General features: G+C 68.1%; 52 protein-coding genes (1 of these 52 only partly in view). 24 read left to right on the forward strand and 28 right to left on the reverse strand.

All coding sequences use genetic code 11. From position 1 onward, the window contains the following. The first annotated feature begins 235 nt into the window (after positions 1-235). Positions 236-1,162 (forward strand): chromosomal replication initiator protein DnaA, encoded by a 927-nt coding sequence (locus BMX93_RS07235; protein WP_091969578.1) that lies wholly within the window; start codon positions 236-238, stop codon positions 1,160-1,162. Positions 1,163-1,191: 29 nt separating this feature from the next. On the opposite strand, the gene BMX93_RS07240 is transcribed toward BMX93_RS07235, so the two are convergent. Both BMX93_RS07240 and BMX93_RS13290 read right to left on the reverse strand, forming a co-directional pair. Next, positions 1,192-3,144, reverse strand: a complete 1,953-nt coding sequence (locus BMX93_RS07240) for an ABC transporter ATP-binding protein (protein ID WP_245725782.1) — start codon at positions 3,142-3,144, stop codon at positions 1,192-1,194. Next, on the reverse strand, positions 3,141-5,036 hold the full coding sequence (locus BMX93_RS13290; RefSeq protein ID WP_091969580.1) for an ABC transporter ATP-binding protein: 1,896 nt from the start codon (positions 5,034-5,036) through the stop codon (positions 3,141-3,143). The genes BMX93_RS07240 and BMX93_RS13290 overlap by 4 nt, the downstream gene beginning before the upstream one ends. Positions 5,037-5,209: 173 nt before the next feature. Here BMX93_RS13290 and BMX93_RS07250 point away from each other — a divergent pair, with 173 nt between their 5' ends. Both BMX93_RS07250 and BMX93_RS07255 read left to right on the forward strand, forming a co-directional pair. Further along, positions 5,210-6,013, forward strand: coding sequence for an HAD family hydrolase (locus tag BMX93_RS07250; protein ID WP_091969582.1), 804 nt, complete (start codon positions 5,210-5,212; stop codon positions 6,011-6,013). Positions 6,014-6,152: 139 nt separating this feature from the next. Further along, the gene (locus BMX93_RS07255; RefSeq protein WP_091969585.1) at positions 6,153-8,219 is read left to right on the forward strand and encodes a glucose PTS transporter subunit IIA; all 2,067 of its coding nucleotides are present in this window, start codon (positions 6,153-6,155) and stop codon (positions 8,217-8,219) included. A gap of 68 nt (positions 8,220-8,287) precedes the next feature. Here BMX93_RS07255 and BMX93_RS07260 read toward each other — a convergent pair whose 3' ends face one another. Beyond that, positions 8,288-8,965 (reverse strand): GOLPH3/VPS74 family protein, encoded by a 678-nt coding sequence (locus BMX93_RS07260; protein WP_177170112.1) that lies wholly within the window; start codon positions 8,963-8,965, stop codon positions 8,288-8,290. A gap of 122 nt (positions 8,966-9,087) precedes the next feature. Next, positions 9,088-10,368 carry a serine--tRNA ligase gene (gene serS / locus BMX93_RS07265; RefSeq protein ID WP_091969588.1) on the reverse strand — a complete coding sequence of 427 codons (1,281 nt, stop codon included), beginning with the start codon at positions 10,366-10,368 and terminating at the stop codon, positions 9,088-9,090. Between the two features lie 72 nt (positions 10,369-10,440). Between serS and BMX93_RS07270 the strand changes: the two genes are divergently transcribed. Further along, a complete protein-coding gene (locus BMX93_RS07270) occupies positions 10,441-12,033 on the forward strand; it encodes a bifunctional phosphatase PAP2/diacylglycerol kinase family protein (protein ID WP_177170113.1) in 1,593 nt (530 codons plus the stop codon). Here BMX93_RS07270 and pheA read toward each other — a convergent pair. Next, the gene (gene pheA / locus BMX93_RS07275; protein ID WP_091969592.1) at positions 11,925-12,911 is read right to left on the reverse strand and encodes a prephenate dehydratase; all 987 of its coding nucleotides are present in this window, start codon (positions 12,909-12,911) and stop codon (positions 11,925-11,927) included. The genes BMX93_RS07270 and pheA overlap by 109 nt on opposite strands. 158 nt (positions 12,912-13,069) lie before the next feature. On the opposite strand from pheA, the gene BMX93_RS07280 reads away from it, so the two are divergent. Then, positions 13,070-13,576 (forward strand): hypothetical protein, encoded by a 507-nt coding sequence (locus BMX93_RS07280; protein WP_091969594.1) that lies wholly within the window; start codon positions 13,070-13,072, stop codon positions 13,574-13,576. Between the two features lie 11 nt (positions 13,577-13,587). Here BMX93_RS07280 and BMX93_RS07285 read toward each other — a convergent pair whose 3' ends face one another. The 4 genes from BMX93_RS07285 to BMX93_RS07300 form a co-directional block, all read right to left on the reverse strand. Continuing rightward, positions 13,588-14,451: a DNA-formamidopyrimidine glycosylase family protein gene (locus BMX93_RS07285; protein ID WP_091969717.1), complete on the reverse strand. Its 864-nt coding sequence runs from the start codon at positions 14,449-14,451 to the stop codon at positions 13,588-13,590. After that, complete coding sequence (gene aat / locus BMX93_RS07290) at positions 14,444-15,169, reverse strand: leucyl/phenylalanyl-tRNA--protein transferase (RefSeq protein ID WP_091969596.1); 726 nt, start codon at positions 15,167-15,169, stop codon at positions 14,444-14,446. Before aat ends, BMX93_RS07285 begins: the two co-directional genes overlap by 8 nt. A gap of 182 nt (positions 15,170-15,351) precedes the next feature. After that, entirely contained in the window at positions 15,352-15,972 is a 621-nt protein-coding gene (locus BMX93_RS13440; RefSeq protein WP_091969598.1) for a LysM peptidoglycan-binding domain-containing protein, read from the reverse strand. A 177-nt stretch (positions 15,973-16,149) separates the two neighbouring features. Then, the gene (locus BMX93_RS07300; RefSeq protein ID WP_091969600.1) at positions 16,150-17,436 is read right to left on the reverse strand and encodes a citrate synthase; all 1,287 of its coding nucleotides are present in this window, start codon (positions 17,434-17,436) and stop codon (positions 16,150-16,152) included. 216 nt (positions 17,437-17,652) lie between these two features. On the opposite strand from BMX93_RS07300, the gene BMX93_RS07305 reads away from it, so the two are divergent. After that, positions 17,653-18,375 (forward strand): EcsC family protein, encoded by a 723-nt coding sequence (locus BMX93_RS07305; RefSeq protein ID WP_091969602.1) that lies wholly within the window; start codon positions 17,653-17,655, stop codon positions 18,373-18,375. 40 nt (positions 18,376-18,415) lie between these two features. On the opposite strand, the gene alr is transcribed toward BMX93_RS07305, so the two are convergent. From alr to argF, 4 genes are all read right to left on the reverse strand, one after another. Continuing rightward, a complete protein-coding gene (gene alr / locus BMX93_RS07310) occupies positions 18,416-19,570 on the reverse strand; it encodes an alanine racemase (protein ID WP_091969719.1) in 1,155 nt (384 codons plus the stop codon). A gap of 73 nt (positions 19,571-19,643) precedes the next feature. Next, positions 19,644-20,273: a TM7S3/TM198-like domain-containing protein gene (locus tag BMX93_RS07315; RefSeq protein WP_091969604.1), complete on the reverse strand. Its 630-nt coding sequence runs from the start codon at positions 20,271-20,273 to the stop codon at positions 19,644-19,646. 118 nt (positions 20,274-20,391) lie between these two features. Beyond that, entirely contained in the window at positions 20,392-20,994 is a 603-nt protein-coding gene (locus BMX93_RS07320; protein ID WP_091969605.1) for a mismatch-specific DNA-glycosylase, read from the reverse strand. Positions 20,995-20,998: 4 nt separating this feature from the next. After that, entirely contained in the window at positions 20,999-22,003 is a 1,005-nt protein-coding gene (gene argF, locus BMX93_RS07325; protein WP_091969607.1) for an ornithine carbamoyltransferase, read from the reverse strand. On the opposite strand from argF, the gene BMX93_RS07330 reads away from it, so the two are divergent. Genes BMX93_RS07330 through BMX93_RS07350 form a run of 5 tightly spaced genes read left to right on the forward strand, consistent with a single transcriptional unit; the run spans position 22,002 to position 25,800 of the window. Continuing rightward, entirely contained in the window at positions 22,002-22,445 is a 444-nt protein-coding gene (locus BMX93_RS07330) for a phage holin family protein (RefSeq protein WP_245725783.1), read from the forward strand. The two genes, argF and BMX93_RS07330, sit on opposite strands and share 2 nt — an antisense overlap. After that, complete coding sequence (locus BMX93_RS07335; protein ID WP_218139261.1) at positions 22,442-22,918, forward strand: low molecular weight protein-tyrosine-phosphatase; 477 nt, start codon at positions 22,442-22,444, stop codon at positions 22,916-22,918. Before BMX93_RS07330 ends, BMX93_RS07335 begins: the two co-directional genes overlap by 4 nt. A 9-nt stretch (positions 22,919-22,927) precedes the next feature. After that, entirely contained in the window at positions 22,928-23,680 is a 753-nt protein-coding gene (locus BMX93_RS07340; protein ID WP_091969609.1) for a type 1 glutamine amidotransferase family protein, read from the forward strand. Positions 23,681-23,692: 12 nt separating this feature from the next. After that, positions 23,693-24,379, forward strand: coding sequence for a response regulator transcription factor (locus tag BMX93_RS07345; RefSeq protein ID WP_281245653.1), 687 nt, complete (start codon positions 23,693-23,695; stop codon positions 24,377-24,379). 56 nt (positions 24,380-24,435) lie between these two features. Then, entirely contained in the window at positions 24,436-25,800 is a 1,365-nt protein-coding gene (locus tag BMX93_RS07350; protein ID WP_245725784.1) for a sensor histidine kinase, read from the forward strand. Between the two features lie 146 nt (positions 25,801-25,946). Here BMX93_RS07350 and BMX93_RS07355 read toward each other — a convergent pair whose 3' ends face one another. Both BMX93_RS07355 and BMX93_RS12905 read right to left on the reverse strand, forming a co-directional pair. Beyond that, positions 25,947-26,798 carry a CHAD domain-containing protein gene (locus BMX93_RS07355; RefSeq protein WP_091969613.1) on the reverse strand — a complete coding sequence of 284 codons (852 nt, stop codon included), beginning with the start codon at positions 26,796-26,798 and terminating at the stop codon, positions 25,947-25,949. A 49-nt stretch (positions 26,799-26,847) separates the two neighbouring features. After that, entirely contained in the window at positions 26,848-27,000 is a 153-nt protein-coding gene (locus tag BMX93_RS12905) for a hypothetical protein (protein WP_177170115.1), read from the reverse strand. Positions 27,001-27,329: 329 nt separating this feature from the next. Between BMX93_RS12905 and BMX93_RS07360 the strand changes: the two genes are divergently transcribed. The 3 genes from BMX93_RS07360 (at position 27,330) to BMX93_RS07370 (ending at position 28,521) form a co-directional block, all read left to right on the forward strand. Continuing rightward, complete coding sequence (locus BMX93_RS07360; protein ID WP_177170116.1) at positions 27,330-27,728, forward strand: PTS lactose/cellobiose transporter subunit IIA; 399 nt, start codon at positions 27,330-27,332, stop codon at positions 27,726-27,728. Positions 27,729-27,730: 2 nt separating this feature from the next. Continuing rightward, positions 27,731-28,045 (forward strand): PTS sugar transporter subunit IIB, encoded by a 315-nt coding sequence (locus BMX93_RS07365; protein ID WP_091969617.1) that lies wholly within the window; start codon positions 27,731-27,733, stop codon positions 28,043-28,045. A gap of 143 nt (positions 28,046-28,188) precedes the next feature. Next, positions 28,189-28,521: an antibiotic biosynthesis monooxygenase gene (locus BMX93_RS07370; RefSeq protein WP_091969619.1), complete on the forward strand. Its 333-nt coding sequence runs from the start codon at positions 28,189-28,191 to the stop codon at positions 28,519-28,521. Positions 28,522-28,536: 15 nt separating this feature from the next. Here BMX93_RS07370 and BMX93_RS07375 read toward each other — a convergent pair whose 3' ends face one another. The 6 genes from BMX93_RS07375 to BMX93_RS07400 are packed head-to-tail and all read right to left on the reverse strand — an operon-like array spanning position 28,537 to position 37,715. Beyond that, on the reverse strand, positions 28,537-29,187 hold the full coding sequence (locus BMX93_RS07375; protein ID WP_091969621.1) for a TetR/AcrR family transcriptional regulator: 651 nt from the start codon (positions 29,185-29,187) through the stop codon (positions 28,537-28,539). Between the two features lie 32 nt (positions 29,188-29,219). Continuing rightward, positions 29,220-30,905, reverse strand: a complete 1,686-nt coding sequence (gene atzF, locus BMX93_RS07380; protein WP_091969623.1) for an allophanate hydrolase — start codon at positions 30,903-30,905, stop codon at positions 29,220-29,222. Next, positions 30,902-34,546, reverse strand: a complete 3,645-nt coding sequence (gene uca, locus BMX93_RS07385; protein ID WP_177170117.1) for an urea carboxylase — start codon at positions 34,544-34,546, stop codon at positions 30,902-30,904. Before uca ends, atzF begins: the two co-directional genes overlap by 4 nt. A gap of 7 nt (positions 34,547-34,553) precedes the next feature. Further along, complete coding sequence (locus BMX93_RS07390) at positions 34,554-35,252, reverse strand: urea amidolyase associated protein UAAP2 (protein ID WP_091969625.1); 699 nt, start codon at positions 35,250-35,252, stop codon at positions 34,554-34,556. Continuing rightward, positions 35,249-36,100, reverse strand: coding sequence for an urea amidolyase associated protein UAAP1 (locus BMX93_RS07395; protein ID WP_091969627.1), 852 nt, complete (start codon positions 36,098-36,100; stop codon positions 35,249-35,251). The genes BMX93_RS07390 and BMX93_RS07395 overlap by 4 nt, the downstream gene beginning before the upstream one ends. Before the next feature lie 37 nt (positions 36,101-36,137). Beyond that, complete coding sequence (locus BMX93_RS07400) at positions 36,138-37,715, reverse strand: APC family permease (protein WP_091969629.1); 1,578 nt, start codon at positions 37,713-37,715, stop codon at positions 36,138-36,140. 178 nt (positions 37,716-37,893) lie between these two features. On the opposite strand from BMX93_RS07400, the gene malQ reads away from it, so the two are divergent. Continuing rightward, complete coding sequence (gene malQ, locus BMX93_RS07405; protein ID WP_245725785.1) at positions 37,894-39,816, forward strand: 4-alpha-glucanotransferase; 1,923 nt, start codon at positions 37,894-37,896, stop codon at positions 39,814-39,816. A 48-nt stretch (positions 39,817-39,864) separates the two neighbouring features. On the opposite strand, the gene BMX93_RS07410 is transcribed toward malQ, so the two are convergent. Continuing rightward, positions 39,865-40,659, reverse strand: coding sequence for a sigma-70 family RNA polymerase sigma factor (locus tag BMX93_RS07410; RefSeq protein WP_177170118.1), 795 nt, complete (start codon positions 40,657-40,659; stop codon positions 39,865-39,867). 371 nt (positions 40,660-41,030) lie between these two features. On the opposite strand from BMX93_RS07410, the gene BMX93_RS07415 reads away from it, so the two are divergent. Both BMX93_RS07415 and BMX93_RS07420 read left to right on the forward strand, forming a co-directional pair. Then, complete coding sequence (locus tag BMX93_RS07415; RefSeq protein WP_091969635.1) at positions 41,031-42,212, forward strand: zinc-dependent alcohol dehydrogenase; 1,182 nt, start codon at positions 41,031-41,033, stop codon at positions 42,210-42,212. Positions 42,213-42,248: 36 nt separating this feature from the next. Continuing rightward, on the forward strand, positions 42,249-43,127 hold the full coding sequence (locus BMX93_RS07420; RefSeq protein WP_091969637.1) for an SDR family oxidoreductase: 879 nt from the start codon (positions 42,249-42,251) through the stop codon (positions 43,125-43,127). 34 nt (positions 43,128-43,161) lie between these two features. On the opposite strand, the gene BMX93_RS07425 is transcribed toward BMX93_RS07420, so the two are convergent. The 3 genes from BMX93_RS07425 to BMX93_RS07435 all read right to left on the reverse strand — a co-directional run bounded on the left by BMX93_RS07425 (position 43,162) and on the right by BMX93_RS07435 (position 45,681). Continuing rightward, the gene (locus BMX93_RS07425) at positions 43,162-43,353 is read right to left on the reverse strand and encodes a YHS domain-containing protein (RefSeq protein WP_091969639.1); all 192 of its coding nucleotides are present in this window, start codon (positions 43,351-43,353) and stop codon (positions 43,162-43,164) included. 145 nt (positions 43,354-43,498) lie between these two features. Then, positions 43,499-44,593, reverse strand: coding sequence for an ANTAR domain-containing protein (locus BMX93_RS07430; RefSeq protein WP_177170119.1), 1,095 nt, complete (start codon positions 44,591-44,593; stop codon positions 43,499-43,501). Between the two features lie 146 nt (positions 44,594-44,739). Beyond that, a complete protein-coding gene (locus BMX93_RS07435) occupies positions 44,740-45,681 on the reverse strand; it encodes a glycosyltransferase family 9 protein (RefSeq protein WP_091969643.1) in 942 nt (313 codons plus the stop codon). Positions 45,682-45,744: 63 nt separating this feature from the next. Between BMX93_RS07435 and BMX93_RS07440 the strand changes: the two genes are divergently transcribed. The 7 genes from BMX93_RS07440 (at position 45,745) to BMX93_RS07470 (ending at position 52,701) form a co-directional block, all read left to right on the forward strand. Then, positions 45,745-46,359, forward strand: a complete 615-nt coding sequence (locus BMX93_RS07440; protein ID WP_218139262.1) for a D-glycero-alpha-D-manno-heptose-1,7-bisphosphate 7-phosphatase — start codon at positions 45,745-45,747, stop codon at positions 46,357-46,359. Then, positions 46,356-47,417: a glycosyltransferase family 9 protein gene (locus tag BMX93_RS07445; protein ID WP_091969645.1), complete on the forward strand. Its 1,062-nt coding sequence runs from the start codon at positions 46,356-46,358 to the stop codon at positions 47,415-47,417. The genes BMX93_RS07440 and BMX93_RS07445 overlap by 4 nt, the downstream gene beginning before the upstream one ends. Beyond that, the gene (locus tag BMX93_RS07450) at positions 47,414-48,484 is read left to right on the forward strand and encodes a glycosyltransferase (protein WP_091969647.1); all 1,071 of its coding nucleotides are present in this window, start codon (positions 47,414-47,416) and stop codon (positions 48,482-48,484) included. Before BMX93_RS07445 ends, BMX93_RS07450 begins: the two co-directional genes overlap by 4 nt. Beyond that, entirely contained in the window at positions 48,481-49,752 is a 1,272-nt protein-coding gene (locus tag BMX93_RS07455) for a glycosyltransferase (protein ID WP_091969649.1), read from the forward strand. Before BMX93_RS07450 ends, BMX93_RS07455 begins: the two co-directional genes overlap by 4 nt. Further along, positions 49,749-50,456, forward strand: a complete 708-nt coding sequence (locus BMX93_RS07460; protein ID WP_091969651.1) for a D-sedoheptulose-7-phosphate isomerase — start codon at positions 49,749-49,751, stop codon at positions 50,454-50,456. Before BMX93_RS07455 ends, BMX93_RS07460 begins: the two co-directional genes overlap by 4 nt. Beyond that, positions 50,453-51,895: a PfkB family carbohydrate kinase gene (locus BMX93_RS07465; RefSeq protein ID WP_091969662.1), complete on the forward strand. Its 1,443-nt coding sequence runs from the start codon at positions 50,453-50,455 to the stop codon at positions 51,893-51,895. Before BMX93_RS07460 ends, BMX93_RS07465 begins: the two co-directional genes overlap by 4 nt. Before the next feature lie 68 nt (positions 51,896-51,963). After that, complete coding sequence (locus BMX93_RS07470; RefSeq protein ID WP_091969664.1) at positions 51,964-52,701, forward strand: SDR family oxidoreductase; 738 nt, start codon at positions 51,964-51,966, stop codon at positions 52,699-52,701. 34 nt (positions 52,702-52,735) lie between these two features. Here BMX93_RS07470 and BMX93_RS07475 read toward each other — a convergent pair whose 3' ends face one another. The 3 genes in view from BMX93_RS07475 to BMX93_RS07485 are tightly spaced (each overlapping or abutting the next) and all read right to left on the reverse strand, a layout consistent with a single transcriptional unit that may run on beyond the window. Continuing rightward, positions 52,736-52,999 (reverse strand): hypothetical protein, encoded by a 264-nt coding sequence (locus BMX93_RS07475; protein WP_091969666.1) that lies wholly within the window; start codon positions 52,997-52,999, stop codon positions 52,736-52,738. Further along, positions 52,992-55,379, reverse strand: a complete 2,388-nt coding sequence (rfaE2, locus tag BMX93_RS13105; RefSeq protein ID WP_218139263.1) for a D-glycero-beta-D-manno-heptose 1-phosphate adenylyltransferase — start codon at positions 55,377-55,379, stop codon at positions 52,992-52,994. The genes BMX93_RS07475 and rfaE2 overlap by 8 nt, the downstream gene beginning before the upstream one ends. Continuing rightward, on the reverse strand, positions 55,369-56,220 hold the 3' portion of the coding sequence (locus tag BMX93_RS07485; RefSeq protein ID WP_091969668.1) for an aldehyde dehydrogenase family protein. It continues 591 nt past the right edge of the window; 852 of the gene's 1,443 nt are visible here — the last part of the coding sequence; the start codon falls outside the window, past its right edge — the gene reads right to left on this strand; the stop codon is at positions 55,369-55,371. The genes rfaE2 and BMX93_RS07485 overlap by 11 nt, the downstream gene beginning before the upstream one ends.

The following is a 56,220-nucleotide window of genomic DNA, read 5'->3' on the forward strand; positions in this document are numbered from 1 at the left end:
CCCTGGGCTTCCGCAACCTCACCAACTACATCGCCAGAAGCCTGCTCGAGACAGGCGGATTCAGACCCCAACTACACCCTCGATTGGGATGAGCCGATTTCCTTTGAATGCAGTTGTTGCCATGCCTCTTGGTCTACGGCCTGCAGCGCCCCAATGACAGCATTTCGGCCAGCGGCTTAGCCCGGAATATCCACAGGCATTCACCCCGCACGACGACACCCCGTAACCTCATGGCATGAGTTATCCTCCGGCACCCTCGCGCAACCCAGCTGGCCTGCGCAACCCAGCTGGCTTGGCGAAGGGCGCAGCCATTGCCTGCCTCGCGTACTTCGGCCTCATCCTGCTGGCGGTCGAGGCCCTCATCCTCTTCGGTGGCGCCATCATCACCAATCTGCTGCGCCAGAGCGAGGAGTACATGAACTCCCCCGAGCTCTCGAGTACATCGGTGATCGCGGCGCTGGCCATCGTCGTGCTCGTCGTCTTCGCCTTCCCGATCGGCATCTCTGCGTGGATGCTCGCCGGAGCACTGAAGAAGAGCCCGGTCAATGTGCTGGTCCCGCTCATCATCTTCAGCGTCTTCACCGTCTTGTCGCTGCTCGGATCACTGGCCCGTAGCGCTGAGGGATCGGGGATCGGCGCTGGCCTGGCGGTCAACATCCCGTGGTACGTGATCCTCGTCGTTGGCTGGCTCGGATGGTCGCGGCTGAACAAGGCCCGTCGGGCCTTCATTGCCGCTGCTGGCAGGCAGGGCGGCTACCAGGGCTATCCCGGCTTTTCCGGCTCCCAGGGCTATCCCGGCCCAGATTCCGGGCTCACGGCGCAGGGCTATTCGCAGACCCCCGGGAGCCGATACCCCGCGCCGAGCTACCCGAGCTCGGATGCCGCGCAGCCTTCCCCGAACCCGTCCTATGCCCCAGAACCGCGCTACCAGGCTCCCGCCAATGACGCGGCGGCTCCCGGGCAGCCGGGCCAGCCCGAGCAGACCGAACCCACCCGGCGGCTCCCGCCGCCGCAGGCATGGCAGGCCCCGGAATCGTCGTGGCAGGCCCCGGAGTCGTCCTGGCAGGCCCCGGGCGCCGATGAGCCGACCATCGACCAGGGATCCCCATGGGCCCGTCCCGACGACCAGGACACGCCGGGCCCGGCCCACCGGGGCAACTAACCGGCCACTGCGGCAGGTGGCAGGATCACTCAGCTGCTGGTCCAGGCGCGCCACAGCCGTGCATACTCACCGTCGAGCGCCATGAGTTCGGAGTGCGAACCCAGTTCCACGATCTTCCCGTCGTTGACCACCGCGATACGGTCGGCGTCGTGGGCGGTGTGCAGCCGGTGCGCAATGGCGACCACGGTGCGGTCCTCCAGAAGCACCGAGAGCGAGCCCTCCACATCGCGGGCGGTATGCGGATCGATGAGGCTGGTGGCCTCGTCGAGAACCAGGGTGTGTGGATCGGCGATGACCAGCCTGGCCAGTGCGATCTGCTGAGCCTGAGCTGGGGTCAGCGACTGGCGCCCCGGTCCGACAACCGTCTGCAGACCCTGCGGGAAGGCGCTGACCCAGCCATCGGCATCCACCGTGCGCAGAGCCTGCCAGACCTGTTCGTCGGTGGCGGAGTCCTCGCGGGCCAGCACGATGTTGTCGCGGATCGTTCCCACGAAGACGTGATGCTCCTGGGTGACCAGGGCCACCTGGGTGCGCAGCACGGGCAGTGGAAGGTGCATGACGTCAACGCCTCCCACCTCCACGACACCCCCGCGAGGACGGTTGATGCCGGCCAGCAGCCGTCCCAGCGTCGACTTGCCCGAGCCGGAGGGCCCGACGACCGCCAAGCGCTCGCCCGGCACCAGATCCAGGCTCACACCGTGCAGGACATCGCGTCCCTCGCGATAGGCGAAGGTGAGCTCCCGTGCACGCATGTGCGCGTCCGCCGGCTTCTCGTCGGTGCTCCTGCGATCGGGCTCAACCGAGGCGATACCAAGCAGCCGCGTGGTGCCGGCGATCCCCACCTGCAACTCGTTGAGAGTGGCGATGAACCTGTTGAGCGGCGACACCATCTGCTGCAGATAGAGCGTGGCGGCGGTGATCTGGCCCAGGCTCACCCAACCACCCGACAGACCCACGGCGCCGAGCACGATGACCAGCACCAGGGGCAGCTGGTAGGACAGATCGGTCGGCACGAACATGAGATTTCGCAGACTCATCGTGTAGCGCTCGCGCTGCCCGGCCACGGCCAGGTCGTCGTCGGTCAGCGCGACGCGCTGGCCCTGCAGACCCAGCGCCTCCACCGTGCGAGCGCCCTCCACGGTCTCGGTCAGCGAGGTGTTCACCGCAGCGTAGGAATTGCCCTCGGCGATGTAGCCCTTGGGGGCGTCGCGCAGATAGCGGCGCAGCGTCCACCCCATGAGGGCGAAGGTGCCCACGAGCGGCAAGGTCAGCACCCAGGAATTCAGCACCATGCCGACCACGCTGAGCGAAACGGTGACCGCGGCGATGACGAAATTGGGCAGCGCCCACCGCACCGAGGAGGCCATCATCGAGACATCGCGGGTGACCCGGGTCACGAGATCGCCGGTGGATGCCGACTCGACCCGCCCCAGGGGCAATCGGAGGATCGTTCGGATGACGAACTCGCGCGCCTCGGCGAGCATCGACTGCCCGAAGACCGCCGAGGTGGCTCGCGCCCCGAGGTTGAGCACGGCCTGCATCACTACGACGCCCAACACGCCCAGCGCCGCACTGTCGACGACCCGGCCCACGCCCGGGCCACCGCCCTGCACCTCGTCGACCAGCCGACCCAGCAGGCGCGGAACGAACAGACCAGCGACGGCCGCCCCGATATTGGCAACGAGCAGAGTCGCAGCCAGCACGCGCCGCTGTGAGACGAGATGGCCGATGAACCTCAAGACCGCGCCATCGGAGGCCACCGGCAGTCCTCTGTCCGGGTTCCGGCTGCTCTCGTAGATCTGCTCGGCCGTCCGGCGGCGCACCCGGTGGCGGGCGCGCATCTCGGCCGCGCGGCGCCTGGGATCGCCACGGTGCGTGGCGATCAGTTCGGCGGGGACCCCGGAGACCGCCTTCCTGGTTGGCGACCAGGACGCGGCCGCCCGCATCCGGACCTCCTCCTCGGCGGCACTCAGTTCACTCACGATCCCTCCCCTCTCACGACGACAGCCCGGTACCCCGGCTCCCGCTCCATCAGCTCCCGGTGCGTGCCAGCGGCGCCGACCCGGCCGTCGTGCAGCCACACCACCCGGTCGGCGAACCTCAGCCACAGCGGCGAGACGGTTGTGAGGACCGTCGTGCGCCCCTTGCGGTACTCGCTGAGGCGCTCGGCGATGCGGGCCTCAGTATGGGCATCGACGGCACTGGTGGGTTCCACGAGCACGAGCACCGCCGGGTCGGCTAGCAGCGCCCGGGCCAGGACGAGCCTTTGGCGCTGGCCTCCTGAGACTCCCGAGCCCCGCTCGTCGATCCGGCTGGCCCAGCCCTGCGGCAGGGCGTCGAGGATGTCATATCCGCTCACCGCCCACAGGGCACGCTCCACCTGCTCACGGGTGGCCAGGGCGTGCGGGTCGAGGACACCTTGCAGGGGCCCGCTGAAGACCTGTGCCGCCGCATCGCTCACGAGGACCTCGCGACGCAGCACGTGCAGCGGGATTCGCGACAGGTCAATGCCGCCGAGGCTCACCCCCCAGCGTTCCTCGGCGACCTGCTCGTCGCGACGCGAGATCGCCGCCCGTTCGGCGGCGCGACGCTCCCGCGCTCGGGCGATCTGTTGGCGACCGTCCAGGTCGTTGTCCTCCTCGAGCCCATGCACCGGCGCCGTGTCGGCCGGCAGATAGCGCCCGAGCCGGTCGGCGAGTGCAGCCGACTCGTCGGGGTGCTCGCACACGATGACCGTGAGTTCCCCGGCGCGCGCTTCGAACCCGCTGCGCTCGTCGACGATGTCAGCGCGCGCGGCGTCGACCTCCATCGGATCGGCCGGTTCCCGCCAGGGTGGCGTCTGGCGCAGCAGCCCGATCGTCTTGCGGGCGGCCACGAGCGCCTGGACGGACTTGAGGGCCAGCTCGAAGACGGTCTGCATGGGCTGCACGAGGAAGGTGGCGTAGCCGAAGAAGCTGATGAGCGCACCCGGGCTCAGCCGGCCGTCGATCATCTGATGGGCACCGAGCCAGGTAAGCAATACGAGCAGACCGCCCGACATGAGCACGCTCACCGAGTCGATCGCGGCGAACCAGACACCCGCCTGCACACCCGCGGCGCGCACCCGCTGGGACTGCCTGGCGTAGTTCTCGCCGAAGGTGCGCTCACCGCCGATGCCGCGCAGCACCCGAAGCCCCGCCACGATGTCGGTGGCCTGCCCGGTGAGGATCGAGCTGCGTTCGCGCTCCACTCGCTGGGCACGCTGCTGGGGTGCCAGCAACGGCGAGGCCAGCGCCACCATCGCCGGGGCGGCGACCAGCACGACCACACCGAGTTGGGGCGAGACGCTCAGCACCATGAGGGCGACGACGACGAACGAGACGAGCGCGGCGATCGCCCGGCCGACACACTCCGCGAACATACCGAAGGTGTCGGTGTCCGAGGTGGCGATGGCGAGCATCTCACCGGTGGGGATGCGCCGCGTGATGACGTGCCCCATCTGGGCCACCTTGCGAGCCACCAGACCGGTGGTCCGGTACATCACCGACAGCCACTGCGCCACGCCGGATGTCTGAGCGGCCCGGTTGCACAGCACCCCGACGACGATGAGCCCCGTGAGCCCGGCGGCCCAGCCGAGAGCGGCGCCGAGATCGTGGGCGAGGATGCCCTCGTCCACGGCCTTGCCGAGGAACCACGGGCTCAATGCGCCAGGCAACAGCCCGAGCAGTCCCAGGCCGGCGCTCAGCGATACCAGGCCGCGCTCCGCCCACAGCGACCAACACAAGAAGCGCAGCCCGCTCGAGGTGACCGGCTCATCACGAGCGGGTCCGGTGTCGGCGTCACGGGGGCGCTCCGCATGGGTATAGGCGCGCACGGGGGGTGGGAAAGTCTGCATGGCCCGACAACTCTACGGCCTACCCCCACCCTCGCGCCGTGCACCCGCAGGCGAGCCTCCTCGCACCGCTGGTCGGCACCGGGCGGGTGCCGCATGAAGTTCACTCTTGGCCATGACGTCATCTGCATGTCACCCGCAGCTGGCAAGCTGGGCTCATGACATGGCTTCCGCAGATGGTCGCGCTCGACATCGATGGAACCCTGGTGGACCACTCCGGCGTCCTGCCGGCCCGGGTGGGCGACGCCGTCGCGCAGGCCGTTGGCGCAGGTGCCGTGGTGGTGCTCGCCACCGGACGGGCCTTCCTCGACGCCAAGCCGGTCATCGACCACCTGGCGCTGCCGCCGGGGCCCCACCTGGCCTCCAATGGCGCCGTCGTCGTCGAGCACCCACCCACCACGATCACCCATGTGACCACCTTCGATCCCACCGATGTGATCCACCGCGTGCACGAGCTGGCACCCGCCGCCTGCATCGCTGTCGAGGACGTCGGGCGCGGTTTCCGCCTGAACAAGCTGTTTCCCCGCGACGAGCTGCACGGCCGGATGCGCATCGAGTCCATCGAGCGGCTCTGCGCCAAGCCTGCCACCCGGGTGATCGTGCGCGACCCCGACAGCCAGGAGCAGGACTTCTTGCGGCTGGCGGACCAGCTGGGCATGCACGGCGTGAGCTACTCCGTGGGATGGTCCGCCTGGCTGGACATCGCCCCCGAGGGGGTCAACAAGGCCACCGGACTGGCTCGCGTCAGTGCCGCTGCGGGGATCGACCCCGCCGACGTGCTCGCCATCGGCGATGGCCGCAATGACCTGGAGATGTTGCGCTGGGCCGGCCGGGGCGTGGCGATGGGCGACGCGAGCTGGGAGGTGCGCGAGGCCGCCGACGACGTCACCGCGAACTTCGACGACGATGGCACCGCCCTCGAGCTGGAGCGCTGGTTCTCCTTCGGCAGCCGCGGCGTCAGCCGGCTGCGCAGCGCCTGAGCTGCTCCGCCCAGGGGGGCATTCCCCCCGGATTCGCCCCGGATTCTGCTATTTGCTGCCTCGCTACCTAGCATGGCTGTGAGGGCCTCTCGCGGGGACGCCGTCACGTCTCCCGCCAACCCACAGAAGGAGAGCAGAGATGCCAGCAGAAAAGAGCACCCCTGCGCAGATCATCGAGAGCATCGGCGGTCCCGAGAACATCGCCCAGATGACTCACTGCGCAACACGCCTGCGATTCGAACTCAACGACAATTCGACAATCGATCAGGCAAAGGTCGAAGCCATCCCGGGTGTCATGGGGGCAGTCCCGCAGGCCGGGAACCGCTATCAGGTCGTCATCGGCGGCGGTGTCGAGAGTGTCTACAACGACATCTTGGCGCTGCCCGAGATGAAGGGCGTCGGCAGCGAGAAGTCGGCCGAGGAGATCAAGGCGGCAGCCCGCTCAGGGGGTCCGCGCGGTAGATTCCACTGGCTGGACAGCTTCTTCGAGTTCTTGTCCGATTCCTTCCGCCCCATCCTGGGCGCACTGCTCGGCGCGTCGCTGTTCATCACCTTCATGGCGCTCATGGCGTCGTTGGGGATCATCGGCAACTGGGCCGACTCGCGTGTCACCCTGCCCCCCACCTGGGCGTTCCTGAATTTGACGTGGAAGGGCGTGTTCTACTTCCTGCCGCTCATGGTCGCCTACAACGCAACGAAGAAGCTGCGCGCCGATCCCTGGGTGGGCTTCTCCGTGATGGCCGTACTCATGCTCCCAGGCTTCCTGGCCATGAAGGAGGGCGCCGAGACGCTCTCCATTGCCGGCAGCCAGGTCGAGGTCGTCCGGCTGTTCGGCGGGCTGCCCCTGACGATCTTCGACTACAACTCGCAGGTCTTCCCGCCGCTGCTCATGGCCGCAGTGCTCGCGCCGCTGTACCGCGGGCTGAAGAAGATCATTCCCGAGAACGTGCAGCTGATCTTCGTGCCCTTCCTCACCATGCTCGTGATGATTCCCGTGACAGCCTTCATCATTGGGCCCATCGGTGTCTACGCCGGCGCCGGGCTGAGCGGAATCCTCAAGTCGGTCAATGACTTCTCGCCGTTCATCTTCGCCATCCTCATCCCGCTGCTGTACCCGTTCATGGTGCCGTTGGGCCTGCACTGGCCCATCAACGCCGTCATGCTGCTGAACATCCAGACACTGGGCTACGACTTCATCCAGGGCCCGATGGGTGCCTGGAACTTCGCCTGCTTCGGTGCCACGGCCGGCGTGCTGCTGCTGTCGGTGAGATACAAGGAGATCGACATGCGCCAGACCGCCATCGGCGCACTGGCCGCCGGATTGTTCGGCGGCATCTCCGAGCCGAGCCTGTACGGGATTCATCTGCGATTCAAGCGGATCTATCCGTCCATGCTGGTCGGCTGCGCTGTCGGTGGCCTGGTGCAGGGCATCGGCGGAGGCGTCACCACGAAGGCCTTCGTGTTCACCTCGCTGCTCACGATTCCGGCATTCAGCAACATCCCGCTGTACGCGCTGTCCGTCGGAATCGCCTTCATCGTCGCCATGGCTCTGGTCGTCACCCGTGACTTCCGTACTCGCGATGACCGCACCGAGAACACCCGCATCCGCGAGGAGAACGAAGCAGATCTGGCCGCCGAGTCGCTGCAGAAGGAGCAGGCCGCGGGCGGCACGGACACCGCCGCGCAACCCGCGCCGGTCAAGGCAGCACTGCAGCCGGGAGCCGTCACCGAGATCGCCGCGCCACTGGACGGCAGAGTCGTCGCACTGGAGGAGGTGCCCGATCCGGTCTTCAGCAAAGGCACTGTCGGCGCCGGGGTGGGGATCGACCCGAGCGGTGACACCGTCACGTCCCCGGGAGACGGCAAGATCATCGTCGCCCAGTCCACCGGTCATGCCGTGGGAGTCAGGCTGGACAACGGAATCGAGATCCTCATCCATGTCGGCATCGACACCGTCAACCTGGCGGGCAAGGGCTTCGAGGTGCACATCAAGCGCGGAGACCAGGTGAAGGCAGGCGATCCGCTGGTCAGTTTCGATCGCGCCATCATCGAAGAGGCCGGCTATTCGCTCATCACACCCGTGCTCATCACCAACCAGCGCAAGTTTGCTGACGTGAAGCCGCTGGCCAGCGGGGTCGTGTCGGCGGGGCAGCCACTCCTGGCGGTCACTGCCAAGCCGGCACCCGAACCGGCGCCGGCTGTCTGACGCACCGTCCACCTGACGCGCCGGCCACGCCGGTCATTGACATGACCGGCGTGGCCGGCGCGGCCTGGTCAGTAGCTCACCCCGATGGTGGAGGTCTGCGCCATATATGCGGCCTGCTGGGCGAATGCTCGCCGGAGCCCCTCGCCTGGCCAGCGGCCCTCGGCGATCTCGTGGCCGCGGCGCAGCTGGTCACGGGTGAGGCCCGGGAAGGCCTGCGACAGAGCATGCCCGGCGTCGAGCAGGGCGATGAGCACCCCGGTGTCCTCGTCCGGTTCGGCGCCGTTGAACACACTCATGAGGCGACCGCGCAGCTCCACCTCGGGTACCCCATCGGCCTGCGGGTAGCGGGTCCGCGGGATGATGCCGAGCAGCCGGTCACGACGGGTCGTCAGCACGCCCGAGCCAACCAGGCGCTCCACGACGTGCTCACGCAGCGACCGAGCGGTGTGCGGCTGCTTTCCGAACGGACTGGCCAGGGCCGCAATTGCCTGGTCGCAGGTCTTGCCCAGACAGCGGTGGACGATCTCCTCGTGCAGCTCATCTCGCGCTGCCCTGTGCCCGGCGCACAGGAAGGGCAGGCCCTCCCGACTGCTGTCGAACGCGAGCACGTCATCGCGCACGAGACAGGCCAGTTCCGCGGCGGCCACCGTGAAATCGACCGTCGTGAGATCCTGACGAAATCCCCCCTTGTCGTCGTCGAGCACGAGCAATACGTACTCGGCGGCGAGATCCACTGAATTCGACATGTCAACCCCTTTGTCCATGTCCGTGATGTCACTTCAAGTATGGCTCGCCTCAGCCAACGACATCGGGCATTCGACAGGGGGTTGACGAGGGACGTTCGTCACTTGTCGAGGCGGCGCAGCACTCAGCGGGTGGTGCGCGGATGGAATACCTCGACGCCGCCGATGTAGGGCCGCAACACCTCGGGCACCACGACGGAGCCGTCCGCCTGCTGATAGTTCTCCAGGATCATGACGATCATCCGCGTCATGGCGCACAGGGTGCCGTTGAGAGTGGCCAGCGGACGCACCTGCTTGCCCTCGCGCACCCGGATATTGAGCCGGCGGGCCTGGAACTGCGTGCAGTTCGAGGTGGAGGTGATCTCTCGATATCTGCCCTGCGAGGGAACCCAGCCGTAGCAGTCGTACTTGCGCGCCGCGGACAGCCCCAGATCGCCCGATGCCACATCGAGCACCTCGAAGGGAATACCGAGAGCCGAGATGAACTCCTTCTCGTGGGCCAGCAGCCTCTGGTGCTCGGCAACGGCGTCCTCCGGGCGGCAGTAGACGAACATCTCGAACTTGTCGAACCAGTGCACCCGGAAGATCCCGCGGGTGTCCTTGCCGTAGCTGCCCGCCTCCCGGCGATAGGCGGGGCTGAACCCGGTGTAGCGCAGCGGAAGCTCGCTCGCCTCGAGGATCTCGTCGCTGTGATAGGCCGCCAGCGGCACCTCAGCCGTCCCGACGAGGTACTGGTCATCGCGCTCGAGGTAGTACACGTCGTCGGCCGCCTGGCCGAGGAAGCCCGTGCCCTCCATCGCCGAGGGGTTGACCAACGCCGGGGGGATCATCGGCTCCAGACCCCACTCCAGCGCCTTGTGAAGGGCGAACTGGGTGAGCGCGAACTCCAGCAGGGCACCAGGGCCCTTGAGGAAGTAGAAGCGGCTTCCCGAGACCTTTGCGCCGCGCTCCATGTCGATGGCGCCCAGCGCCTCTCCGAGTTCGAGGTGGTCCTTGACGGCGATCCCCTCCGCCGCGAAATCCCGGGGCGTACCCACCGTTTCGATCACATAGAGATCGTCCTCGCCGCCGGCCGGGACGTCCTCGAAGACGATATTGCCGAGCTTCTTGACGACCGCCGTATAGGCCTCGTCGGCCTCGTCGGCCCGGGCCTGCAGTTCCTTGACCTCGGCGGCGAGCTGCTTGGTGCGTGCCAACAGTTCGGTCCGCTCGTCCCCGGATGCCTTCGAGATCCGGGCGCCGAGCGACTTCTGCTCGGCGCGGGCCGTCTCGAAGGCACTGATGGCCGATCGGCGCGCCTCGTCGGCAGCCAGTGCCTCGTCGACAACCTCAACGGACTCACCGCGAGCCTGCTGGGAGCGCCTGACACGGTCGGGATCGGTACGCAACAGCTTGGGGTCGATCATGGGCCCTAGGTTACCGTTGGGCGCGCCGCGGATTCGCGCCCCTTGTCCCGGCCTGCTGCGACAATGGCCACCATGACCACCAGACCCTTCAGCCGCTTCAATCTGTGGCTTCTCGTCTGGTTCACCTGCGCATATCTCGTGTGGACGGTGCTGACTCTGCGGGCCGGGCTGTTCGCCGCGATAGATGCCTCGAGCGACACGGCGCGCCTGCAGCCCGACTCCCCGGCCGCCCAGATCGCCGCCGCCTTCACCCTCGTGAGCCATCCCCTGGTGCTGTGCGTGGGGCTCATGGCGCTGGGCATCTGGGCCTGGCGCGGCAAGCTGCGTCATCTGGCGACTGCCTCGATAGCCTCGGGCCTGCTCAGCTGGGGGGCGGCGGTGCTCGTGGCGAACAGTGTGCAACGCCCCCGGCCGCCCTCGCCGCTGTCGACGGCCCTGACCTATTCCGGCTATGCCTATCCGGACGCCCATATGGCGGTAGTCACGGCTGCTGCCGCGGTGGTCATCACGACCATCACCACGACGCGTCGCCCCCCGATCGCCATGCTGGTGGCTCGGCTCAGTGCGCTGGCGTTCATCGTGGCGAGCGGGCTGGCCCAGTGGTCGATGAACGAGGCGCGGATCAGCGATCTGGTGGGCGGGATGCTGCTGGGCGGGACGGTCGTCACAGCTGTCCTGTTCGTGGCCAGGGTGCGTATGCTTCCTGTGATGACGATCAGGCGCCAGGCCAGCACGAACCGGCCCCACGGCGGATTGTGCGCCGTCATCTACAATCCCCACCGGATGGCCGACGAGATGGTCTTCCGCCGCCAGATCGCCAACGAACTGGCAGGTGAGCACTGGGAGGCGCCGCTGTGGCTCCCCACCACTCCTGACGACGCCGGGCAGGGCATGGTGGCCACCGCGCTGTCGCGCGGGGCGGATCTGGTGATCGGCGCCGGTGGCGACGGCACCATCCGCGTCATCGCACAGAGCCTGGCCGGAAGCGGGGTGCCCTTCGGCATCGTGCCGTCGGGCACCGGCAATCTGTTGGCCAAGAATCTCGGCATCCCCCTCGACCGGGAGGATGCCATCCGGGTGGCGGTGAAGGGCAGGCCACGAGCCATCGATTTGGTGAAACTCGTCGTGGACGGGCGATCCGAGGCTGCGATGCGCTTCGGCGTGATGGCCGGGATCGGTTTCGACGCCCGTCTCATGAGCCGCACCAACGAATCGCTGAAACGCCTCGTGGGAAGCGCCGCCTATGTGGTCTCCGCAGTACCGGAACTGCTCGTCTCGCCCCACCGGGTGGAGATCACCGTTGACGGTGTCCGCCAGGTGAGGCGCAAGGCCGTGCTCACCGTCATGGGCAATGTCGCCTCGATCGGCGGGGGCCTGGAACTGATGCCCGACGCCGATCCCACCGACGGGCGGATGGAAATGGTGATCGGCTCGCCCACCGGGCTGTTCGCCTGGGCGCGGACCGCACTGCAGGTGATCACGCGCGGCCGGGCAGGCAACTCGCTCGAGCAGTACACCGGCCAGCAGATGAGCGTCCGGGTGGACGAGCCGATGCCCTATGAACTGGACGGCGACACGGTGGGCGAGGGATGTCTCTTCGAGGCCGAGGTCGACCCGGGAGCCCTGGTCGTCATGGCGCCTCTCAGTTCCGCAAGCCACTCCTGAGCGTTCCGGTAGTCGGCATTCTTGCCGCCGGCACGCACGGTCGGCGGCTTGGCGTCGGCCCGCGGATAGCTGCCCAGGAAGATGACGTGCTTGCAGATCCGCTTGAGACCGAGCAGGGTCTCGGCCATCCGCGCATCCTCCAGATGCCCCTCGGCGTCGATACTGAAGCTGTAGCTGCCCAATGTGGTGCGCGTCGGGCGCGATTCGATGCGGCACAGGTTCACGCCGCGCACGGCGAATTGCTGGAGGATCGCCAGCAGCGCCCCCGGCTCGTCGTGACGCAGGTAGACGACCATGCTCGTCTTGTCGGCACCGGTCTGGGCAGGCAGCTCACCTGGGCGGGAGACCAGGACGAAACGGGTCACCGCCTCGGCGTTGTCGGCGATGTCATGGGCCAGCACCTCGAGCCCGTAGTGCCTGCTCGCCACCGGGGCGCACACCGCGGCGTCGAAACCCGAGCTGGGATCGGAGACGGTCTTGGCCGCAGCGGCTGTGGACCCGCGCTCGACCACCTGGGCGCGGGGAATGGTGGTGGCGAGCCAGTGGCGCACCTGGGCTGCGGCATGGGGATGCGTGATGACGCGACGCACCTGGCCCAGCTCGGTGCCGGGACGGGCCGCGAGATCGAAGCTCACGGGAATGAGCACCTCGCGGACGATCCGAAGGGGCGCCAGTTCGAGATCGCCGAGAGCATCGAGGGACGCGGAGACCCCGCCCTCCACCGAGTTCTCCAGGGGAACCATGGACGCTTCCACCGCGCCCTCGCGCACCGCATCGAGTGCCGCCCCGATCGAGGCAAAGGAGCGGGCCGGTTCCCTGCTGAGGGTGAGCAGGGCCTGGTGCGTGAACGTCCCCTCGGGACCGAAATAGCCGAACATGGATCGAGCCTATTGGTTCGGGTCGGCCCGGGGCATCGCGTCCCTGCCCGCACCGTGTGCGACCGCAAGCGCGGGGACATCGCCGTGCGCGACCGCAAGCGCGGGGACATCGCGGAGTCCGACCCCGAACACGGCGTCCATGCTGGCACAATCGTGGCATGTCCCTGCCAGCCGGCCACGATCCCTCCGAGGGCATCCCCAGCCGTCCTCCCAGCAGTCCCCCGGGCGCCCACCCCTCGCACGGCTCGGCCGGGGCTGCCGGCGATGGCGAGAGACATCCGGCGTTCGGCCACCCAGCCGCTGGCCACCCCCTCGACGAGCGGCGGGATGCGCAGGCTGCCCTCGACTCCTATCTCGAGATGGGGCCGCAATGGCAGAAGGAGGTGGTCGACTCGTTCATGACCAGGGTGGACGCCGTGACGGCGCAGCGCTGGCAGGAGAGCGAGTATGTGCGTCAGCAACGCATCATTGGCGAGCGGGCCGCCGAGAAGGCCAGGACCCGTGAGCTGGTTCTCACCCTGGTCTTCGCCATACCGCTCACCGGAATAGCCTCCACCGCAGGGTTGCTCGGAATGATCGTCTGCTGGGCCGGCATCGCGGCAGTGCTGTTCGCCATTCACTCGCCCTCCCGCGAGCAGCACCGCCCACGCGAGCTGGGGCACTGAGCGGCCTCGGCTCAGGTGAGCAGTCGGCTCATCCTGCGATCGGCGAGCACCCTGTCGCCCGTCTGACAGTGCGGGCAGTACTGCAATGAGGAGTCGGCGAAACTGACCTCGGCAATCGGCGTCGCACAGACCGGGCACGGTTCGCCGGTGCGGCCATGGATACGCAGGGTCGCCCGCTTGCCGGCCTTGAGCTTGTCCGGGCTCTGGTCCCGCGCGCTGGCGAGTGCCTCGAGCAGGACTTCGCGGATCGCCCGGTACAGGTCCTCGCACCTGCGGCCATCGAGACTGGCGGCCGGCGTGAACGGGCCCAGCCGCGCGGCGTGCAGAATCTCGTCGCTGTAGGCATTGCCGATGCCGGCGATCACCCCCTGATTGCGCAGCACACCCTTGAGCTGTGCCCGGCCCGCAGAGCTCAGGAGTCCGGCAAGCACAGCGAGGGTGAACTGGGGACTGAGCGGATCGATGCCCAGCGCGGCCACGCCGGGGACCTGCTGGGGGGACTCGACGATGTATGCCGCGAGCCGATGCTGGGTGCCGGCCTCGATGAGGTCGAAGCCCGCGCCGCTGTCCACCCCGATGCGCACCGCGAGGTGGCCCGCTCGGCCCCGGGGTCGGCGCGTGGGGCGCTGCTCATGCCAGACCAGCCAGCCTGCCCGTGCCAGATGGAAAACCAGGTGCAGGGGAGGCACGGCGACGTCGACGAACTTCCCGTGCCGCACGACCGCACCGATCGGGTGCCCGATCAGGTCCGCGGGGTCGTGCTCGAAGGTCTTGAGGGCGCTGATGGACACCACCTCGGCGTGGGTGAGCGTGGTGCCCGCCAGCTGTTTCCCCAGGAAGCGCGCAAGTGCCTCAACCTGTGGCAGCTCAGGCATCGTGAGCCTCGGGCGGCCAGTGCCCATATCCACGCCGTCGGGTGTCGACTTCGCGAGGCCAGTCCAGGTCGGGGGCGTCCAGGGCATCGCCGAGCATCTCCAGATAGCGCTCGCGGGAGATCTCGGTGGCCCCCATGCTGGCCAGATGGGGGGTGAGCCACTGCACGTCGAGCAGCGGGCTGCGGGTTCCGTCGCCGACAAGCTCGGACATCAGGCGCACGAGCGCCACCTTCGAGGCGTCGCGGCCATGGCGTGGGTCGTGGAACATGGACTCCCCGGCGAACAGGCCGCCGAGCGCAACGCCGTACAGCCCGCCGACCAGGCGCCCGGCGGCGTCCCAGGTCTCGACGCTGTGTGCCTGCCCCTGCTCGAACAAGGTGGTGTACACCGCGGTGATCTGCTCGTCGATCCAGCCACCGGGACGCCGCGGATCGGCACAGGCCGCGATGACCCGTTCGAAGGCGGTGTCGATGGTGGTCGCGTAGCGCTTGGCCGTCTTGCGAAGGCTGCGCCGCACAGCCAGCTCGCCGGCTCGGATGATGCCGCGGCGCAGCGGTGACCACCAGCACATGCCCTGGTAGCCGGACTCGTGCAAGGGCATGGGGAACAGCCCCGAGGTATAGCCCGCCAGCGTGATGTCGACATCGAGAGTGCTGCTGAAGCCGATCAGGTCCTGGTCCGGCCACCCTTCGACGGGACCGAAGGCGTGATCGATCATGACTCCAGTCTGGCACCGCGCGCAGAGAGCTCACAGATGAGGTCTGCGAGGTGGGGGCCCGGAAACCCCCGGACCTGAGGGGCCGCGGACATCAGGAAGCCCAGGACATCAGGAAGCCCCGCAGCGTGCGCTGCGGGGCTTCGGTGAGAAGTGGGGAACCGGGCCGGAAGGCCCGGCTGCGATCAGATGTTGATGACCTGGCCGGCGTAGATGAGGTTCGCGTCGGCGATGGTGGAGGAGTTCAGGGCGAACAGCTCCTGCCAGGTCGTGCCATTGGCGGACGCGATGGAGCCGAGCGTGTCGCCGGGACGGACGGTGTAGGTGCCGGTGGCGGCGCGGGTGGCGGTGTAGGTGCTCGTGGTCGCCTGGCTGTCGTCCGAGCTGGAAGCAGCGTACTTCGGGGTATAGCTCTGCTTCGGAGCGGCGGACTGCGTCTGGACAGCGCCCTGAGTGTTCGTGCCCGAGTAATTCTGGGACGAACCGCCCTGCGCGCCGCAGACGGGCCATGCGCCGATACCCTGGCCAGCCAGGACTCGCTCGGCGACCGCGATCTGCTGTTCGCGAGACGCATTCTGCGCTGAGCCAGTGCCGCCGTAGGCAGCCCAAGTGCTGGGCGTGAACTGCAGGCCACCGGCGAAGCCGTTGCCCGTGTTGATGGACCAGTTGCCACCGGACTCGCATTGTGCGATGGCGTCCCAGTTCACTGAGTCGGCCGACGCATTCGACGCGAGGGTCGCGCTGACGCCGCCGGCCAGGGCAGCGGCCGCCGCGACGGAAGCGATTCGAGTAAGTGTCTTTGCCATGGGCACTATCCTGAACCAAAACCTGAGAAATTCCAAGCTTGAGCCGGGAACTTCTCAGTTGAGCTGCACGGGGGACCACGTCACCCCTTGTCACAGCCGATTCTGTGAAATCTTGACAGTTCTCACCCATGTCTCACCAAACGGACACCCTGCTCGACGGCCCTACGGCGGCCCAGCTCAGCGTTCCTCGATCGGGCGCCAGCTGCGCCCCACCTCCCCGGTGTAGATCTGGCGAGGCCGGTAGATGCGGGTCTTCGGGTTGTTGTGGATCTCGCGCCAGTTGGCGATCCAGCCGGGCATCCGCCCGATGGCGAACATCACCGTGAACATGTTCAGCGGGATGCCCAGGGCACGCAGGATGATCCCCGAGTAGAAGTCCACGTTCGGGTACAGCCGTCGCTCGATGAAGTAGTCATCCGCCAGCGCCACCTCGGCAAGCTCCTGGGCCAGCTCGAGCAGCGGGTCGACGACGTCGAGAGCTGCCAGCAGGTCTTCGGCGGCCTGCTTCAGGATGCGCGCGCGCGGATCGACGCTGCGGTAGACCCGGTGGCCGAAGCCCATCAACCGCACGGAGCTGCTCCGATCCTTGACCGTGCGCACGAAGTCCTCGGGACTGATCTTCTCGCGGCGCATGTGCTGGAGCATCTGGATCACGCCGGTGTTGGCACCGCCATGGCGTGAGCCCCACAGCGCCACCACCCCGGCCGAGCAGGCGGCGTAGAGATTCGCCTCGCCCGAGGCCACCATCCGCACCGTCGAGGTGGAGCAGTTCTGCTCGTGGTCGGCGTGCAGCAGCCAGAACAGGTCGAGCGCCTTGACCATCTCCGGCTTGAGCTCGTACTCGTGATAGGGCACCGAGAACATCATGTGCAAGAAGTTCTCGGCGTAGAGGAGATCGCTGCGCGGATAGATGAGCGGCTGGCCGATCGAGGTCTTGTAGGAGCCCGCGGCGATGGTGCGCACCTTGCTCATGAGGTTGGCCGCGTACTTCTCGAAGGTCGCATCGTCACCCGGATCGATCTTGGGACGGTCGTGGGCCGATAGGGCATTGATCATTGCCGAGAGAATCGCCATCGGGTGGGCACGCTCGGGGAAGGCCGCATAGTGCCGGCGCATAGTGGTGTGCAGTGCCGCGTTGTCGGTGAGCAGCTCGCTGAAAACATCGCGCTCGGATTCGCTGGGCAGATGCCCGTAGATGATGAGGAAGGCGGTCTCGATGAAGTCCGAGTGCTCAGCCAGCTCCTCGATCGGGATCCCGCGGTGACACAGGATTCCCTTCTCGCCGTCGATGTAGGTGATTGCCGAACGACAGGAACCGGTGTTGCAATAGCCCTCGTCGAGGGTGATGAGATCTGCGTCACGGCGCAGGGAACTGATGTCGATCGCCCGGTCGCCATTGGCTCCCTCCACGATCGGCAATTCGTAGATCTTTCCGTCCACCTGCAAGCTCGCGGTTTGGCCCATCACAAATCTCCTCACTACAGCGCAGCCGTGCATTTGCCGGGCGCGGGACGCACGAAACGGGCCCGCGGGGGTATTCGCCCCTCATTGTCGTGCCTCCGCCCGGCAGGCAGGGCCATTTTTCACATGGCGGCGCGCCCCTCAGGGGGCACTCCGGGTGGCCGGCATGGGAGGTCGAGCGGGTGGGCGGCTACCTTTGAAGCACCGACAGGAGGTTCTATGTCCTTCTTCAAGAAATCCACCATCGGTTCCATTGGGAGTGCCGTCGTGTCCATAGCCCCTGCCATCGCACCGGGACCCGCAGCCGCCGCGCTGCGCAGGCTCGCCGATCTGGCGATTGACGGTGTGAGCTTCCTGCCCGGTGCCCGCCACGCAGCCGGCAGGACGCTCGAGAACAAGACCGGGGACGTCGAGGCGGCCATCTGGTCCCTGGTGCGCAGCCATACCGCCCTCGCTGGGGCACAGGGCTTCGTCACCAATCTGGGAGGGCTCGTCACGACGGTCATCGCGGTGCCCGCCAATCTCGCCGGCGTTGCCGTGCTACAGACCCGTCTCGTCGCATCCATCGCCCATCTGCGCGGCTACGACCTGGACGATCTGCGGGTGCGCGAGGCGATCTGGATGACCCTGCTCGGCCGGCGTGCAGTGGAGGATCTGGTGGGCAGCGGGAAGCTGCCCAGTACCCCCCAGGGAGTGGCCACCGCACCGGTCTCGGACGCCCATCTCGAACAGCAGATCGCCGAGCAGGTGCTGGCCAGCCTGCTGGCCCGCACCAGTGGGAAGCAGACGGTGGCCATCGTCGGCAAGCGGATCCCGGTGATCGGTGGCGGCGTGGGCCTGGCCACCGACTCGTGGACCACCTTCGCCGTCGCCGACTATGCCCGTCACCAGTTCGTGGCGCGCCGGCCCAGCCAGGCGGCCGGCCAGCCCCACGGCGAATGATCCCCAGCTCGCCCGCACACCGACGAGACGCCGCCCGCCCTCAGCGCGCGGCGGCGTCCACATAGTGGCGCCTCACCCGCGGGGGGATCACACTGGTCACCTCGTAGTTGATGGTGCCGGCCAGACCAGCCAGCTCATCGCACCCGATGAACTCGTCACCGTCGCGTCCCATGACCGTAACCCGATCGCCGCGGTGCACTCCGTGCTCGGCTGACTCACCCAGGTCGAGCATGGTCTGGTCCATGCACACCCGCCCGGCCACCGGGAAGCTCCGGCCGTTGATGAGCATCCGTCCGCGGTTGGAGTTGAGCCGGTTGAAGCCGTCGGCATAGCCCACCGGGACGGTCGCGATCCAGCGGTCGGTGGGCGCGCTCCAGGTACGTCCATAGCCCACTGTGTCACCGGCACCGATCCGCTTGACCATGCTGACTCGCGAGCTCATGGTCATCGCCGGGCGCAGCGCGATGGTGCGCGGGGTGGCGGGATCGGGGTACAGGCCGTAGAGGACGATGCCGGGGCGCACCATGGTGAGCCCACCGAGGTCATGGCTCATGGCCGCAGCCGAGCTGGCGCCGTGCACGAGGGGCACTGGGGCAAGGCCCCGGGCAGCACGGTCTTCCTGGACCGCTGCGACAGTGCTCCTGAACAATGCCAGCTGCTGCTCGGTGAACTCGCGGCCGGCAGGGGTGTCGGAGACCGGAAGATGGGTGAACAGGCCTTCGAGCTCGAGCCCGGCCTCCTCGATCCGGCGGGCGAGCTCCACCGTCTGAAAGGGCTCGCAGCCGATCCGGCGCATGCCGGTGTCGATGGCCAGATGAACCCGAGTGCGTTGCCTGGCGCCGGGGCGGCCTGCGGCGGCGGCGAGTTCGGCCAGCGACTGCGCGTCGACCACCGGCAGCCTCAGGTGCGCATCGAGTGCGGCTGGGAGTTCCTCGGGGAAGGCATGCGAGAGCTTGAGGATCGGCAGCCCGATGCCTGCCTCGCGCAAGGCGATGGCCTCGGGAACGGTGGCGACGCCCAGCCAGTCCACCAGGCCCTCACGGTCGAACAGCCGGGCAATCTCGACGGCACCATGGCCATAGCCATCCGCCTTCACGGCCGCCAGCACCAGGCGATGCCCCACCCTCGTGCGGATCGCCCGGGCGTTGTGCCGGATGGCGTCGAGATCGATCGTGAGATGGGTGGCGTACAACATGGCCTCATCATTCCACCGCGATTTCACCATGCGAGCCCGCGCCATGCCGCCGCCCGGAAGGTCGTCGTCAGGCTCAGCGGCTCACCCACTGCGCCCGCGAGGATCTGTGCGCGATCACCAGATAGCGGTACTGGACGAACAGCCCGAGCAGCGCCAATCCGATCGCCAGCACCCACCAGAAGCCGGTCAGCCCCACCTGGGGATCGCGCACCGAAAGCTCCGCCAGCACCAGGTTCTTGGTGAGCAGACGCACTCCGAACACCGCCAGCTCGGCCCCGGCGAGCGAGGTGGCGAGGACGATGACCATTCCGGGCAGATCGACGACGATGGCGAGCATCACCAGCACCACGGCGACGAGCAAGCCGGTGCCGTGCACCAGCCAGCCGGTGGTGACGCCCAGGCCGGCGAGCAGCAGGGTGGTCATGGCATAGCCGAGCGCGGCGAGCCCCACGGTGACACCCACCCGGTAGAAGGTGAAGGCCAGCGCCCCGAGCACGAGCCCTGCGAGGACGGCCCCGATCCAGCCGCGGATGTCAGCCAGGTAACTCGTGCCGGTCTGGGAGGCCACGAGCGTCGCTCCGAGCACGAAGCCCACGAAGGCACCGAACAGGCTGATCGTCAGTCTCATCGTCGGATAGCCCCGCAGGACCAGGAGGGCGCCGATGACCAGCGCGAGTATCGCGACGACGACATCCTTGGTCATGTCCGCTCCTGCGATGAGTTCATCCTCGGCTCAGGTCCGCCGGGGTGGGCCGGCGAACGGCCACGGTGACCGAGCCACGACCATTATCGCGTCCGCACTCGGTGCGGCCGGCCCGCGGTCACAGTGAGCCGACCGGACGCCGGACGATTCCCGCCGCATCGGCTGCCTCGCCATAGGCATGTGCGAGGCTCGCGACCGTCTCGTGGGCATTGAGCCCGCTTGGATTGGGCAGCACGAACAGTCGGCTGGCACCCGAGCCGTCATACCAGGACAGTGACTCGGGCTGCTCGCCCACTGCAGCATGGGGCCGGCCGAAGCCCTGCCGGTAGGCGGTCACGCCGAGGACCGCAACGACCTTCGGGTGGTGCCCGGATACGAGCCGGGCGAGCGATTCCGCCCCGGCTCGCAGCTGTGCCCGGCTCAGCTCGTCGGCGCGGACGCTGGCCTGGGGCACGAGATTGGTGATGCCCACGCCCGTCCGGTCGAACTCGGCCTGGGCCTGCGGCGTCCATCCGGACGAGACATCGATGGCCCGCGAGATGATGCCCGCCGCCGCCAGGGCCGGATAGAAGCGATTGCCCGGCCGGGCGAAGTGCGCGCCGACTGCCGCGGAGAGCAGGCTGGGATTGATGCCCACCAGCAGCAGCCGCAGCGGATCCGGCAGCACATCGGGCACCATCGCGCCGCGGAAGCTCTCGAGTTCGGCTCGCGTGAAGCGCATCGGCTCAGTGCCGGGCGCCCAGGGTGGCGACCATGACGGCCTTGATGGTGTGCATCCTGTTCTCGGCCTCGTCGAAGATCACCTGGGCGTTGGCCTCGAAGACCTCGTCGGTGATCTCCAGGGCCGTCATTCCGGTGGACTGGTGGATCTCGCGTCCGATGGCGGTGCCCAGGTCATGGAAGGCCGGCAGGCAGTGCAGCACCTTCACCTGCGGATTCCCGGTACGGGCAAGCAGCCTGGCGTTGACCTGGTAGTCCCGCAGCGCCTCGATACGCTCTGCCCAGACCTGCTTGGACTCGCCCATCGACACCCAGACATCGGTGGAGACGAAGTCGGCGCCCTCGACCGCGTCGAGGGAGTCGGTGACGGTGATCTTCGCGCCGGTCTCCGCCGCGATCTGCTGGGCCGTCTGGCGCACCGGCTCGGAGCACTGCAGAGAGGATGGAGCGACGATGCGCACATCCATGCCCGACAGGGCCGATGCCACCAGCGTGGAGTTTCCTTCGTTGAAACGGGCATCGCCGACATAGGCGATCGACAACTCCGACAGTGGGCGCTCGGAGTGCTCGCGCATGGTCAGCTGGTCCGCGAGCATCTGGGTGGGGTGCCACTCGTCGGTCAGCCCGTTCCAGACCGGCACGTGGGCGTAGGCGGCCAGTTCCTCGACGCGGTCCTGGCCGAAGCCGCGATATTCGATGCCGTCGAACATCCGTCCCAATACCCGGGCGGTGTCCTTCACCGACTCCTTGTGACCGAGCTGGGAGCCGGCGGGGTCGAGATAGGTCACGTGCGCGCCCTGGTCGTGGGCGCCCACCTCGAAGGCGCAGCGGGTGCGCGTAGAGGTCTTCTCGAAGATCAGCGCGATATTGCGTCCCAGAAGGCTGGGACGCTCGGTGCCGGCCCGCTTGGCGGCCTTCAGCTCGCTCGCCAGGTCGAGCAGCCCCGCCCACTCCTGCGGCGTGAAATCGGCTTCCTTGAGGAAGCTGCGGCCACCCAGATCAATCGTCATGAAATCCTCCATTGCAGGCAAGAACGCCAGCCTATCGGCAGCGCACCGCAACAACTGGCAGGCTTGGACCATGCTGTGGCGAATAGTGGTCAATGCCCTGGCGGTTGCCGCCGCGAGCTGGCTGTTGCCGGGGATCACCCTGCGCGCCTCCGATCCGGTGGTCCAGCAGGGGTTCACTCTTGTCGTCGTGGCCCTGGTGCTCGGTGCGCTCAACGCGTTCGTCAAGCCGATCCTGACCTTCTTCGGCTCCTGCCTCATCATCATGACCCTGGGCATTTTCCTCTGGGTGATCAATGCCGTCCTGCTCATGGCCACCAGTTCGATCTGCTCGGCGCTCGGCGTGGGCTGGCAGGTCAGGGACTGGAACAGCGCGTTCGGCGGCGCGCTCATCATCTCTGTGGTCGCCATGGTGCTTGGACGCAACTACGGACGATCCCGGTGAGCGGTCGCATCGGCCCCCGGGTGCTGTTCGTCTGCCTGGGAAATATCTGCCGCTCGACGATGGCCCAGCAGGTGGTGGGCACCGAGCTGGAGCGGGCAGGGGTGGCCGCAAGGGTTGATTCGGCGGGGCTCAGCAGGGAGGAAGCGGGCAATCCCCTCGATCCCCGGGCCGCACGCTGCCTGCGCTCCCACGGCTATCCGGTCGGCAGCCACCGGGCCCGGCAGGTGGGCCGCGACGATCTGGATGCCGAACTGATCATCGCGATGGAGGCCGGCCAGCTCGACGAGCTGATCGCCCTGGGCGCCGATCCGGCACGCTGCCATCTGCTCACCGATTTCATCGAGGGCCGCCAGGGCACCGACACGCCCGACCCCTGGTACGGCGGCGCGGCCGAATTCGAGAGCACCTTCGCCACGATCCGTGCCGCCAGTGCACGAATCGTCACTGCTGTGCGCGAAGTTGCCCATAGGTAGGCTGGACCCATGGCTCTCTATCTCGTGGGAGGCGGCCCCTCACAGGCGACGGGGCCGGTCATCGACCGATTCGTGGAGGCTGCGCGCCAGCGTGGCCCGAGGGTTGCGATCGCCATCCTCGGGGCGCAGTCGGAGGCGGGGCGCTATCTCGACATGTATGCCGACCCGATCCTCGCCCGCTGGCCGCAGGCACTCATCGAACCGATCTGGCTCGTGGACGAGGACGAGGGTGCAGTCGACTGGCCGGCGAAGCCCGAGGAACTGGGCGGATTGATCATCGCCGGGGGCTGGACCCCCGGCTATCTGGACGCGCTCACCCCCTATCGCGAGACGATCTCGCGGCTCGTGCGTGGCGGCCTGGCCTATCTCGGGTTCAGCGCGGGTGCGCAGGTGGTCGCCAAGCGCGCCATCGCCAGCGGCTGGCAGTGGCGCGGGCGGGCCGTGGGGCCGGAGGTGGCCGGCGAGGGAAGCACCGAGCTGACCGTGCGCGAGGGCCTGGGCCTGGTCGGCCCCTCGATCGACGTGCACACCAACACCCAGCACCTTCTCGAACGGGCCATCGCCACCGTGCTGGCCGGACATGCCACGTCTGCCGTCGCGATCGACGAGGACACCGCACTCGTCGTCGACACCTCCAGCGGCGATACCGAGGTCGTGGGGGCCGGTGCCGTGCACTGGCTCAATCGCGACGGCAACGAGGTCCGGGTCCGTGTTTCGGTCAGCGGCGGCACGCCGGCGTCCCCCCTCGGCGCCGCTGGGTGACAAGCTATGACTATGCAGATCCTGGTGGTTGACGACGACCAAGCCGTACGCGACTCCCTCGTGCGCTCCCTGCACTACAGCGGCTACGAGGTGGAGACGGCCGACGACGGGCTGGCAGCACTCGCAAAGCTGTCCACGACGCGCCCTGACGCCGTCGTGATGGACGTCATGATGCCACGGCTCGATGGCCTGGAGACCACGAAGATGCTGCGCTCCAACGGCAACGACGTGCCAATCCTCATCCTCACTGCCCGCGACGCGGTCGGCGACCGCGTGGACGGGCTGGACGCCGGGGCCGATGACTATCTGGTCAAGCCATTCAGCCTCGAGGAGCTGCTGGCCCGACTGCGGGCCCTGACCCGCCGTCAGCATCCCGAGCCGGAACAGAGCAATGAACGGCTGGTCTTCGCAGATCTCAGCCTCGACCCGCAGACCCGCGAGGTGATCCGAGGCGAGCGCCACATCAGCCTGACCCGAACCGAATTCGCGCTGCTGCAGACCTTCATGGCGCATCCTCGCCGGGTGCTCGAACGGGGCTGGCTGCTCAATGAAGTCTGGGGATTCGACTTCCCCACCACCGCGAACTCACTCGAGGTCTACATCGGCTATCTGCGCCGCAAGACCGAGCAGAACAACGAACCACGTCTCATTCACACCGTGCGCGGCGTCGGCTATGTGCTGCGCGAATCCGCACCGTGATCGATGTGTGGCGCCGCCTCCTTGCTCTGCGGCCGGCCCACAGCCTTCAGGAGCGCTTGGCCAGCCTCGCCGCTGCCGTCATCGCTCTGGCCGTGCTCGTGGTGGGCGTCACCGCCTACTACGCCACCCGGGCCTCGCTGTACAACGAGGTCGACGACGAGCTGGTGGATGTCGCCGGGTACATGGTTGGTCCCATCGCATCCGACATCTCGGGCATGGGCGGCCTCAACAGTTCGGCGCTGCGGGCTGCGAATGTGAACATCGTGCTGGTCAAAGCCGACCACAGCATTGTGCGCATGCAGGACGCGCCGGTGTCCATCCAGCCCGGGGCCGCCGAGATCGCGGTCGCCCGGCTGGGTTTCGGCAAGTCCACCCGCACCGTCACGCTCGGCCCCGGCAACGAGCCATACCGCCTTGTGGCCGTGCCCTTGGAGAGCGAGGACAATGGTTCCTACGCGCTGGTGCTGGCACGCCCGCTCGGGCCGCTCATGGAGACGCTCGGTCAGCTGCGGGCCATCATGATCGCGCTGGGCGTCACCTTCATCGTCATCGGTGCAGCCGCCGGCCACCGGCTTGGCAGTGCCGTGATGCGCCCGCTGCGGCAGCTCTCCGACGCTGTGGCCCATGTCACCGAGACCGACGACCTGGCGCCGATCGGTTCCACCCGCCCCGACGAGCTGGGTGACCTCTCCCGAAGCTTCGACACGATGATGCACTCACTGGCCTCCAGCAGGCACCGTCAGCAACGCCTCATCGCCGATGCCGGCCACGAGCTGCGCACTCCCCTCACGTCGATGCGCACCAATGTGGAACTGCTCGTGGCCGACGAGAAGACCGGGATGCTCCCCTCGGGCGCCCGGGCGGAGATCCTGGGGGATGTTGCCGACCAGCTGGGCGAGTTCAGCTCACTGGTCGGCGATCTGGTGCAGCTGAGCCGCGACGACGTCGTGACCCCCAGTCTCGAGCCCCTGGACTTCGCCAACGTCGTGAACCAGGCCGTGACGCGGGCCAAGAGACGAGGGAACGGACTCGAGTTCGACGTGGTCACCCAGCCGTACTATGTGGTCGGTGAGCCGGACACCCTGGAGCGGGCGGTGACGAATCTGCTGGACAACGCCGTGAAGTTCAGCCCTGAGCACGGCACTGTGCACGTGCGGCTCGTGGCCGGCACCCTGACCGTCTCCGACGAGGGACCGGGCATCGCCGAAGAAGACCTGCCGCACATCTTCGACCGCTTCTTCCGCTCGAACAAGGCCCGCAACACTCCTGGAACCGGGCTGGGACTGTCGATCGTCGCGCACACCATCCAGGCCCACGGGGGGCAGGTCAGTGCCGGGAACGTGCCGGGCGCAGGGGCGCTGTTCACGGTGACGCTGCCGCCGGCCCCGCCTGGAGCTCTCGACGAGGGCGGGTACAGCTAGCCTGCTGTTCCCGGATCACCTGCGGACACACCAGGCTTCAGCCATGCTCATCCTCGTCACCATCCTGTTCGGCCCAGTCATCGCTGCCCTGGCACAGCCCATCCTCGGGCACCACGGCACGCGCGCCGAGTAGGTGGTGGCGATCTTCAACGCCTGGCTGCCCAGAACCGCCCCGTGTCGATGATCTCCTGCCGCAAGGCCCCGGCCCGGCCGAGGTCGACCTTGGGCACGCGGCTCCCGACAAGATCGCAGCCGGCGTCCTGGACGATCCGGCGAGCAGTCGCGGCATCGTTCGCGGCTCCCAGCAGGTCCTGGAACTCCTTGAACGCCTCGACGGTCGCTGTGGCGCTCTGCGCCTGCGCGGGGTACAGGTCCGCGCTCACCTCACAGGCGTAGCGCAGCTTCTTGGCCCGAATGCGCACCCGGTGCAGGTCGTGCGGGTTCAGCTTCGTCATCTCCGAGGATGACACCAGCCACCGGTCGCACCACCGGTCGAGGCGGCGGCTCGCGAACGATGTGGCCGCCGCATCCGAGCGCCCCCTGCCCGGGTGATAGCGCGCCGAGGTCCGCACTAGGTCCAGGGGGCGGCGCCAAGCCCTGGTGGCCAGCTGCTCACCGATCTCCTCGGACAGTGCATCGCGGCGGCGCTCGAGCACCTCCCGCAGCGTGTCCGCCTCGTCGTCGCGCACCGGTGCAAGGCCGTCGCGCAGGTGCTCGAGAAAGACGTCGATGTCGCGCAGCTGCCCCAGATCGAGCGCCTGCTCACGGATCTCGGCCCGGGCCAGCGCCACCTTCTCGCCGAGCAGGGGATCGAAGAAGGAGAGCACTGCGCGCAGCCTGCGCAGCGAGACCCTCAAGTCGTGTACCGGTTCGACGCCTGGCCGGTCCAGACATTCGGCACTGCGCTGGTTGACGGTGTCAAGGAGCTCCGCGACGGTGCGCGCCGCGAACTGCCCGGCGCTGCGTGGCGCACAGCGGTCTGGTTTCGCGTCGGCCATGTGTCCAGTGAAGCGCACCGGTGGCCCGTCCGTCAGCAGCCGCCACGCGCTATGAGGGTCGATTGCGCAGCGCCCCGGCGACTGCTGCCGACAGCACACTCACAATGGCCAGCAGGGCCAGCGCCGGGAGACCCTCACCTCGGCCACCGCGGCGCTTGCCACGGCGGGCACGCGTCTGCTCGGGCACGAATCTGAACGCCATCGCAGCACCTTTCTCGCCATCCGTCGTCGACCTCGCACAGGCTAGCGCGCTGAACCGCGCAGTGCCTGGACGGGCTGTCATAGTTCGAGGATCCCTCGATCGCGGTGCCAACCCACTGCCCGACGGTCTGGTGGCCCGCGCGGCCCGCCAGATCACGGCTGCCTCGCGATGCCATCGCTGTGTGGCGGGAAGGATCCGGCGATGGGCGCCAGGGCGGGCGGCCCCCTGGGCGCGAGTACCGGCGACGAGCCGGTCGCTGCTGGCGCGCCCGAGGGGTCGTCAAGGGTGCTTCGAGCCAAGCAATGCCCCCATCCAGTACAGTCTGGCTCATGGACGACGGCAGGTCAGGGGCGCCAGCAGGCGCATCGTCACAACCTGACAACCCCACGTCCGAACTCTCGACCTTCTCATTCCGGATCATTGCCCTTGCCGGCGAGGCCCACAGCCTGGCAGTGCAGTCGATCCGGGCGTCACAGCACAGTGATTTCGCCGAGGCGGGCACCCTGCTGGAACGCGCCGAAGCACGTCTCACAGACTGTCATGAGGTACAGACCGAGGCGCTCACCGCCCATGCACGCGGTGAGCAGCTTCCCGTTGACATCCTGCTGATCCATGCCCAAGATCATCTGTCGATGGCGAGCACGATGATCGAGGACGCCCAGGTTTTCCTCGACATCTACCGCCGTTTGGCGACCAGCCCAGCCAATCCCATCCCTCTGGAGGAATGACCATGCTCAAGATCAAACTGTTTTGCGCCGCCGGAATCTCGACCGCGATGGTGGTGCGCAGCCTGCGGGAGGCAGCCGAGAAGCGCGGCGCCGATGTGCAGATCGAGTCCGGCCCGGTGAGCGCCCTCGACCACGAAGACAAGGGCGACATCGATGTGGCCCTCCTCGGCCCGCAGATCGCCTATGAGCTCGACCACGCTCGGGAGGTTCTCGAACCCAAGGGCATCAAGGTGGCTGCCATCCCGATGACTGACTACGGTTTGGTGCGTGGCGATGCCATCCTCGAACTGGCACTCGGCCTCACCCAGTCCGCATGAGCTGTTCCTGATCGGTGTCGTGCGCCGGGTCGGCTCACACGAGAGTTCACCCGGTGCACACGGCCCGTTTGCCCCTACCTTCCTTTCTCGTGATCTTCACCGTGCACTGTGTGCGATGTACCCGATCAGATGGGATGACGAGGATGATCATCGAACAGCGACGCTATGAACTGCAGCCTGGCGAGGCTGCCGGTTTCGAGCGGGCCTGGTCAGCCGCCCGCGAAACCCTCAACAACTCGGGGCACTGCGAGCAGTACGGCGTGCTGCGCAACCTCGACTCCGCCAATTCCTACGATGTGCAGATCCAGTGGGATTCACTGTCCGGGCTGGTCGCCGGATTCGCCTGCGGCCCCCACTATGCGCGCTTCCAGGAACTGGTGGGGCCCTATGACAACCGCATCGTCTCCCAGGTGCGTTCCGCACCCGTCATCGCCAACAGGCGCCGCGGCTGGGACGAGGAACTGATCGGCGCCTGAGATCCGGCAGCTGGCTCAGCGCCGGGCGAACTCTACGGCCGCGTCGGGGACTCCGTTGAGGCGCAAGCCCAGGCAGCCCATTGTGTCGGCAACGGTCTGCACAGGACCCGAGAAGAGGTAGGCGTTCTCGGCAAGCTGGCAGCACAACCGCCCGAGTTGCCGGGCCTCAATGGCGAATGTCACCTCGGTTCGAGCCAACAGCAGCTCGCAGACCTCGGAGTAAATGCCCTCGAGCACGGCGTGCTCCTCGACAAACTCCGGATAGTTGCCGCTCCAGACTTCGGGCAGGGCATAGAGTGCGCCCACCTGCCGCCCCGCACTCCTCAAAATGCGCGTGTCCTCGGCGATCAACCGATACAGAACGACGGCCGCGTCCTGCCCACCGCGGAGGGCGACGCGCCAGGACTTGGCCATCTCAAGGCTTGGGCGAACTGTTTCGGCGAGCAACGTTCGCAAGATATCGTCCTTGCCGGAAAAGTAGTAGTAGAGCGTTGCCTGGCGCATACCGGCTATCTCGGCGATGGCCCTCGTCGAGGTGCCGCCGAATCCCTGGCGGACGAACAGACTGGCGGCAGCTCGGAGGATGTCCTCTTTTGGGTCCGCTGTTGCGTCCTCGCGAGGGACGGCGCGGGGACGTCCTACCGGATTACTGGAGTGTTGTGGCATCTAGGCCAGGTTATCTGCCTCACCCCGCCAGCTCATACTGTGGCATCGCCTCCCACCCAGGTACGCCAGCCCCCAGACCCGCTGATGTCCACGCCAAGGGCCGTAGCGGGTGCCGTACAGAGAAAGCCGATGGCCGAATCGCCGCCGGCCAGCTGGATCGCACCGAGCGTCATTGGCGCCGGCAAACCTGTGAGGAAGCCGCCCAAGGCGCCAATGGGCAACTGCCACAGCTCCCCTTCGACACTGACCCCTTGTCCAGGATCCGCCGCAACAAGACCTGGACGAGCAGGTTCACCGGCGAGAAGACGCAGGCGATAAGCCGGGGCGGTGTGGATCGGCCCCAAGAAATCGGCTCCAGCCGCAACGAGCTCGTGATTGAGCGGCTGCCCGAGGCGATGGAGGCCAAAGACCACGAGACGGACCGGCTGGCGGTCGCGGAACCGAGCGAGCTCGGCCAGCTTCCGGTCCTCGAGAGCTCGCCCCGTGAGCATGACACCGAAGGGAAGCCCCGCCACGGTTCCGGCCGGGAAAGCCAAGGCACACATGCCCATGAGGTTCGCGAAGTTGGTAAAGCGTCCGAGTCGGGCGTTCTGGGCCACAGGCTCGTTCTCCACCTGCTCAATCGTAGGATGTCCGACGGTGGTGGGCGTAAGCAGGGCGTCGAATGGCTCGAGCAGGGCAAGCGCTTGCCGGGTAAGGTCAGCCAGTCGCGACTGATCGTCGAACAGTTGTGACGCGCGGTGTTGCTTCCCTGCGAGAATGATGCCCGAGACCGTCGAGTCGAGACCTCGGCCGATGTCCTGCTGGTGCTCCTCGATGAAGGTGCCCACAGCCGAATACCGCTCGGCCACGAAGGAGCTCCCGTAGAGCATCTCGGCAGCCTCGAGCATTGGGCTGATGTCCACTCGTTCGATCTGTGCGCCGCTGGCGCGATACCCGGCGACAACCCCTTCGAAGGCCTCTTCCCATCCCGCCGCGAGTTCTCCAAGAGCGCGTCTGGTCGGCACGGCCAGTCGGGGACGAGCCGCCAACGCCGACTCCGGTCGACCATCTGCGGCAGAGTCGTCCGCCGCGTCGAGACCTTGGGCCACTTCGACGGCACGCCGCGCCGCACTCAGCTCGCGAGCGAAGACCGTCACGCAATCGATGCTGCGACAGGCTGGCACCACGCCGTCCACTGGGATGAGTCCTGGCGTCGGCTTGATGCCGACGATGCCATTGAGAGCTGCGGGAACCCGACCGGAACCAGCGGTGTCGGTGCCTAGGGCCAGATCGGCGATTCCGAGCGCGACCGCAACTGCCGAGCCCGAACTCGATCCCCCCGAGATCCGATCGGTGTCCCAGGCATTGCGGACCGGACCATAGGGGGAGCGCGTACCCACCAGACCTGTGGCGAACTGATCGAGGTTGGTCTTGCCGAGGATGATCGCGCCCTGAGCGCGCAGCCTGGCCACCACCATTGCATCCTCCTGGGGCAGGTACGCAAAGCCCGGGCAACCGGCTGTCGTGGGCATCCCCTTCACATCGATGTTGTCCTTGACGGCAACCACGCTCCCGGCGAGGGGCAGGCAAACCCCCGCGCTACACAGCTCGTCCACCCGATCGGCCTGGGCAAGCAATTCATCGCGCTCCGCCAAGTGAATCCAGATTTCGGGACGATCGACCTCACGCATCCGGGAGAACGAGGCCTCCACTCGCGCCCTGGCGCTGCCACTCATGCGGCCTCCTGGATAGTCATGAGGACCTGGCCAGCCGAGACTTGTGTACCGGGTTCAACGAGCACCCGATCCACCCTCCCCGCGCAGGGCGCTGGCAGTGCGCTCTCCATCTTCATGGCCTCCAGCGAGAGAAGGTCATCTCCGCCGTCCACAAGCTGGCCCGGGCGCACGTCGATCTTCCACACATTGGCCATGAACGGCGCCCGCACCGCGGTCTGTCCCTCGGGTACGGTCTCGTCAATGACAGCTGCAACAGGCTCGAGGTCGACCCGCCTGTCGAACTCGCCGTCGGCCCGCCACCTGTCTTCCTCAGCGCGGAAGGCTCTCTGCTGGGTGGCTCGGAAGGCATCGATCGAGCCGGCGTTCTCGGCGAGAAAGGCCTGGTACTGCTTCATGGAGAAGGTCCCCTCCTCGACCTGGAAGGTGGCTCGGCCGGCTTCTGTTTGGGCTCGCAGATCAAGCAGTTCCGTCGCCGACACCGGGTACCACCGAATGCGATCAAAGAAACGCAATGCCCAAGGATGTTCCTCGAACATCCCGCTGTGGCGATATCTGTTCCACACCTGCGTCGTGCGACCAATGAACTGGTACCCCCCGGGTCCCTCCATCCCGTAGATGCACAGATAGGCGCCACCGATGCCCACCGCGTTCTCTGGTGTCCAGGTCCTCGCGGGGTTGTATTTCGTAGTCACGAGCCGGTGACGTGGATCCAGCGGTGTGGCCACCGGCGCTCCCAGGTACACATCGCCCAGGCCGAGCACGAGATATGTGGCATCGAAGACGATTCGATGGACGTCATCGACGCTGTCGAGGCCATTGATCCGCCGGATGAATTCGATGTTCCAGGGGCACCAGGGTGCATCGTCACGAACACCGCTCATATAGCGACTGATTGCTGTCCGAGTCGCCGGGTCATCCCACGACAAGGGAAGATGCACGGTTCTGGAGGAGACGCTGAGTTCGTCGCTGGCCGGTATTGTGCCCTCGAGAATTCGGAGCTCTCGGGCCATGTCAGAGGCATGAAATCGCGACGAGTCGGTGTGGATCTGAAGTGAGCGGATGCCTGGTGTCACGTCGATCACGCCTGGCAGGTCTGCCTCGGCTACCCGCTCCATGAGCGCATGAACACGCATCCGCAGTGCAATGTCGAGGACCTGGGGACCATATTCCACGAGCACGTTGTCATCGCCATCGCGCCGGTAGGTGACCTCAGGTCGGCCCCCTTCGGCGGGAATCCGGCCGAGTACTCCATCATCGTCGTCTCGGTCACCGGCTGGCACCGTACGGTCAGCAGGATCGAGCCTGGCAGCACGGTGCTCTGCAACACGCACGAAGCGGACAGTGTCGTCGGGACGAAGCTGCCCCAGCTTCCACAGATCACTGCTCGCGACCACTGCCGGGCAGACGAATCCGCCCAGACTCGGACCATCCGGACCAAGGATGATGGGCGTGTCGCCCGTGAAATCGAGTGCCCCCACCGCATAGGGCGTGTCATGGATATTGGAAGGATGCAGCCCGGCGTCCCCCCCGTCGGGACGCCCCCAACTGGGCCTTGGGCCGATCAGGCGAATCCCAGTTCGGTCGGAGTTGAAGTGCACCGTGTAATCCGACGCATACAACGTATCGATGTCGCTGCGTGTGAAGAACTCCGGCGCAGCGTGCGGGCCCTCAGTGACCGCGAGTTCCCAGTGGTGGCCGATGGCGGGGCGCGCCGCAGGTTCGATCGGCCCGGGAATAGTCCCCATGAGCGAACCCTCTGCGAAGGCCGGATGTGGTTCGGCTGAGTCGGGCGACCCCGGGCGCAGCACATCACAGGCGCGCAGGACTCGTCCGGCATGACCACCGAAACGACCCAGGACGAATGTCGATGCACTGCCGAGATAGCGGGGCACGTCAATGCCACCCCGGACAGCCAGATAGCTGCGAAGACCGGCATCCGTCGGCGAGCCGATGGACAGCGTTGTTCCCGCGGGAATCTGAAGGGGACGCCACATGGCGAGCTGTTGTTCTCCGGCACTGACCGGCACCTCGGCGCCTGTGACACACACGACAGCAGCCTCACGGAAATACAGCGTCGGACCTTCCACTGTGCACTCCAGAGCCGGGGCGCCCTCCGGATTCCCGACCGCACGGTTCGCCAGCCGGAATGAGACCTCGTCCATCGGGCCGCTCGGCGGAACACCCACCTGCCACAGCCCCAAGCGTCCGGGCCAGTCCTGGACTGTAGTGAAGGTACCCGCTGAAATCACCTCAATGCGAGGCTGTGGATCATGGGTGCTCGTCAGCGATGACGTCGAGTGAGTGACCTCCCGGAACTGCGCCGAGGCTATCAGCGCCCTCACCATCGCCAGATTGGTTACCACACCATCCACGCGCGATGCGGCAGCCGCTTCGCCGAACAGATCAATGGCGTCTTCACGCGTCGGGCCCCAGGCAATGAGCTTGGCGATCATCGGATCGTAGTGAGGGCTGACCTCACTGCCGGTCTCAACTCCGCTCTCCACCCTCACACCGGTAATGGTCGGTGACCCCTGTCCTGGGAACTGTACGTAGGTGAGCCGACCGGGGCTGGGGGCCCCATTCCGATCTGGGTCCTCCGCATAGATTCGGGCCTCCACGGCATGACCCTGGGGCTCGTGTTCCACTCCAAAGACGTTCTCCTCCAAGTCTGTCAACGACTCAGTCGAGCCAATGGCGAGCCTCAGCATGGCCCCCACCACATCGACTCCGTAGACTTCCTCAGTGACAGGATGCTCGACCTGCAGACGGGTATTCACCTCGAGGAAGAAGGCACGCTGAGCTACCGGGTCATAGACAAACTCAACGGTTCCCGCAGACCGGTAGTCCACGGAAACGGCCAAGGATCGGGCCGCTCGGTGGATCTCACGCCGCACGTCATCGGGGATCCCCGGCGCCGGGCACTCTTCGATCACCTTCTGATGGCGGCGCTGGTAGGAGCAGTCGCGGTCACCAAGCACCGCCACCCGACCCCGTCCATCGCCGAAGATCTGCACCTCAATGTGCCGGGCCGCCTCGACGTACTTTTCCAGGTACACGCCCCCTGTCCCAAAGCTGTGCGCTGCCTGTTCGAGCACGGCATGGTATGTCTCGGCGACCTGGGAGAGGTCGCGGCAGATACGCATTCCGATTCCACCGCCACCATTGGTCGCTTTCACGATGACCGGGAGCCCTGTTCGAGTGGCCTCGCGGACCGCATCCTCGGCCGAGTGCAACAGGCCGGAACCCGGTAACAAGGCGACCCCGGCCGCTCGCGCGAGCTGGCGTGCGGAGTGCTTGTCCCCGAAGCCACGGATCTGGGCGGGGCCGGGCCCCACGAAAACCAGACCGGCCCGCTCGACCTGCTCGGCGAACTCTGCGTTCTCGGAGAGGAAGCCATAGCCGGGGTGGACAAGAGTGGCACCGGTCTGGGCAGCCGCAGCCAGAATGGCCTCGTGATTGAGATAGGACTGCGCCGCTGAAGCTGGACCGATCCGCACCGCCTCATCGGCCTCACGGACGAATTGGGCGCCGCAATCCGCATCCGAGTAGACCGCAACGGTGTCGACACCGAGTGCACGTGCGGCGCGGATAATGCGACGGCTGATCTCGCCGCGGTTGGCAATGAGAACCTTCTGCATCATCTATTCCTCAACGCCTGGGACCTGGACGCGTAACGATCATACGCAAGGGAGTGCAGTTGAAGTCATTGCACGGATTGTTCATCTGAGGGCAATTGGAGATCAGTACCAGAGCCCGCAGATCGGCGCGCAATGCGACCCTTTTACCTGGTGCCGAGATCCCGTCGACGATCCCCAGCACGCCGTCTTGATCAACTGGCACGTTCATAAACCAGTTGAGATTGGATACGAGATCACGGGCATCCATCCCGTACTTTCGCGCCTCATTGAGGAAGTTCTCCCGGCAGCCGTGCTGGTACATCGTGTGATGTCCGTAGCGAAGTGTGTTCGACTCCTTGCCGCATGCACCGCCGAGAGTGTCTTGACGGTCGATCTCATTGCCGATGACAGTCATCATCGCGCGCCCTCGGTTCGAACGCAGCACGGTGCCCGTATCGACGTAGGCATTGTGCTGCCAGGTCAGCGTGTCGGGAACGCTGTAGCGTTCGGCGGTGTCATCGCCGTTGAAAACCAAACAGTCTGCTGACTGGTTACCTCCAACATCGACGATGGTGAGAACGTCTCCTGGCTCGACGACACCAGACCATGGATCACGCGGTGCGACGATTTCGTCGAGCAGAATCTGTCCAGGGACCAGCGGTGCACCAAAGTCGAGAGGCGAGTCCGGCATGTAGACCGGGCGTTCTGGAACTGTTGTCGTGATACTCATGCGATCCCCTGTGCAGCGAGATAGTCGAGGGTATTGAGATAGGCCCGATGGGCTTCAGGTGCAGCCGTGAACTGGGAATCAGCCGGGCCGGTCGGGTGGCCGCGCCATGCGTCGACGCGCAGCGGCCCGACAATGTAATCGCTGCGAGGGTCGAGAGGATGCGGAACATTGGCGACGAGGACGATCAATGGCATCTCGGCCACGATCTCCACGTGGCACCCAGGCCCGGCGCCGCCGGTGAACTGCAGGTCACCATCGCTGGCGACGCGGACACCCTTGAAGAAAGAGATGCTCGGCGGCAGGTCGCGGACGCCCAGCCCGTGCTTGGCAGCCCCAAGCTCGAAGAGCGCTGCCCCCGCCGGCGCGGCACCGTGCGAAGCGCTGGCCGCATACTTGCTCTCGTTCCACGCTCTGGTCGAGGTACCGCACAGCGCATCGTGATGCCCTGAGCTGTCATTGCACACTGTCGCCAGCACTCTGCCCTCACCCGACAGGAGAGGGTGGCCGTCGACGAGGTATGCCTGCCACGGGATTTTCACGGTGTCAGCCACATTGAGACGTTCTATGGGCTCTATCGCATTGTAGATCAAGACATGGGCACACGCGTCGCCTTTGGCGTCGGTGAACCTAATGCGCGTGCCCCTCGCCACCCGCTTATGTGTATAGCCTCCGGGCGCGACGGTCTCCGCCCACACCATGAGATCCGGCTCGACCCCTTCAGGTATCTCCGGCGCCTTATGGGCGGGTAGATAGGGCATATACTCCGAGCTTTCTGATTCCCGAGCACGCGCATCCTGGCGCGCGTCCAGGAGTGTCCCTGTCTTGTGCTGATCGGCTATTGCGACCATGACTGTGCTTCTTCCTCTTCGGATGGCGAGCGGCCGGTCAGCCCAGCCGCGCTTCGGTTAAACTCCGGGCCCGAAGGCCTAGATATCCCTTCGACCTATTCCTCTGATGAATCGCCATTCCCACGAGCAAGGTGAGGGCGACGAACAGAACTGCGCTCCACCGCAGCCACCAGGTGTTCCCAGTCAGGTCGTAGATGGCAGTACGCGGCCACATCAGGTTGATGATCATGAAGATCTGGTAGCCGACAGCCGCCGCATTGACCCCCAAGCCCCATCGCCCCAAGGTGAAGACAGGAACGCCAGTTTCGTCGAGCTGGTCAGGGAACCCGATGTGCCTGCGGCGCAGCCGACAGATGAGCAGGGGACCGGTCACGCCGAGATAGGCCATGTACAACATCGCGATACACAGACTGGACAGTGCCGTGAAGATAGCGCTCTGGTTGAAGTTCACCAAGAGCACCAGTGCCGCTCCCACGCCCACCGAGATCGCCGCGGGTATTGGCGTACCTGTGCGCGGAGAGACTCTGGCGAAGAACTGGTGAAAGGGCAGCATGCCTTCACGAGACATCGAGAAGACCATCCGCGAGCAGGATGTTTGGCAAGCCAATGTGCAGGCGAAAACAGCCACCGCAACCGCACAGAGCAGAATGCGCCCGCCCAGTCCACCAAAGGAACTGGTGAGGACCCACGCCAGCCCGTACTTGGACAGGTTCCCGTCGGTAAGGCTCGGTGCAGCCATGAGTGCCGCCATGATGAGTAGGGCCCCGCCGATGCCGGACAAGCACAGTGCCCGCAGGATTGTGCGCGGGGTGGTCCGCCGGGGTGCAGTCGTTTCCTCCGAAAGCTCTCCGGCGGAGTCAAAGCCGACCATGACATAGGCCGCCATGAGTGAGGAGGCAAGGAAGGCCGAGATGTAGCTGGCGGAATCGCCGGTATATCCCTGGCGGGTCATGATGACACCGACGCCACGCTCACGGTGAGTGAACAGGGCGACAACAATGGCGACGACGCCGATGAGCTCGATCGTCACACCAAGACTGGTGAGCGAAGCCATCAGCCGCACTCCGATGACGTTGACGAGTGTCGTTATGACGAGCAGACCGATGCCGAGCAGGACGGCGTTCTTGGCTCCGGTGTCAGAGGTGACAGAAGGGTCTGCAGCCTCTCCGCCGACGATCTGGAAGCCTGACCAGATCGAGGGAAGGACTGCCTGCAGAGCGATCGCCGCAACGGCCACCGTGATGACTTGCCCTATCACCATCACCCATCCCGTGAACCAACCGGCAACTGGACCTGCGAGCCTGCTGGACCACTGAAAGATCGCGCCGCTGATGGGGAATCTGGCTGACATGACCGCGAAATTGAGCGCCACCAGGAGCTGGCCACCGAAGACGATCGGCCAGGTCCAGAAGAAGGCGGCGCCGCCGAACGAGAAGCCCAGCGCGAAGAGCTGGAAGACGGTCGTGAGTATGGAGACGAAGGAGAAGCCGGCCGCGAATGATGCGAAGGAGCCCACCTTGCGGTGCAGCTCTTGGTCATAACCCAGGTCCATGAGTTCCCGAGCCTCGTGCCCCCCGGACGACTCCTGGGGGATCTGCTCTGTTGTAGCAGTCATTCCGATTGCCTTTCACCTTGTCCTCGCGCCGACACCGACAGTTGAGAGTCAACCCGCGATGCCTTTCAATCGAATGACAGAAATGTTCCAGTCATGTGAAACCAGATCCGGCAAGCGCAGCACATCTTCCACGAGAGGATGACTCTGGCTGCCGGGAGCACCTCGCTACCCTGGATGGGTGACGTCCTTGCACCGAGTGCCCGGAAACCGGCCGGACATGTCCTGGGCGATCGACGGCGGCAGCCAGGAACGCGTGGTCCGCGCACGGCTGCTGGCCCAGTTGACGCCCTTGGGAGTCGTGGGCAGCTATACCAACGCCGCCGGCGAGATCATCGATGTGCCCACGGCCACCCTGGCGCTGGCTGCCAAGAACTTCGATCCGAGCGCTGCGGCGGCCGAGCCGCTGGTGTGCACTCCCGGGCACTTCCACCCCCGGATCTTCGGCACACTGCAGTGCGAGGACGGCCATGAAGTCCTCGTGAACGGCACGGTGGATCAGCCTGGCTACCACGTCCTGCACGATGAAGAAGGCGTGCGCCACCTCGTCATCTGCACACCGCCCAATCTGCGCACCCCCAAACGCGGCTGGGGCTGGCAGGTGCAGCTCTATGCCGCCCGCACCAGCCAGTCCTGGGGGATCGGCGACTTCCGCGATCTCGCGACACTGTGCCGACTGGCCAGCGACCAGGGTGCCGACTGCGTGCAGGTGTCCCCCGTCCATGCGGTGGCGCCAGTGAGCAATCCCCAGGACTCGCCCTATTCTCCGGCCAGCCGGCATTTCCTCAACCTCTTGCACGTCGCCCCCGGGGAGGCGCCCGGCGCCGAACGCGTCGACCTGTGCGAGCTGTCTGCTCGGGGCCGACAGCTCAATGACCAGCGGCTCATCCATCGCGGCCAGGTGTGGCAGCTCAAGAAGCAGGCCCTCGAGAAGATCTGGTGGGCCAACCGGCACGAATCCAATGCTGAGCTGCGCAGCTACTGCGCTCGCCGGGGCAACTCCCTTCGGACCTTCGCGGTCTGGTGCTCGATCGCCGAGGCGATGGACACCGCCGACTGGCGCAGCTGGCCGGCCGAGTTGCACCGTCCCGACAGCCCGGCGGTGCAGCGCTTCACCCGCGAGCACATCGACAGGGTGCTCTTCTACACCTGGTGCCAGTGGGTCGCGGAGCAGCAATACGCCCGGGCCTGTTCATCCGGAGTAGAGGTCATCGCCGATCTCGCGGTGGGCTTCGACTTCGACTCGGAGGAGGCATGGGCCTACCAGGACAGCTTGTCCTTCGATTTCGAGATCGGCTGCCCGCCCGACATCCACAATCCGGAAGGCCAGCATTGGGGCCTGCCGCCCTTCCAGCCCCAGCGCCTGGCCAGCAGCGATTTCGCACCGTTCATCGCGATGGTCCGCCAGGCATTGCGGCATGCCACCGCGCTGCGGGTGGATCACGCGATGCAGATGTGGCGGCTGTTCTGGGTTCCGGTGCACGGTGAGCCCGCCCAGGGCACCTATGTCAACTATCCGGTGGACGCTCTGCTGGCGATCCTGCGCCTGGAGGCCAGCCGCGCCAATGCCTGGATAGTCGGGGAGGACATGGGGACGGTGCCCAGCGGAGTCCGGCGCAGCATGCGCGACATCGGGATGCTCGCGAACCGCTCGGCCTCGCGGGTGAGCCCGGCCGAGTTCCCCGTGCTGTGCGTGGGCACCTCCGCCACCCACGACCAGGCAACGCTGGCCGGCCTGCTCACCGGTTTCGACAGCGAACAGTTGCGCCGGGTCGGCAAGGAGGCCGACTGGGGTGAGGTGGAGCATTCCCGCCGGGTGCTCGACGACTTGTCGGGCATCGATCCACACAAGCCACCCCACGAACTGACGAGCGACGAGTTGGGCCGCGCCGTGCTGAGACGCCATCAACGCCTCGCCGACTCCCCGAGTCTCGTCGTGCTCGCCTCGCTCGACGATGCCGCCCTGGTACGGGCCCGCCCGAACATCCCGGGCACGGTCGGTGACTATCCCAACTGGTGCATCGCGCTACCCGAACCGGTGGACGAGATCATGGCCGGCTCGCTGGCAGGCGAGTTCGCCGCGACGCTCAACGCGCGCCGCTGACCGCGCCCCAAGCCTGGGGCAGGGCCAGGGGCCATGGCCGATCCGGATTCAGCCGGCCAAGGGCTCTGCTGGGCTGAGAATCACCCGCACCCTGGCGAGCACGCCACGGATGATCCGTGAAACCTGCATCTGGGAGACACCCAGCCGCTCACCGATCTCCCGCTGGCTGCACTCCTCCTGGAAACGCCACTCCAGCACCTGACGTTCCCGTGGCGACAGCTGGGCCAGGGCCAGGCGCAGGTCGTGGTGTTCCACGAGCCGTTCGGCAAGGTCCTCGTCGCACGACAGAGTGCTTGCCATGCTCGGCCCCTCGTCGTCGGCCGAATTCGCATCGAGCGACACCGGCCGGAAACTCGCCGACGCGGTGAGGCACTCCGCGACGCGGGACTGGTCGACGCTCAGCCGCTCCGCGAGCTCGCGGGCACTCACCTGCGAGCCCGAATGCTGCTCGACCTGCTCGCGCGTGCTCACCACGCGCGCCCGCAGTTCCTGGATCTGGCGCGGAGGACGGACCACCCAGCAGTGGTCGCGGAAGTGGCGTTTGAGCTCACCGGTGATCGTCGGGACGGCGAAGGCGCCGAAGGGAATGCCCTCGGACGGCCGGAACCGCCGGATGGCCAGCAGCAGCGCAGTGCGGGCCACCTGGATGAGGTCCTCCCGCTCGACGCCGCGGCCGAAATAGCGCGAGGCCAGCGCATCGGCCAGGGGCAGATTGACGGTGACGAGTTCAGCGATGACGGGCTCGCGGCTACTCTCGTCACTTTCCCTCAGCCGAGCGAAAAGTCGCGCGGTGAGTTCTTCTCGATGGGACACAGCAGTGGACGGTGCAACACCACGTGACATTGTCGCTCCTGTGCGAAAAAGCCAAGGTTCGGCACGTGGTTTGAACCGCCTTGACTCTGCCAGACTGCCATTGAAAGGCCTCCACCACAAGGGGTGCGTTAACACTGCCCGCGCAGCTGCGGACAAAGCGCTCCGCACTTCTTGCGCAGTTGCGCCTGGTACGCCGCTTATGCGGAGAGCCTGGGGGGGGCGGGTGTTTCGCTCCTGGCGAGCAGGGCTATTGGTCTCCATATTGATGCACCCATGACATCGGTGCAGCCGAACCGCATCCAGACCCGCATCCGCACACCGAGCTCCAGAAACTCCGACGGCAGAAGTCCACGGGCCCAGTCGAGGCCGGACTCGACAGGGCCCGTGACAGGAAGGAAGAAATGCGCGCACTCACCTGGCAGGGCACGGCCGAGGTCAGGGTCATCGAGACTCCAGACCCGGTCATCGAACGCCCCGACGACATCATCGTGAAGGTCACCTCCACCGCGATCTGTGGCTCCGACCTCCACCTCTATGCCCCGCTGACCCCCTTCATGACCCCCGGGGACGTGCTGGGCCACGAGTTCATGGGCACCGTCGAACAGATCGGTCCCGAGGTCAGCGCCGTTGCTCCCGGCGACAGGGTGGTCGTGCCCTTCACCATCTCCTGCGGACACTGCTTCATGTGCACGCACGGCCTGCAGTCCCAGTGCGAGACGACACAGGTCCGCGAATTCGGCACCGGCGCCGCGCTCTTCGGCTACACGAAGCTCTACGGTCGAGTGCCCGGGGGCCAAGCGGAATATGTGCGAGTGCCGTACGCCAACTACGGGCCGATCAAGGTCCCTCAGGACGGGCCGGACGAGCGATGGCTTTACCTCTCCGACATCCTGCCCACCGCCTGGCAAGGCGTGAAGTACGCGGAGCTCGAGGCCGGCGAGACGCTGGCCGTCGTCGGGCTCGGCCCGGTGGGCCAACTCGTCGCCCGCAGTGCCCGACTTCTGGGGGCCGGCCGCGTCCTCGGCATCGACCGTGTCCCTGCACGTCTCGAAAAGGCCCGCCGAGCAGGCGTGGAGACCCTCGACGCCTCACAGCTGGACGACGTGCCAGGGGCGGTCCGCGAGCTGACCTCCGGGCGCGGCGCGGACCGCGTGGTGGAGGCGGTGGGCATGGAGGCGCACGGCTCGCCCCTGGCGCAGGCTCTGACCACGGCGGCGACCGCCCTGCCGCGCCGACTCGGCGAAACCCTGAGCAGCGCCGCCAGCATCGACCGGCTGGCGGCGCTGCGCACCGCACTGGAGTGCGTCCGCCGCGGCGGGACCGTCTCGGTGATCGGTGTCTACGGCGGAGCGACCGACCCGTTCAACATGAGGCAGCTGTTCGACAGGCAGATCTCCATCAGGATGGGTCAGGCCAATGTGCGTCGCTGGTCCGACGAGCTGCTGGGGCGGCTGAGCCACGAGGACGCCTTCGGCGTGGAGCAGCTGGCCACCCACCACCTGAGCCTCGATGAGGCCCCGCACGGCTATGAGCTGTTCCGAACCAAGCAGGACGGCTGTCTCAAGGTCGTGCTGAAACCCTGAACGGTGGTTGCGCCCGCCGCTGGGTAGTGCTTCACCATGAATCAGCACGAGGACAGGCAGCAGGGCTTCCCGGCCCAGCAACAGCAACCACCGGGGCTGACCGACCAGATGCGTCCCCGCCCAGATCATGGAGAAGAGTCCTACCGAGGCAGCGGCAAGCTCACCGGGCGCCGGGCGCTGATCACCGGGGGCGATTCCGGAATCGGCCGGGCAGTGGCCATCGCCTTCGCCAGGGAGGGCGCCGACGTGGCAATCGGCTGCCTGCCGGCCGAGCAGGAGGATGCCGAACAGACCGCGAGCTGGGTGCGCCGCGCCGGGCGCGAGGCGGTGATCCTGCCTGGCGATCTCGTCGACGCCGAGACCTGCACGCGCCTGGTCGAGGACACGGTGAGCGCGCTGGGCGGGCTGGACATTGTCGTGAACAACGCCGGCTTTCATCTCACAAGAGACGGCGCCGGCACCCTTGAGGGGCTGGACCCCGAGGTGGTGGACCGGGTACTGCGCACCAACATCTGGGCAACCCTATGGGTCATCCGGGCTGCGCTGCCCCATCTCGAGCGGGGCTCGGTCATCATCAACACGAGTTCGATCCAGGCATACCAGCCGGCGGGCGTGCTGCTCGACTATGCCGCGACGAAGGCTGCCATCAACTCGATCACCGTCAATCTCGCCGAGCACCTCGGGCCACGGGGCATCCGGGTGAACGCCGTGGCACCGGGGCCGATCTGGACGCCGCTGCAACCGGCCACCCGCGGCCCCGAGGAGATCGCCGAGTTCGGTTCCGGCACCCCGCTGGGCCGGGCTGGTCAGCCCGCCGAGGTGGCACCCGCCTTCGTCTTCCTGGCCTCGCAGTCCACGGCCAGCTACGTCTCGGGCTCCATTGTTGGGGTGACCGGGGGGAAAGGCACGCTGTGAACCGTCTGTCACGCTCGGCCGAGGACCGGACTGCTCAGCTTGCGGTGTTGCCCACGTAGCGCACCGGCGCCTCGAGGAAAGCGGTGCGGCACTCGGGGCTGCACAGCCGGTAGGACTGGGCGTCGTGCTCCGCGGTGATGTCGGCGCCCTCGGGGATCTCGCGCCCGCACACCGGGCATCGGCCCTCGACAGTGTCGACGAGCGCGTTGTCCACCGTCTCGCTCATGGTGCCTGCCTTTCGATCACCGAGCCGCTCCCCTGCCCGGTGGGCGGGCTGCGGACTCGCATCGGTTGGCTACTGGTTACCCCGGCACGCCTGTGTCAATCGGAGTGCCGGGGGCGGCGGTGCGCGACGCGGCTCGGACGGTGGCTCAGATGCTCTCCGGGTCGATCCCCTGCTCGACGACCCGGCGCGCCACCTCGCGAAGCTTGATGTTGCGGTTCTGGCTGGCCTGACGGAGCCGCTCGAATGCGGCGGCCGTTCCGATCCGGTAGCGCTCGACGAGGATACCGACGGCCTGGCCCACCAGCCGGTGGCTCTCGATTGCCTGTCCGAGATTCGCCTCGCGGTGAGCGGACATCTGCTCGGCGAGGACTCGGTCGACTGCCAGCGCGAAGGCCTGGGCAAGCAGGTCGGCGACGATCATCTCGTCGGGGCGGATGCGGCGAGGGCGCGGGAACTGCACCCAGACACGGCAGACCGACTTGGCGCTGTTGGGGACCAGCAGGATGCCGGGACGGGCATGGGTGGCATCGGCATTGCGCACCCCGACCAGTCCCTCGCGAATCGACTCGGGCAGGTCGGCCAGATCGACGACCGTGCCGTCCCGCAGGGCCACCGGCTGCTCCTCGCCGATGTTCAGCTGGACGGTACTGCCACCATCGAAGAGCACCCCGAAGCCGTGTTCGGCAACGCCGAGGACGGTGTCGATGTCCGCTGCTGCCACCAGATCGGTGCTGATCTGAGCCGCCCACGCCCTGCGTTGACGGGCGTCCCGCTCCCGGGTGACATCGCGCATCAGGGCCAGCACCCTCGCCTCGCCGGTCTGTGGGTGGGCGGCGTGGAAGACATCGATCTCGACCCAGACCTTCTTGCGCTCCGTCGTGAAGAACAGGAGCTCACCACCGGTCTTCGTGCCGCTCAGGGCCTCGGCGAGGAAGCTCTCATTGCGGGCACGTGCCGTCGCGTCCTCGGCCTCGGTGGGCCACCACGGGTAGGGCGGCTGCCACGGACCATCGGCGAGGTCATATCCCACCATGTCCGTGAAGGACTGGTTGGCTTCCACCACGGTGCCGCCGCGCGTGAGGACGAGCAGCCCCTCTCGCATCACCCGGGACATGACCCAGAACCAGGCAACATTGACGCCGGTGTCCTCCTGGAGATTCGGATGCGCATCGACGAGCGAGGTCTGGTCCCCGATGCGAGGCTCCGGTAGGTCATCGTCAGTCGCTTGCCGCATGGTCATGGCATGTCCGCCCGTCCGTCCGTGGCCCATGCCCGGGGAGGTGACTGATCGGGCGGGTCGATGGCCACATCGTATAGCCGGGTCGCGGCGGGTATCCATGGGCCCGGCCCCCACTCGAGGACCTCGCTTCCCCTGCGCCAGGGCCCTCACAGGACCCCGATGCCGAGCTCGGCCACAGCAGCGAGCACCTGTGAGGGCCGCACCGCCACGAGCGCCGGATCGGGCTCGGGCGAGTCGACCTCGCCGCGCCGCTGCGATTCGTCGGTGAGCACCCGATGCGGCCCCGGTGGCGGCCCCCACCGGGAGGCCGGGGCAGGTCCGAACAGCACCACCGACGGCCGCCGGTAGGCGCTGGCCAGGTGTGCGACCCCGGTGTCCGCGCTCACGACGAGGAGGCTGCCCGCCACCAGGCCGGCCAACGCCGAGAGGTCGAGACGCCCGGCGAGCACCTCACCGGGCGGCAGGCCGGCGAGCCGGGCCACTTCGAGAGCCCGCGGACGCTCAGCGGCGTCACCGGTGATCACCACCCGGTGTCCCGCCCGCGCAAGCGCCCCAGCAACCTGCCCGAAGTGCCCCACCGGCCACAGCCGGCTGGCACTGCCGGCCCCGGGGTGCACTACGACCGCCCCGGGCACGACCAGGGATGCTGGGACATCCAGATCGACCTCCAGCGGATTCGCCTCGATGCCGTACCAGCCCAGCAGGCTCGTCCATCGTTCCCGTTCGTGCATCTGCTCCACCCATGCGGGCCCGTCCCAGGACGATCCGGCCGCCCGGCAGAGGTACCCGATTCGCCTTCGCGGCGCAAGCGCATCGAGCCGCTCATGGCTTTGGGGGCCCGCACCGTGCAGATTCACCGCGACATCGACAATGCCCGGCTCCAGCGGCACGGGCACCTCGAGCCCGACCATGTCGAGCAGCTCGACACCCCCGATGAGCTCCACGATCGGGGCCAGCCAGGCCGGCGCCGCCAGCCGGAGCCGGTGTTCGGGGAAGGCACGGCCCAGCGCATGCAACGCCGGTACGGCGACGAGCAGGTCACCCAGCTTGAGAGCTCGCAGGACGAGCATCTGCGGTTGTCCAGCCATCCGGATCCTGTCCCTCCTCGACTGCGGCAGTTTCGCCCAGACCGCCCCGGGTACTCCCAGCATGTGCCCAACACGCCCCTTGACCCCCTACCCCGCGCCGTGCTGTTCGATCGCGACGGCACGCTGGTGGTCGACACGCCCTACAACGGCGACCCCGCTCGGGTCCGACCGATGGCCGGTTCCGCAGTGGCGCTGAGCAGGATCCGCACGAGCGGCATCCCGGTCGGTCTCATCTCCAACCAGTCGGGGGTCGGGCGTGGGCTCATCACCACCGGGCAGCTCCAGGCCGTCACCGAGCGGGTGAATGCCCTGCTGGGGCCCTTCGCGGTGATCCTCAACTGCCCCCACCGGCCCGAGGACGGCTGCCTGTGCCGCAAGCCCGCCCCCGGCATGGTCATCGAGGCATGCCAGCAGCTGGGAGTGAGCCCACAGGAGACACTCGTCGTAGGCGACATCGGCTCCGACATGGCGGCGGCGCAGGCCGCCGGTGCCCAGGGCGTGCTCGTCCCCAACCGAGTCACCCGCTATGAGGAGGTGCTCGCTGCACCCCGGGTCGCCCGCTCCCTGCTCGAGGTGGCCGAGCTCGTGTGCAATCCTCGGGTAGCTCACCGCGACGCACGCGAGGAGCCGACGCGAGACCGGCCTGCTGCCGCGCGCACAGCAAAGGTACGGCCGTGAACAGGGTCCTCGTCGCACGTCTCGACTCGCTCGGCGATGTCCTGCTCGCCGGTCCCGCGGTGCGGGCGGTGGCGGCTCGTCACCGGGTGACCATGCTGTGCTCACAGCAAGGCGCCCCCGCTGCGGGCCTGCTGCCCGGCGTCGCGCAGGTGCTCACCTGGCAGTGCCCGTGGATCGTGAACCCCTCCCCCGCGGTCAGGGCAGAGGATCTGGAGGACCTCGTGACCCGGATCGGGTCCCACCGCTTCGACGAGGCAGTCATCCTCACCTCCTTCCACCAGTCGCCCCTGCCGCTGGCGCTCGCGCTGCGCCTTGCCGGTGTCCCCCGGGTCACCGGTGCCTCGGTCGACTACGCGGGAAGCCTGCTCGACATCCGGCTGCGACCCGGCGAGGACTTCCCCGAGGACGAGCCCGAGCCCGTTCGGGCCCTCACCATCGCTGCGGCGGCAGGCCATCGGCTACCTCCCGACGACGAGGGGCACTTGGCGGTGCGACCGACGGCCGAGCCCGCGCGGTGGGTCGGCGAGGGGCACTATGTCGTCGTCCACCCCGGCGCCAGCGCCGCGGCCCGTACCTGGCCTGCGCAGAACCATGGCGAGCTGGTGAGCCTGCTGGCCGCCGAAGGCCGCAAGGTGGTGGTCACCGGCGGCCCGGGGGAGACCTCACTCACTGCATCGGTGGCCGGGAGGGCGGGTCTGGACCTGGGCGGCCGGCTCGACCTCCCGCAACTCGCCGCCGTGCTTGCCGGCGCCGACGCGGTGGTGGTCGGCAATACCGGTCCGGCGCACCTGGCTGCAGCGGTGGGGACCCCTGTGGTGAGCCTCTTCTCCCCGGTCGTGCCTGCGGTTCGCTGGGCACCCTATGGCGTGCCCGTCGAGCTGCTCGGCGACCAGGACGCGCCCTGCCGCGGTTCGCGCGCCCGCGAATGCCCCATTCCGGGCCACCCCTGCCTCAGCGAGGTCACCGCACACCAGGCGCTCGCGGCAGTGCACCGGCTCATCGGACCGGGCCCTCGGTCACCGATGACAGATCCAGATTCCCTGGCAGGTGCACGATGAGGATCCTGGTCTGGCATGTGCACGGTGGCTGGATGAACTCCTTCGTCCGGGGCCGCCACGAGTACCTCCTGCCCACGCTACCCGAAGGCGGCCCGTGGGGCTTGGGACGCGGCGGGCGTGACTGGCCGGCCAGCGCCCGCGAGTGCGCCCCGGGCCAGCTGCGCGAGGAGGATCTCGATGCGGTCGTGCTGCAGCGCCCCGAGGAGATCGCCCAGTGCCAGCGCCTCACCGGCCGCACGCCGGGCCGTGACCTGCCGGCGATCTACCTGGAGCACAACACGCCGAAGGGCCAGGTGCCGAGCAGCGTCCACCCCCTCGCCGACCAGGCCACCATCCCGATCGCGCACGTCACGCACTTCAACGAGCTGTTCTGGGACAACGGCCGCGCCCCGACGAGGGTCATCGAGCACGGCATCGTCGACCCCGGCGAGCAGTACACCGGTGAGCGCGCCTGCCAGTCGGTGGTGGTCAACGAGCCGGTCCGGCGCGGGAGGGTGACCGGCACCGACCTGCTGGCCCATTTCGCCCAACAGGCGCCGCTGGAGGTCTACGGGATGGGCACGGGCGCACTGAACGGCCTGGCTGGCCTGGGACCTGAGCGGGCCCACATCTGCGGAGACCTGCCCACGGCCGAACTGCATGCCCAGCTGGCCCGCACCCGGCTATACCTGCACCCGGTGCGCTGGACCTCGCTCGGGCTGTCCCTGCTGGAGGCCATGCATCTCGCGATGCCCGTAGTGGTGCTGGCGACCACCGAAGCGGTACGGGCCGTCCCCGCGGAGGCCGGCGCGATCTCCACCGATGTCGCCGAGCTCGCCCGCGCCGTGCGGATCCTCATCGCTGACCCTGAGGAGGCTCGACGACGAGGGCGCGTCGCTCGGGCAGCAGCCCTGTCCCGCTACGGGCTGGCCCGTTTCCTCGACGACTGGGACGAGCTGCTCAGCTCGGTGGTGTCGCAGCACCACAGCCACCGGACACGCCGCCAGCCGCAGGTGCATCAGCCCTCATCACGCGAAGACGGCGCCCGCAGCACGGCGCCTCGCAGCACGGAAGGGAGTTCACGATGAGAATCGCCATGGTCTCGGAGCATGCCAGCCCGCTTGCCGTGATCGGAGGAGTGGACGCCGGCGGCCAGAATGTCCATGTCGCCGAGCTGTCCGCCGCCCTGGGGCGGCGAGGTCATCACGTGGTGGTCTACACCCGCCGTGACGATCCGACCCTGCCGGACCGGGTGGTTTTCGCGCCCGGCGTCGAGGTCGTGCACGTGGCTGCCGGCCCGGCGCTTCCGCTGCCGAAGGATCTCCTGTACCCCCACATGGATGCGCTCGCCCGTGGTCTGGCGTCCCAGTGGCGCGCAGAGCCTCCCGATGTCGTGCACGGGCATTTCTGGATGTCGGGTGTCGCGGCCCTGCAGGCGGTACGGCTGGCCCAGACGCCGGATCGCCGTCCGCCCGTGGTGCAGACCTTCCACGCCCTGGGGACGGTGAAGCGTCGCCACCAGGGCCCGGCAGACACCAGCCCGCCGGAGCGCGCCATGCTCGAACCGCGGCTGGCCCGCGAGGTGGACCGGATCATTGCCACCTGTCCCGACGAGGTCCGCGAGTTGCGGGCCATGGGAGCCAGGCCCCGGCGCATCTCGGTGGCGCCCTGCGGGGTGGACCTCGGCCACTTCCGGGCCGAGGGCCCGTCCGAGCCCACTGGCGGCAGACGCCGGATCGCCGTGGTCGGACGTCTGGTGGCGCGCAAGGGTATCGACCTGGTGATCGCTGCCCTGCACGAGCTGGCCGCCGAGGGGATCGGCGATGTCGACCTCCACATCATCGGCGGGAGCAGCGTCGCTGCGGGGCTGGAGGCCGATCCGGAGGCCGGGCGACTGGCGCGGGAAGCCGTGGAGCTCGGGGTCGCCGATCAGGTGATCTTCCGAGGTCAGCTGCCCCGCGAGGAGATGCCGCAGGTCTTGCGCAGCTGCGCGGCGGTGGTCTGCGCCCCCTGGTACGAGCCCTTCGGGATCGTGCCCCTCGAGGCGATGGCCTGCGGCATACCGGTCGTCGTGAGCGCTGTCGGTGGCCTGCAGGATTCAGTCGTCGATGGTGTGACCGGCCTGCACGTTCGCCCGCGGGACCACCGCGCGCTCGCTGCGGCAATCCGCCGCATCCTCGATGATCCTTCCCTGGCCACACGGATGGGGCGTGCCGGGCGGCACCGGGTGGAAAAGCACTACTCCTGGAACACCGTGGCCGAGCTGACCGAGCAGGCCTACCTGAGCTGTGTGGCCCAGCTTGGCGCCAGGCGCGCGAACGCTCCGCTGACGGCCCTCCTGGCGGTGGAGCCATGACCATCCGTCCCATGGCGCCCCGGCGTCGCACCGGAAGTTTCGCGCCACCGCCTCCCGCTCCCGCCAAGCCGGCCGAACTCGAGCTGGGCTGCCTGGTGGATGCCCATCTCGACGCGCACGTGCTCGCCGCGTCCTCGCTTCGTGCATCCTCGGGGCTGCTGGCGCGCTGGGGTGAGGTGCTGGCCGATCGGCTCCTCGCCGGGCACCGGCTGCTTGCCGCAGGCAATGGCGGCTCGGCGGCCGAGGCCCAGCATCTCACCGCCGAGCTGGTCGGGCGTTTCGACGGCGAGCGGAGGGCCTTCTCGGCGATCTCGCTGCACGCCGAGAGCTCGGCGCTCACGGCGATCTCCAACGACTACGGATATGACGATGTCTTCGCGCGCCAGGTGCAGGCGCACGGCCGCCCCGGCGACATCCTCATGCTCTTCAGCACGAGCGGTCGCAGCGTCAACCTGCTGCGCGCCGCGCAGGCCGGGCGCCAGGCGCGGCTCACCAGCTGGGCTCTGACCGGAAGCTCACCCAATCCCCTGGCGCACCTGGCCGATGAGACCCTTGCTGTCGATGGGCCCGCGGCGAGCGCGCAGGAATGCCATCTCATTGCGCTGCACGCGCTGTGCCGGGCCTTCGACGCCCGGGTGGCCTGGCATGCGGCAGGGCAGGGGCCCGGACAAACCCGTCCGGTGCGGCGAGGAGATCGGGCATGAGGATCGTCGTCGTAGGCGATGTCCTGCTGGATCGCGATATCGGCGGTCCCTCCACCCGGCAGTGCCCGGATGCCCCCGCGCCGGTCATCGACGTGGCGCACTGCCTCGTGCGGGCAGGCGGGGCCGGGCTGACCGCACGGCTGCTGGCCCTTGATGGGCACTCCACCACACTGGTCACGGCGCTGTCCGACGACGAGGCCTCCCGGGAGCTGCGCAGCTGCCTGTCCGGGCTGACACTCGTCGCCGGCGGATCGAACGCGCCGACCCCTGTGAAGACCCGGGTGCTGCACTCGGGCCGCGTCCTCGCCCGGCTCGACGAGGGCTGCCAGCCCACGTCGCCCCCGGTGGTCACCGCCGAGATGATCGACGCCCTGGCCGCTGCCGACGCGATCCTCGTCAGCGACTACGGGCGCGGGCTGAGCGCCGATCCCGGACTGCGGGCAGCGCTGGCGCACCAGGCCCGCCGGGTGCCGCTCGTGTGGGACCCCCACCCGCGCGGCGCCGAGCCTGTCGCGGGAGCAGCGGCGGTGACACCGAACCTGCGCGAGGCCCTCGGGGCTGCGGGTACTGATCTGGGGCCCGACGCGAACATCGGCGCGGTGGCCGCCGCGTTGAGACAGCGCTGGCGCTGCCAGGCTCTCGTCGTGACGCTCGGGGACGCCGGCGCATGGCTCGACTCCGGGCCGGACGACGGCCGGGCCCTGGCGGCGGTCCCGCTGGACGGGGTGGACACCTGCGGCGCCGGGGACCGGTTCGCCTCCCGGCTCGCTGCAGGCCTGGCCGAGGCCGGCCGCGGGCACAGACCCGCAGCCCAGCCGGGCATCGTCGATGCGGTGAGCGAGGCCATCGCCGCGACCGGGAGCTTCCTCCGGGCCGGCGGGGTGGCCGCCCTGCCGGCCCCGCCAACACCCCGCTGGACGCCACCGGGCGCATCATCCCTGCGCGCTCCGGCGCCGCAGCGGGCCGGCCGCGCACGCGAACTGGTGAGCCGGCTTCACGCGACCGGCGGCACCGTGGTGGCCACCGGCGGCTGCTTCGACCTGCTTCACGCAGGACATCTGCGGACCCTGCGCGCCGCCCGCGCGCAAGGCGATGCGCTGATCGTCTGCCTCAACTCCGATCGGTCGGTGCGGGCCCTCAAGGGCCCCCAGCGCCCGCTGATGGGTCAGGAGGAGCGCGCGGAGCTGCTCGAAGCGCTGGACTGCGTCGACGCCGTCGTCGTCTTCGACGAGGACACCCCCGTTCAGGTGCTCACCGAGCTGCGGCCGGACGTCTGGGTCAAGGGCGGGGACTACGTCGTCGAGCTGCTTCCCGAATACGAGCTCGTCACCGGCTGGGGCGGTCGCTGCGCGACAGTGCCCTTCCACCCCGGCCACTCGACGTCCTCGCTCGTCACGGCGCTGGAGCGGATCGGACCGGACGCCGCGGTGCCCGGCTGAGCCGAGGCACGGGGATTTCATCCCATGAGAGGCACCAAGACCTCATCCCATCACTCGAGGAGACACACATGACCACAGTGCACGCCGAAGAATTCACCGATACCGCGCCCTCCGCCACCCGCAGCCCCGGTCGCGTCCTTGTCACCGGCGGGGCATCGGGGCTGGGGGCCGCCGTGGTGGCCGCCGTCGCCGGGGCGGGCGGGACTCCCGTGGCCCTCGATCTGGCGCCGGGCCCCGGCACATCCGCCACCTGGAATCAGGTTGACGTCACCGACCGGGTGGCCGTCGAGGATGCCGTGACGCAGGCCGCCGAGCGGCTCGGCGGACTCGACGCTGTCGTCACAGCGGCGGGCATCGACCGGTGCGGCCGGCTGCTGGACGTGCCCGCCCAGCAGTGGGAGCACGTCGTCCAGGTGAATCTCTTCGGCACCGTGAACACGGTGCGGGCCGCGCTGCCCCACCTGCTGGCCACCCACGGCCGGGTCGTCACGGTCGCCTCGACGCTGGCGCTTCGCGGGGTCTCCGACGCAACCGCCTACTGCGCCTCGAAGTTCGCCGTGCTCGGTTTCAGCCAGGCACTCACCGCCGAAACCGCCGGGCAGGTGGGTGTCACCACGCTCATCCCAGGCGGCATGGACACGCACTTCTTCGACGGGCGCACCGAACAGTACCGCCCCACCGACAACTCGCAGCTCAATGACCCGGCCAGGGTGGCGCAGGCCGTGCTCTTCGCGCTGTCCCAGCCACGCGGCTGCGAGATCCGCCAGCTGTTCATCGCCCACGAGAACGAGCCCTCCTGGCCCTGAGCCAGGGCGCCGGCGAAGACCAGGAGGGCGGCAGTCACTTCCGGCGGGCCGGGGCCCGATCCTCGGGTCCGGCCTGCTCCTCGTCCGCCTCGCCCGCCGCGCGCCTGGCCTTCTCCACCGGCTCCTCGTCCGGGCCCGCCGCTCCTGAGACCACGCTCCTGGCCCTGTTCACGGCGTCCTTGGCGGTGTCCTTGGCCTTCTCGACGATCCCCATGATCAGTTTCCCTTCCGCGATCGATCCCCCGGCCGGGCCGGCCGCCAGGATGTCCTTCTCGGGCCTGTGCACGTGCTCACGCATCGGCTCGCCGCCCCAGCTCAGCGCGATCGGTACGCGGCAGTCCGCGCCCCGGGCGCTCGAACAGCGTCCTGGCGTCCACCCGACGCTCATCAACCGTCGTGCGCGACTCCAGGTGGACGGCGCCGGAGGGCACGATGCCCGCGCCACCCCTGATCGCCATGACACGCCACTGGGCCAGGACGTCCTCGCCGCTGTGGTCCGGCGGCAGGTCCTGCCAGAATCCGAAACCGCCGGCCTCGACGAGCACCGCCCGGTCGTACAGGACGCATCCGCCCACCCAGGCCACCCGGTAGGTCGCCGCCGCGCCGGGCGGGAGCCCGAGCCGTACGGCAAGGTGGGCGAGATTGGCGGCGTTGTGCAGCGGCCAGCGTCGCTCCACCTGGCTGCCCAGCCCGGCCTCCTCGGGCTCGACCGGGCCCTCCCACAATTCGAATTCCTCCTCCTGCACCGGGCGGGCATCGCCCAGATAGGACAGCCCCTGGACGGCCTCCCCGACGAAGCCCGCGCCGCTGTCCCGAAGGACCCGGCACATCACCTCGAGCTGGCCCGGCTCGAGCCAGACGTCGTCGTCGAGGAAGAGCACCTGGCGCGCCTCGGGCGCACCTCGCAGGGAGAGCTCGAGCAGGTGGGCGCGCTGCTGGGCCATGCCGCGTCGAGGCATGTTGCGGTCCAGCACGACCGGATGGCCCTGGGCACGCAGCACCCGCAGCATCGCTGCCGCGGCCGGATGCTGCCAGTCGGGGCTCTGCGCGCTCTGGTCGCTGATCACCACGCGGAATCCTGGCCGATCCTGGCCGGCCAGGCCAGCCAGGGTCACGGCCAGCTCGGCGGGACGCTCGCAGGTGGGCACCAGCACGTCAAGCTGACCGCCGCTCAGACCCCTCGCACCGGTGGCCGCCCACTCCCCGGCCGTGCGCCGCTGGATCGGGCGGGGTCCGGGGCGACGCATTCGCTCGATCATGGCGCTGGTGGAGTGCCCAGCGGTATATCCCACCATCCGCACCTGGCCGCCGGCATCGTGCACGGCGCTGACCTCGGGTCCGAGCATCGACTCGGCGTAGTCGCCGCCCTTCACATAGACATCGGGGCGGATCGCCTCGATGAGTGCCACCGGGGTGTCCTCCTCGAAGCCTGCCACCAGATCGACCGAGGCCAGGGCCGTCAGCATCGCCGCCCGGTCCTCGAATCCGTTCACGGGCCGGCCCGGGCCCTTGAGCCGGCGCACCGAGTCGTCGGAGTTCAGCCCTACGACCAGCAGATCACCCAGGCCCCGGGCCTGCTCGAGATAGCCGACATGGCCGCGGTGCAGGATGTCGAAGCAGCCGTTGGTGAAGACGATGCGCCGGCCAGCTGCCCGCTCCCGGGCGATCCGCGCGGCGATCCGGCGCCGATCCCACAGCACCGCGCTGGCCCGCATCGACTCCGCGTCACAGGTTGCGGTCCCGGGCCGACTCGTCACCACATCGGCTGCCGCCTGGGCGAAGTCGACGGCTGCCCGCACTGGGGCCTCGACAGCGAGGGCGAGGACCAGAGCGGCGTCGAAGCTGTCGCCGGCGCCCACCGCGTCGGTATCCGGTGCGGGCCGGGCGTGGGTACGGTGCAGCTCCTGGTCGCGGGTCATGGCCACTGCTCCGTCGCGGTCCAAGGTGAGCACCACCATGGCTGCGCCGCAGGCGTCGACCAGCTCCTCGCGCCGGGCCCGGGCCAGATCGGCCCGGTCCTGTGCACCGGCCGGCTCATCGGCCAGCAGCCTGCAGCACTCCTGCCAGTTGGGCGTCACGAGATCTGGCGAGAGCTCGCGCCAGGCCGCCAGCTCGTGGGCGTCCACGGCGAGCAGACGGGGACGCGGGCCGCGGCCAAGGGCGCCGCGAATGGCCGACGCGGCCCCGAGCCCGTAGTCGCAGACGAGCACGCTGAGCTGCGGGTCGCCGAGTATGCCAGACACCCGTTCGGCCAGCTCGTCGCCGAGCGAGTCGGCGGGCGGTCCGCCGGTCCCCTCGTCCACCCGCGCCAGGATGACCCCCTGGGAGGAGATCCGGGTCTTGCGCGCCGTCGTGGCGCCGGGCTGGCGCAGTATCGCAGCGGTGCCGACACCCGCCTGGTCGAGCAGGCCGACGAGCCGGCGCCCGGCCTCGTCCTCGCCGACCACCCCACACAGCTCGACGCGCGCCCCCAGCGCGGCGAGCGCGACCGCGGTGTTGCCCGCCCCTCCGGGGAAGCACTGGCGAGCCTGGGCGCGGACCACCGGCACCGGGGCCTCGCGGGACAGCGCCGTGCTGGGGCCCGACCACCACTCGTCCAAGATCACATCGCCGCAGACCAGTACTCGCGGGCGCCGGTCTGCGATCCGCTCAAGAATCCGTGTCAGCTCATCCCTCATCGCCGACGCCTCCCGGGGCCGCGACGCCGGGGATGCGGGCCGGCGCAATGTGGACGACCTTCACGACGGTCATCTCGTCGAGCAATCCGGGACCGTAGCCACAGCCGTTTCCGCTGGCCCCTCGGGGGGTCGCCGACCCGCCGGGCGCACCTCCGAAGACCTCGTTGATCTTGACGGTGCCCACGCACAGCTCTTCGACGGCCCGCTGGGCATGGGCGAGATCGGGCGTGAGCACGGTCGCCGCGAGGCCGTAACGGTCCTGGCTGGCCAGGGCGAGGCCCTCCTCGAAACTGCCGACGACCTGGATCGGCGCGATCGGCCCGAAGGTCTCCTCGCGGGTGAGCTCCATGTCGGGGCGGCAATCCGTGATCACCGTCGCCGGGTAGTGGAAGCCCGGCCCCTGCCCGATCTCGCCGCCGACGAGGATCCGTGCCCCGGCCCGGGCTGCCGCATCCACCTGGGCGTGCACCCTCTCGCGCAGTGCCCCGTCCACGAGCGGGCCGAGCTCACCGGATTCGTTGATCTGCTCAGCCTGGTGCACCAGGGCGTCGACCACCGGCCCGGCCACCGACTCATGCACGTAGACCCGCTCCACCGAGGTGCAGACCTGCCCGCTGTTGGCGAAGGCGCCCAGCGCGATCTGGGCCGCGGCCCACTGCGGGTCGACGCCTGCATCGACGACAAGGGGGTCGTTGCCGCCGTTCTCGAGCACGAGGTGGACGCCGCTGTCCGCGGTCAGCCGCTGGATCTTGCGTCCGGTCGAGCTCGAGCCGATGTGGGCGACCACTCCGACGAGCGGGTGGGAGACCAGGGCGGCGCCGAGGGCCGGGCCCCCGGTCAG

The organism is Propionibacterium cyclohexanicum (assembly GCF_900111365.1).
GTDB lineage: Bacteria > Actinomycetota > Actinomycetes > Propionibacteriales > Propionibacteriaceae > Propionibacterium > Propionibacterium cyclohexanicum.

Coding starts and splice junctions, on each gene's coding strand:
- BMX93_RS07285 (WP_091969717.1), bottom strand. CDS start 14,451: ATGCCTGAGCTGCCACAGGTTGAGGCACTTGCGCGCTTCCTGGGGAAA.
- BMX93_RS07415 (WP_091969635.1), top strand. CDS start 41,031: ATGCGCGCACTCACCTGGCAGGGCACGGCCGAGGTCAGGGTCATCGAG.
- BMX93_RS07455 (WP_091969649.1), top strand. CDS start 48,481: ATGAGAATCGCCATGGTCTCGGAGCATGCCAGCCCGCTTGCCGTGATC.
- atzF (WP_091969623.1), bottom strand. CDS start 30,905: ATGAGTGGCAGCGCCAGGGCGCGAGTGGAGGCCTCGTTCTCCCGGATG.
- BMX93_RS13290 (WP_091969580.1), bottom strand. CDS start 5,036: ATGCAGACTTTCCCACCCCCCGTGCGCGCCTATACCCATGCGGAGCGC.
- BMX93_RS07330 (WP_245725783.1), top strand. CDS start 22,002: ATGAAATCCTCCATTGCAGGCAAGAACGCCAGCCTATCGGCAGCGCAC.
- BMX93_RS07395 (WP_091969627.1), bottom strand. CDS start 36,100: ATGGTCGCAATAGCCGATCAGCACAAGACAGGGACACTCCTGGACGCG.
- BMX93_RS07280 (WP_091969594.1), top strand. CDS start 13,070: ATGTCCCTGCCAGCCGGCCACGATCCCTCCGAGGGCATCCCCAGCCGT.
- BMX93_RS07250 (WP_091969582.1), top strand. CDS start 5,210: ATGGTCGCGCTCGACATCGATGGAACCCTGGTGGACCACTCCGGCGTC.
- BMX93_RS07270 (WP_177170113.1), top strand. CDS start 10,441: ATGACCACCAGACCCTTCAGCCGCTTCAATCTGTGGCTTCTCGTCTGG.
- BMX93_RS07320 (WP_091969605.1), bottom strand. CDS start 20,994: ATGCGCTTCACGCGAGCCGAACTCGAGAGCTTCCGCGGCGCGATGGTG.
- BMX93_RS07425 (WP_091969639.1), bottom strand. CDS start 43,353: ATGAGCGAGACGGTGGACAACGCGCTCGTCGACACTGTCGAGGGCCGA.
- BMX93_RS13440 (WP_091969598.1), bottom strand. CDS start 15,972: ATGGCAAAGACACTTACTCGAATCGCTTCCGTCGCGGCGGCCGCTGCC.
- BMX93_RS07400 (WP_091969629.1), bottom strand. CDS start 37,715: ATGACTGCTACAACAGAGCAGATCCCCCAGGAGTCGTCCGGGGGGCAC.
- BMX93_RS07390 (WP_091969625.1), bottom strand. CDS start 35,252: ATGAGTATCACGACAACAGTTCCAGAACGCCCGGTCTACATGCCGGAC.
- BMX93_RS07370 (WP_091969619.1), top strand. CDS start 28,189: ATGATCATCGAACAGCGACGCTATGAACTGCAGCCTGGCGAGGCTGCC.
- BMX93_RS07315 (WP_091969604.1), bottom strand. CDS start 20,273: ATGACCAAGGATGTCGTCGTCGCGATACTCGCGCTGGTCATCGGCGCC.
- BMX93_RS07365 (WP_091969617.1), top strand. CDS start 27,731: ATGCTCAAGATCAAACTGTTTTGCGCCGCCGGAATCTCGACCGCGATG.
- BMX93_RS12905 (WP_177170115.1), bottom strand. CDS start 27,000: ATGGCGTTCAGATTCGTGCCCGAGCAGACGCGTGCCCGCCGTGGCAAG.
- alr (WP_091969719.1), bottom strand. CDS start 19,570: ATGTTGTACGCCACCCATCTCACGATCGATCTCGACGCCATCCGGCAC.
- BMX93_RS07300 (WP_091969600.1), bottom strand. CDS start 17,436: ATGGGCCAAACCGCGAGCTTGCAGGTGGACGGAAAGATCTACGAATTG.
- BMX93_RS07305 (WP_091969602.1), top strand. CDS start 17,653: ATGTCCTTCTTCAAGAAATCCACCATCGGTTCCATTGGGAGTGCCGTC.
- BMX93_RS07470 (WP_091969664.1), top strand. CDS start 51,964: ATGACCACAGTGCACGCCGAAGAATTCACCGATACCGCGCCCTCCGCC.
- uca (WP_177170117.1), bottom strand. CDS start 34,546: ATGATGCAGAAGGTTCTCATTGCCAACCGCGGCGAGATCAGCCGTCGC.
- BMX93_RS07340 (WP_091969609.1), top strand. CDS start 22,928: ATGGCTCTCTATCTCGTGGGAGGCGGCCCCTCACAGGCGACGGGGCCG.
- BMX93_RS07450 (WP_091969647.1), top strand. CDS start 47,414: ATGAGGATCCTGGTCTGGCATGTGCACGGTGGCTGGATGAACTCCTTC.
- BMX93_RS07475 (WP_091969666.1), bottom strand. CDS start 52,999: ATGCGTGAGCACGTGCACAGGCCCGAGAAGGACATCCTGGCGGCCGGC.
- BMX93_RS07235 (WP_091969578.1), top strand. CDS start 236: ATGAGTTATCCTCCGGCACCCTCGCGCAACCCAGCTGGCCTGCGCAAC.
- BMX93_RS07360 (WP_177170116.1), top strand. CDS start 27,330: ATGGACGACGGCAGGTCAGGGGCGCCAGCAGGCGCATCGTCACAACCT.
- aat (WP_091969596.1), bottom strand. CDS start 15,169: ATGATCGATCACGCCTTCGGTCCCGTCGAAGGGTGGCCGGACCAGGAC.
- BMX93_RS07345 (WP_281245653.1), top strand. CDS start 23,693: ATGCAGATCCTGGTGGTTGACGACGACCAAGCCGTACGCGACTCCCTC.
- argF (WP_091969607.1), bottom strand. CDS start 22,003: ATGACGATTGATCTGGGTGGCCGCAGCTTCCTCAAGGAAGCCGATTTC.
- BMX93_RS07430 (WP_177170119.1), bottom strand. CDS start 44,593: ATGACCATGCGGCAAGCGACTGACGATGACCTACCGGAGCCTCGCATC.
- BMX93_RS07260 (WP_177170112.1), bottom strand. CDS start 8,965: ATGTCGAATTCAGTGGATCTCGCCGCCGAGTACGTATTGCTCGTGCTC.
- BMX93_RS07410 (WP_177170118.1), bottom strand. CDS start 40,659: ATGTCACGTGGTGTTGCACCGTCCACTGCTGTGTCCCATCGAGAAGAA.
- BMX93_RS07460 (WP_091969651.1), top strand. CDS start 49,749: ATGACCATCCGTCCCATGGCGCCCCGGCGTCGCACCGGAAGTTTCGCG.
- BMX93_RS07420 (WP_091969637.1), top strand. CDS start 42,249: ATGAATCAGCACGAGGACAGGCAGCAGGGCTTCCCGGCCCAGCAACAG.
- BMX93_RS07435 (WP_091969643.1), bottom strand. CDS start 45,681: ATGGCTGGACAACCGCAGATGCTCGTCCTGCGAGCTCTCAAGCTGGGT.
- BMX93_RS07375 (WP_091969621.1), bottom strand. CDS start 29,187: ATGCCACAACACTCCAGTAATCCGGTAGGACGTCCCCGCGCCGTCCCT.
- BMX93_RS07355 (WP_091969613.1), bottom strand. CDS start 26,798: ATGGCCGACGCGAAACCAGACCGCTGTGCGCCACGCAGCGCCGGGCAG.
- serS (WP_091969588.1), bottom strand. CDS start 10,368: ATGATCGACCCCAAGCTGTTGCGTACCGATCCCGACCGTGTCAGGCGC.
- pheA (WP_091969592.1), bottom strand. CDS start 12,911: ATGTTCGGCTATTTCGGTCCCGAGGGGACGTTCACGCACCAGGCCCTG.
- rfaE2 (WP_218139263.1), bottom strand. CDS start 55,379: ATGAGGGATGAGCTGACACGGATTCTTGAGCGGATCGCAGACCGGCGC.
- BMX93_RS07465 (WP_091969662.1), top strand. CDS start 50,453: ATGAGGATCGTCGTCGTAGGCGATGTCCTGCTGGATCGCGATATCGGC.
- BMX93_RS07255 (WP_091969585.1), top strand. CDS start 6,153: ATGCCAGCAGAAAAGAGCACCCCTGCGCAGATCATCGAGAGCATCGGC.